Genomic DNA, 57,305 nt, shown 5'->3' with positions numbered 1-57,305 from the left:
CTCGCCCAGGGCAGCCAGCGCGCGCTCCGAGCGCAGGTACTCAAATCCGGGCGAAAGGCCCAGTTTCAAGGTCCCGTGCTGGCAGCTGATGAAGGCGGCGTTGGCAGCCAGCTGCCGCGAGGGGCCGCTGAGACCGCTGTTGGCGACCAGGTCCAGCCAGTCTTCGGCAGTGGCCAGCTCGCTGACACCTTCCTGCGGTGCGGCCTCACGCGCCGGAGCCGATTCGGCCGGCGCAATGGCAATACCTTCGGCGCGGAACGAACGCTCCGGCGGCGCAGGCTCGCCTAGATCCGCGGCGGGAGCCGGCGGTTCATGCCAGGGCGCGACCATGGCGGCATCCGGGCCGGCCATCTCGGCCGCCAGAGCCCCATCCCGCGCCTCGGCTTCGTCGGTGGCCCACGGCGGCAGGTCATCGCTTGCCTCTGCAGCGATGGCAGGCGCCAGCGCCTCGGCCTTCACCGGCGGCGGTGACACGGGCTCTTCCACCGGAACCGGCTCGGGTTCAGGCGTCGGATCCGGCTCCGGTTGCGGGGCCGGCTCGGGTTCGGGTTCAGGTTCGCGCGGTGCAGCCGCCGGAGCGGCCACCTGCGCCGCCACGGCCGGGCTGGCCGAAGCGACGGCAGCAGCCGGCGTCGCTTCATGGCTTCCGGCATGGGCGCCACCACCGGCAGCGTTGCCACCCGGCGTGCCTCCCACCGCACCGTCGACGGCCTTCGGCACCGGCGGTACCGCTGCGGCCGGACGGAACGCCAGCATGCGCAGCACCGCCATTTCAAAGCCCGCGCGCGGGCTCGGTGCCAGTGGCAGGTCGCGACGGCCATTCAAGGCCATCTGGTACCAGAGCTGCACCACTTCCGGGCGCAGGCGCTCGGCGAATGCCGCCACATCCAGGCCTTCCGCCACGGCGGCGCCCGGCACCAGCTGCTGCACCTGGATGCGATGCAGGCCTTCGGCCAGCGCTTCCAGCACGCCACTCCAGTCCGGCGAGAATTCGGCCAACGCGGCCACCACCTGCAGCAGGCGCGGGCCATCGCCCTCGGCCAGCGCATCGAGCATCGCTGCCACCTGGGTGCGATCCACAGTGCCCAGCATGGTGCGCACCACATCCTCGCGCAGCGCGCCGCCGGCATAGGCGATCGCCTGGTCCAGCAGTGACAGGCCGTCACGCAGGCTGCCGTCAGCGGCCTTGGCCAACTGCACGATGGCGCTGCCGTCGGCCTCGATCTCTTCCGCCGCCAGGATGCGGGTCATCTGGCCCTGGATCTGGTCTTCGTCCAGGCGCTTGAGATTGAACTGCAGGCAGCGGCTGAGCACGGTGACCGGCAGCTTCTGCGGGTCGGTGGTGGCCAGCAGGAACTTCACGTGCTCCGGCGGCTCTTCCAGCGTCTTCAGCAGTGCGTTGAACGCCGCCTTGGACAGCATGTGCACTTCGTCGATCAGGTAGACCTTGTACTTGCCGCGCGAAGGCATGTACTGCGCGTTCTCGATCACCTCGCGCACGTCGTCCACGCCGGTGTTGGACGCGGCGTCGATTTCCAGCAGGTCGATGTAGCGACCGGCGTCGATGTCCAGGCAGGCGGCGCACTGGCCGCACGGGTCGGCACTGGTGCCCTGCTCGCAGTTGAGCGACTTGGCGAAGATGCGCGCGATGGTGGTCTTGCCCACGCCACGGGTACCGGTGAACAGGAACGCGTGGTGGACCCGGCCGCTGTCCAGCGCATTGCTGAGCGCACGGACCACATGCTCCTGGCCCACCAGCTCGGCAAAACGCTTCGGACGCCACTTGCGGGCAAGGACGAGATAGGACATCAGGCCACCGTTTTCCATCGGAAGTTCCATTGTGCCATGCCTGTCCAGCCCCTTCGCCAACAATGCCCCCGGATGCGTCCCTGATCTGGGCGCTTGTGTCCGGCCGCGCCGCCCGCTAGAATCTGCGCCCCTGCTGAGGCGTTAGCCGATGGCAGGGATCCGGAGAGGTGTCCGAGTGGTTGAAGGAGCACGCCTGGAAAGTGTGTAAGCGTCTAAACCGCGCTTCGGGGGTTCGAATCCCCCTCTCTCCGCCAGATTACGCAAACCCCTGTTTACGCAGGGGTTTTTGCTTTTCTGAGGCGACCTTCGGCGGGACACAAATCGGGACACATCTCTCGATGCGCATCCCACACCACCTCGTTCGCGCGCCCTCAGGGCTCTGGTCTTTCCGGCAACGGGTCCCCACCGATCTCCAGGCCATCGTTGGCCGGCGCATCTTCAAGCGCACCCTGCGCACGTCCGAGCTGGCCGTGGCCCAGTTGCGCGCCCTGCAACTGGCGGCGCGCTATGCTCAAGCCTTCGACGTGTTGAGGGAGCAACGCATGGGAATCAAGGAAGAGGACATCGACGCGCTGCTCAGGCGCCTGACCGATGGCGACCCGCTACAGCAGTTGATCTTGAACCGGACCAAGACAGCAGACGGGACGGTGACCGAGCACTGGCAAATCGACACGCCAGACGATGTCAGGCTCTATCAGCAGATGATGGAGCTCTCTGCCTCTCAGCCCAGTGAGCTGAGCGAGTTGATCCGTGAGGGCGTGCCGCCCATGCCCGTGGCCCGTCGCGTGACCAAGCCTGCCGTGGAGACCATCACCCTGGGCAAGGCCCGCGACGCTTGGCTGGCCAGCATCCAGCCCGGCTGCCTCCCCAAAACGTTCACCATTAAAAAGACCGCCATCGAGGCACTGGTGTCCTTCCTGGGGGAAAAGGCCAAACTCCACTCGGTCACCCGGTCCGACCTGGCTCGGTGGTATCAGTTCATGCGAGACGGGGGCGCAGCCACCCCCACCCTTACGAACAAGCAAAGTTATGTCGGCGGCCGCGGAGGGTTTTTCGAATGGGCGATTGCATCCGGCCACTACCCCAAAGGCGACAACCCAGCGGCCGGCCATATCACTTACTCTACTAGGGAGAAGCGGGCGCGGAAGAAGTTCGGCTTCAAAGCCTATGACAGTCATCAGGTCCAAGCGCTGTTCGCACCCGCCGCGTTCCAAGACCTGGCCCTGTCCGCCCGTTGGGCCTCGTTGCTGGGCCTCTACACGGGTGCCCGGGCATCAGAGGTCGGTCAGCTCTTGGTCGAGGATGTCTTGACGGTGGACGGACTGCCCTGCATCCGTATTTCTGACGAGGGGGAGCACCAGAAGGTCAAAACCGAGGTGAGCCTGCGCACCATCCCCGTGCATCCCGACCTCATTGAGCTGGGCTTCTTGGACTGGGTGGGCACCCTTCGAGCGCAGAAGGCACCACGGCTCTTCCCCGCCGCCAAGGCGAACGCCAAAAACGGTGCGGGCAACTGGATCACGAAGGCGTTTGGCCGACACCTGGAACAGGTCGGGGCGAACTGGCCGGAAGCCAAAAGGGGCTTCCATTCGTTGCGCAAGACCCTCATCCAAGAGCTTCAGGGCGCTGGCGTAGTGTCCGAACTCCGGGCCCAACTGGTGGGCCATGAGCTGGACGACGAGCACCATGCGACCTACAGCAGGACCTTCACGGTCCGGGAAAAGCTGGAAGGCCTTAAAGGCGTCTCGCCGGGGCTGGCGGTGCTTTCGTATGGGTTAAATCTGCCGGTCCTCAGGAGTCTCCTGACCGGTTAAAGCGCTACCCCCCCCGCGACGGCGGGTGAAGCGGTTTGTCTTTTTAGCTTTTCAACATCAGGAGGATGTATGGGACGGCGAAGCGGCTTAGAAGGGTTTTTGCGGGCAGCCGGCCGGGCAGCGGCGGCGGCAGAGCGGGAGACCAAACGCCAGCAGAGGGTGCAAGCCACTCAACAGAGGCAGTTGGAGCGCCAAGAGCGCATGGCGGCCGCACAGCTGTTGCGAGAGATTCGCGCCTACGAGCTGTCGGAACGTGAAGCCGCTCGCCAAGCCAAAGCGGGATACCTAGAAGATCGACAGGGCGAGGTCGACGATCTCAACGCCGAGTTGAAGGACCGCCTGGAGGAGCTCGAGGGGTTGCTGGTGCACACCCTGTCGGTGAACGACACCATCCGCTTTGACAGCCTACGTCACACCGCCCCCCACCCTGCCTTTGAGGTGCCGAAGGAGTTGGTGCCCGGCTTCGCACCAGCCGCTGCGGAGATCGTCCCACCGACGGGCCTTGCCCGCTTTTGGCCGGGAGCCGGGAAGAAGCACGCGGCTGCATTGGCGGCGGCGCAACAGGCCCACCAGCAAATCCTCGACCAGTTCCAACGGGCAGAGACGCTAAAGAAGCAGAAGCTGGCTGACCTGCGTGCTCAACACGAGGCTGCTCGCGCCCTCTACGAGGCCGACGTGGCCCGCCGAAACGGGGAAGTTGACGAGTTCCAACGCGCCTACTTGGCCCATGAGCCTGATGCCATCGTGGCCTACAACGACATGGTCTTGGCACGCTCGGAATACCCGACCCAAGGCTTTCCCCAGCGATACAAGCTCGCGTATGCGGACGCGTCCAAGGAACTGATCATCGAATACGACCTTCCAGAGCTTTCGGTCGTTCCCACGGAGGCCGACTACCGCTACGTCAAGACCCGGGATGCTATCGACGCCAAGGCGCGTAAGGCAAGCGACATCAAAGCGCTCTACCAGGACATCATCGCCTCGATCACCTTGCGCACACTGCACGAGGTGTTTGAAGCCGACCAAGCGGATGCCTTAGCGTTGGTGACCTTCAATGGCGTGGTCGATGCACACGACCCCACCACTGGGCAAGAGGTCCGCGTCCCTGTGGTCTCGGTCCGCGCGACCAAGGCCTCCTTCCTGCAACTACGGCTGGACCGAGTAGAAAAGATCCCATGCCTCCGAAACTTGGGCGCTCAGGTATCCAGCCGGCCGGATGAGCTACAAGCCATCAAGCCGATTGTTGAGTTCAACATGGTCGATAAGCGCTTCATTGCCCAGACAGACGTGCTCTCGGGCCTGGAGTCGCGGCCCAACCTGCTGGAGCTGACCCCTGGTGAGTTCGAAGCGCTGGTATCGAATCTCTTTAGTCAAATGGGGTTGGATACAAAGCTGACACGCAGCTCCCGCGACGGCGGCGTGGATGCGGTGGCCTTCGACACCCGGCCGGTGCTTGGTGGAAAGGTCGTCATTCAAGCCAAGCGCTATAAGGACACAGTTGGCGTCAGCGCGGTTCGGGACCTCTACGGAACCATGCTCAACGAAGGTGCCAGCAAAGGCATCCTAGTTTGCACCAGCGGCTACGGCACTGCGGCGTTCGAGTTCGCAAAGGATAAGCCCATCGAGTTGATCGATGGAGGCGGCCTGCTCTACCTCTTAAGGGAGCATGCAGGCCTTGACGCACGTATCGCAGCGTAAGGACCAACAAAATGGCAAACGGATCCGCCGCTCACGATAGCAAAGTGGCTGTGTTGGTCGATTGCGACAATGTAAACCCTGAGATCGTTGACCATGCCCTACTGATGGGAGCGCAGTTCGGCCGGGTGGTGGTTCGGAGGGGTTACGGCAACCACTCCACGCTGACCAAGCGTTGGCAGGAAACACTCGTCCGGCAAGCGTTTACCCCATGCCTGCAATACCAATACGCCGCTGGCAAGAACACGGCGGACATCGCGTTGGCGCTGGACGCCTTAGAAGCCATGTTCGACCAGCGCGCAGACACCTTCTGTTTGGTCACCAGTGACTCCGACTTCGCCTACCTGTGTCGTAAGCTTCGAGAACGAGGAGCCACGGTTTGCATCGTGGGTGAAGCTAAGACGCCAGAGGCGTTGCGTAACGCCTGCGACCAGTTTTTTGAGTGGCAACCAACGGAGTCGAATGCGACCTGCGAAGAGTCGCCTGCTCCGACCGCTAAAGTCGCGCCCAGCAAAGCCGAAGTGGCCAAGCCGATTCCCAAACGCCGCCCTCGCTTCCTTGTCGACGCGGTTGCCTTACTAGCCGATGGGACCACGGACGGGGAAGTGGTGCTAGGGACACTCGGCCACTATCTGAAGCGGACTGACCCATCCTTCTCGCCGAAGGCCTACGGCCACTCCGGCCTCCTGGACATGATCCAGACATATGACCTGCTGACAGCCACACAAGCGCCCGGCGGGCATTGGCTAGTCAGACTGGCACCACAACCCGAATCGACAGCCGCATGACTTTGTTACCGGCAGGCTTCTGTCATCCCTAGGCATTGTGAGTCAACTTCAATATTTGTGAACCAGCGCAGATTCCGTCTCTTGCCAATCTGGGACGAAGTGCTTCGATGTGAAGACCCTTCATACTGAGAGCTTCAAAGATCCAATGCCTGCCAACGTAGAACTTCGCATCGCCAGCCGCCTTCTGCCCGCCCTCATGGCGCAAAGCGGGACCAGAGACGTCGCCGAACGCGAAGCCGATATTCAACACGCCCTGGATGTAGCCGCCGCTCTGATGCGCCGGTTCGCAGCATCACCTGCCGGACAAGCGCAGCAAGTCTATGTGCCCAGCGCCGGGGCGCGACCTGCCCCACGGGCGGCGACTGTAAGCCGAGATCAGGTGCCGCCAACATTCATTTCGCCGGACGAATGGCGCAAGGCACGCGGGCTGGCTCCCGCGCCGGCTCCTCGAAAGCCTTCTGGACCGACGATTCACTGAAAGGCAAAGCCCCGCATCTGCGGGGCTCTTTCGTTCAATGGAGGGTGGGCGGCCGTGGCTTCAAAACTGGCACCGGGGAGTCGGCGACAACCGGAGCCATGGTCTGGCACTCAAGGACGAACTGTGACGGCGAAGGCATGGCCTCCAGTTCGGTCGCTCTACGAAGAACATCCGCATCGACCTCCGCCAATGCCTCGGCGGAGCCCCGCGACCGCGCCTTCTCCAGCTCCTTGGTCCGTTGCTCCAGCGCAGACAGGCGGCGCTCCCGGCGCTGCGTCCATTCGGGGCGCGAGTAGCCGTTGGTTCCCATGGGGTAGTCGGTGTTGAAGCGCTCCCATTCGTGCTGAGCCAGGTGATGTAGGCGTTCAGCCCTGCCCAGCGACACCAATCGCAAGGCACGCCCCAGGATTGCCGCTCGCAGTGCCCGGACCTGGAGAACCGCCTTGGTGATCCACTGCCGTAACGGGACGGTCTCCCCAGCCCGCCCAAGTTCGGCTTGAGCCCATTCGAGACCAGCACTGATGCGCTGGGTCGCCAGGTCTGCCCTGGCGCGCGCGATGTCCTGAAGGTCTCGCAGGGCCTGAGCCACGCGCTCGGCGAGGCTGATGGGCCGCTGATCTTCGTTCGCTTCGTGCTGGCGGCCCAAGACCTGAGGCAGCCGCATTCCGGACACGCCTCGAATCTCCAAGCCAGGAGCCAAGCCCCGCATGGAGGACGGACGGCCACCTTGGCCATGACCGACTGACGGATGCATGGGCACGGCCCTGCCCTCACGCCCAGCTTGAATGGTGAGATGGTCCAGATGTTCGGCGTTGCCGGCCTCAATGGCGTCATTCTCTGCTACCAGCCGGCTGTCCATGCCCTTTCGGGACAGCGCGGCAGCCGCCTTGCCCAGGTGCTTGGTCGGCTCTCGAGACAATGCCACCGCCTGGAGTTCGTCTCCCCGGTCCGACGCCGCCCGAGCCTGCTCTGCCAAGCTGCGGTGGTCAATCGTGACCGTCAGGCCAGCGGCTTCAAGATGTGCGTTGGTCGTTTCAGCGACCATTTCCCGGACCCATTGAACCTGCACTTTCCCCGACACGCCCCCATCGAGCTCGCGCGTTTTCTGTCCAAACCCATCCGGACCAATGCGCCTGGTGCTGGCAAGCAGGTGCACGTGATGGTTGAGCCCGTCCGGGGTTCCAGGAGAGTGAATGCTGGCTTGGATGGCGAACTGGTAGCGGTCTACCAACGCCTCGGCAATGGAGAACGCCAAGTGTGCGCGCTGTTCGTCCGAAAGCTCATGGGGCAACGACAGCTCGAACTCGCGAGCCACCGTAGCGTCCTTACGGCGCTCGGCGGCTTCGGCCACGGCCCAAAGCTCGCCGGGCACCAGCGCCCAGTCGGGTGCATCTGGCGGCGCGAGGCAAAAGGTTTCGACAACGCCGCTCCTACGGCGGTAGTCGTGCTGTTGCCCGGTCGCGAAATCGGACAGCAGTAGACCGCCCCGGTAGGCGGCTGCGGCGACGGCGGACTGTCCCTTGCCTCGGCTGAAGGTTTTGACTGATGTGTGGAAGATGGCCATAAAGACTCCTGTGAAAACAGGTTCTTTATGGACCAGCTTTTGCCGTTGGCAAGCCTCGCAGAGGCTTGGGGTCCCAGGGGCGAAGCCCTTGGCGCGCGCATCCGCCAGGATGCCTAAGTGCGCTCTTGCCAGTCCCGGCAGGCTCGAGCTTTTCCCCTCAAACAGCACGGCTCACATCGGCCTTGCACATGAATAGCCGCTTCCAGATGAGTTAACCTACACGGGAGCGCCTACTGCAGCGGCAGGGAGGCGCGCACGCCTACCCACTTTCATCCAAGAGCCCGACCATGAAGGTAGAAGAAGCAAAATATTCCATCGCAGAACTGCGAGCATGGTTTGTGGACAGAGTTCTGACGGTCAACAAAGACTATCAGCGCTCGTCGGGCTTGTGGCCAACATCCGCCAAGAGTTACTTCATCGATAGCATCCTTCGAGACTTTCCTTTCCCGAAGGTTTATTTTCACGAGAAGCTCGATAAGGCCCAGAAGCGCCCACACAGAGAAATCGTGGATGGCCAACAACGCCTAACGACAATCGTCGAGTTTGCGGAGGACGGGTTCGCACTTGGAAGCAACGCAGCGGAGTTCGCTGGAAAGCGACTTAGCGATTTGCCACAGGATGTGCAAGATTCGTTCTGGACATATACAGTTTCCGTGGATGTCATCCGCAACGCGGACCGAACGAACATCCTCCAAATGTTCAGAAGGATGAACGCCTTCACCCTCCCCCTGAATGCCGCCGAAAAACGTCACAGCGAGTTCTATGGCGAGTTTAAAGACTGGGTCAACCAGATCTTGGACATCTATGGCTCAATATTGGTCGACTGGAAAGTATTTACCAACCGGCAGATTGTCCGCATGGGCGACGCAGAGTTTGTAACCGATGTCGCTTTAGCGGCTGACGAAGGGATAGTAAGCACGAGCCCAAAGCGCCTGACTGATATATACGCTCGGAACGAAAGGGGCGGAAATGATCTCGCGGACATAGATGCAAAGGTGCGCGGCGCTCTAGAGGTGGTTCGCCAGCAACTTTCAGGAATTCAAGGTAGCTACGCTGTCAAACCCCACATGCTTCACTCTCTTCTGACTGCACTTATGCACAACAAGTTCGATCTCCCTGGAGTGACTGCCGACACCGGAGTTGCGTCTACTGGAGACTGGCTCACGGACCCTCAGCGAGCAACCGCGCAGATCCGTGAGCTTGCGGAGGCCTTCGAGACTAAAAGCCTAGACAGGTTCCCGGCTTTCGTAAACGCATCGGCTGAAGGCGGGAATCGGGCTCCGCAACGCCAGATCCGAGTCAAATGGCTCTGCATGGCGCTTCAGGGAAACCTTCCTTAACGCGGCCGGGTAATCGTCATGGCCCTGCTGCCGGTATTCACACTTATGTCCAACAAGTTTGACGACTACAGCGTCGAACTTTCAAACTTCCTGTCCGGGAAGGCAAAGGTGATGTCGACAGCAGCGGACTTTACGCTATCCGATGAGTGTCTTCTCGAGGGTCTACTGTCACGTTCTTGGCAAGAATGGGCGCACTTTTGCAGATCGGTCGTCGTCCTGTCATGCACAGGGTCTGTAACTTCTGCAGGTGTCCCGATAGTTGCTCACCCCGACGCACTTAGCCCTCAACATGTTGGTGGGGCAGCGGCCAAAGCAAAGAAAACCCCAGCACATCCTACTTGGGGGAACGTAGCTAACGCTCTTAGAAATGAAGTGACTTGGGGCGATACCGATGTGCTCGCAACCATCCTTCCAAGGATGAATGTGCCGCGACATGGACACCTGTTAGCGGCCTTCTCGCAAGCGCACGAGAGCGCCAAAGCCATCCAGACCATTAGAAATGCCGCTGCACACTTCAACGACGAAACGATGGCAGAAGTGGTGGCCTTAAGCTCAAGATACGCTGCATTCCAGATTACTCATCCCACGCAAGCTTTGTTCTGGACAGTACCTGCATCCGGAGACTACCTCTTTAGATACGTTCTGGATGACCTAAAGGAGAACGCATCGATAGCTATTAGCTAGCAGCTAAAGCGGCTTCACTCTCTCACCCAGATGATTGCTTTACCCAAGTTTCATCCAACGCTTTGCCTCCTCTACAACAGCCTCGTCCTCCGCGATGTCTAGTGGTGAATTCACCGCACGCCAGCCAGAAGACATTCTAGTCCGCTTTCGATTGGCGCTATTGAATCTTAGGTTGCGCCATACCAGACCCTGCCTAGCTGGGTGCTTTTTGTCCGCCAGGAGCTTCTCCAGACTCCCGTTAGGCAGGTGCCCCGCCTTAGGATCAGTGATTTTTCGGACTTCAATAGCAGCCAGGTTTTTTCTAAGCAGTTCGGGAGAAGGCGCGTCTGCGTAATGGACTACGTCAAGTGGCTCACAATACTGCCTCAGCCGCCACACCAGTAAATCCAAGCCACCAAGCTCAACATCTTCAACTTGATATGAACGAATAAGGTAGCGATCAAAATCCCATCGGACCAAGTTATCGAAAACGTCTTGTTCAACCTCCGTTAGCGAAAGATTGATTGACAGGTAGGACCGAACTAGATCCATAGCGTCCTGGATTCTGTGACCCAGACGCCTTGTGTCGCAACGATTGAGCATCAGAATACACTTGAGATATTTCTCCACCGACTGCTCAGCCGAAGCCAAATACTGCTGGTAAAGCCTCGCCCTCATCGCCAGACGAGCAGCGACATAGTCGCCGTCGCCAGTGTCCCGGAAGCAGCGAATAGCAAAGAGATTGACCTTCGCGTGAAGCGTTGGCGGCCTATACGATGCCCGCCAGTCAGCCAACGATGTATTTATGGAGTCGCGGTCCATGCTGCCCTTAATGTTCATTCTTTTGGACAGCCTATTCGTTAAAGGACTTGAGAGGAACGGGAGGACTACACTTTTCAGCCAAAACAGCCTAACCAACCCAAACCGTCATTTACCTTAAGTTCATATTTACGCTCGCCCGTCAGCGCGGGCTTGTTAGCTTTTATAAGTTAAACAGTACGGTAATGACTCCGAAAATGGACTGACCTGACCAGCGCAAGTTATTGATTTTAATGTAAACGCCAGCGTGTTTTAGGGCAGTACGATTGGCTAGGCAGACGTGCAAAATGGCACCTCTCAGACGATGCCTAAGGCCGTGAATAAAAAGCCGATTTTTCGTTGACGATTTTTAGGCCCGCAGTATCTGTACTTCCATCCTTCAGATGGAAGCAACGCAGTGACCTCCCCCACCTCGAAACACCTCAACTCCTACCTCGCAGACCCAACGGGCACCCTCAAACTGACAGACGTGCGCATTGGCCGCGTCCGCATTGGCGAAATGATCGTGACCGGCCGGGAAGCAGCCATCCATGCTCAAGAGATCATCAACGACGCCTGCGAGCGGACCCGTCGAGCGCTCCTTGGAAAGAATGGCACGCGCCACCCTGAGCCTCTCCCCGTGGCCGCCCCCGCTCGATTGCTGTCTATCGAGATCCGGGACTACCTGGCTGACCGCGAGCGCATGGGCCTGACACGCAACACCATCGAGGCCACAGCGCGGTCATTGAAGATGCTCCTGATGGCCTGCGGGGATATTCCGGTGTCCCGGGTCGACCACGTGCATATCTACCGACTCTGGGAGCTTATGCGCTGGGCTCCGCCACTTCTCCAGTCAGACCCGCAATATCGGAACTACACGTATGAGCAAGCGGTGGCTCAAGGGAAGGCACTCTGTGTCCAGCCACCCGCACCGGCCACCGTAGAAAAGCATCGACGGTTCCTGGTCACCTTCTTTGGCCGATTGGACAAAGCAAAAGCCATTGTTGGCTCTCCCATGCACTTTTTCCCAGAGGCAAAGAAGGACTTGGTCATTGACCCCGACAAGGCCGAGCGTTTGTTTGACGAAGATGATCTGCGTCGCATCTTTGCCCCCAACACATTCATCCCCTGGGCCATGAAAGCGCCCCACCGGTGGTGGGTGCCGATGATTGGACTCCATACGGGAGCGCGTATCAATGAAGTCGCTCAGCTGAAGTTGAACGACATCGTCCAAGAGGCAGGCGTGTGGTGCATCAAGATCCAGAAGACGGTAGACGCGGACCTGAGCCACAGAGACAGGAACCGGAGCCGCCAAAGCCTAAAAGGCAAAGCAGCCGTCCGAACGCTCCCCATTCCCCAACCGCTGCTCGATGCTGGTTTCCTGGCGTTCGTGGAGGACATCCGCGCTTGTGGCCATCCTCGCCTCTTCCCCCACCTGTCTGCCGGCGTGCGACGCGACAATGGCGATACCAACGCCCGTTACAGCCAAGGCGTCCTCAACCAGTTCAGCAGATACATGAAGGATCTCGGATTTCCTAAAGGCGTCGGGTTCCACGCCTTCCGACACACCCTTGCCACCGAGCTACACCACATGGGGGTGGCCGATGAGGACATTGCCCTGGTCACCGGCCACTCCATCAGCAAGCGGGTGCCTGTGCTGCACGAGGCGTATTTCAACAAGAAGCCCGCGTTGGCACGAACAAAGCAGATCGCAGTCCTGGAGAAGTATCGCCCTGATGTGGCACTTCCGGTCTACCAAGCGGGGCAGTTCAAGGCGGCGTTGTCGGACCCTCGCAAGTTCTATCCATGATCTAATCGAGAGCTAGGCCAACTTGAAGCTGGCCATTCAATGCCGCAAGGGAACCCCACCCGGGTTCCCTTAAGCCAAGTCCTTCCTTCGTGCCCGCTCCAAGTCCTTCGGCAACTTCGGCGGCACGGTGGGGTCGAAGTTCAGCTCGCGCGGAACGTTCAACCAGAACGATTCGATAGCCTCGGCAAACTCATCCAGATGTGTATCGGTCACCTTCATGCTGGTGTCGTCAGGAAAAGCCCTAACCCACCCGTTTACCAAAGGCACAAACTCCGGATAGGCCTGCCGAAGATCATCCATCGAGGGCCCCTCACCGTGCTTGAACACATTGACGACCAATCGCATCGCATCCAAGCGAGCATATCCTGGGAACGTTGCGGCATTCCATCCAAGCGCCTCTACTAGCGATTCTAGCTGCGAGCTATCCATCGTCCACATCGCTCTTCTGGAGTGGACACCTATAACAAACCCGGGTAGCCGAAGCTGATCCACCAAGAGCCGTCGCCAAGCTTTGTCCCAGTGATGGAACATACCGGCTACAACGCTTAGGCGAGTCCTCTCATGCATTTCTGAGAGCAGCTCGTAGAACATGATTCCATGATTTTGCGCATCCTCAGCTTGCTCCCCCTCGTCGTGGATGTCGGGGTCGAAGTTGCGGCCGGACTCCTCCCAATGAGCTTCTGCTGCCGCATCTGCCTCCGCCGAGATGTTCCCGAACCTCGAAAGCAGCCTATCTTTAGCCTGTTGGACATAGAAGCGGTGTGCTGTGAGCAACGTATGCCTAACTGGATCTTCCAGCATGAAAGCAGAACGCATTTTGGAGGTCATAGTTCTTCCTCGACTTCAACCGGAAGCTGAGACAGCCAATCCACCATCGCACGAATTCCTACTGCATCGGCGCAAGTAACGTCCACACCCTTGGTCTCAATATCAATCTGACAAGTGAGCCAAGCATGTTCGGTTTTTTGCCCGAGCCCAACGTGAGGCTCTATAGCCCCACGACTCCAGAGCCAGATGGATTGACCTCGGAGCTTGGTCACCAACGAATCGATGTGAGCACTGGCATCTGCCTCCCCGGCCAGGACCTCAAATGCCCTAGATGCCGGACCGCGCGCGTCTTTCTTCGGCAGGCCGCTTGCGTCCAGTGTGATGGCATCATTCTGAGCAAGTCTCGCAAGGATTTCCCTGCAAGCAGCGATGTCAGGGTCATCGTCGGCGAGGAACCCATGCGCCTGCGCGTGCCGGAAGGCGTAATCGAGATCCACTATGGCGCACGCTGGAAGACCCAGAGCCGCGAGGACCTCTATCGATTTCTTGGTGTCGGCCACACCGCTCATTGGCACAATCGCCAGCGACGATTGGCCCAGTGTCTTACCTGCAATGGCCTGGAAGAGACATGGGAGCAATCGAAGCTCTGTCTTTCCTTCCGCCAACACCACCTTGTCAGCGAACAACACCTGAGAAGAGTTGGTCAGACTAAAGATTTGGTGCATCTGGTGGGTAGGATTCTCCACCAACTGCTCTATGACGGATAGCAGGCGCGGCCTTGCTTTTGTCCCGTGGGGATGCTTCTTGGTCATCAACAATGCGTTTTTCGCATCCTTGGCAAGGATCATCTGCGCGGAGTGCGTCGAGAACACCACCTGATACCCCAGCTCCGACAAAGCACGAAGCGCTTCCCGCACCTGTTCCACGGCGAAGGGGTGCATGAACAGCTCTGGCTCATCCACTAGGAGCAAGGTCGCGCCACCAGCGGCTGCCGCCCCTCTCTTCAAGTCAGCCAAATGCCGGACCATGGCCATCTGAATGGCCCGCTGCGCTCCATGCCCATATGAACCAAAGGAACGCCCCTGCCCTCCACCCTCGTAGACCTTGACGGTCCCCGCCTTAATCAGGTCGTTGAAAGCTGGAACAGGAAAATCAAGTTTGATACTGATTCCGGGGAAGAGGTCCGAGATCTTGCCGTTGATGGACGCATCGATACGACCCAACTCGTCAAAACGGTCGTCACCTTCAGCTGAAATCATCCCCAAAATGGCTGCCAAATGAGGAGTCAAGGTTTGCTCGTGCTGCTCTTGAATGGCAGACAGCATTGATGCAAGCAGCTTGCCTATGGTCGTCGTCGTCTTGGCCTTGCTCGCATCCTCCTCCGCATTCTCCATCGCCCCAATGCGGATGGGATCCGGGAACAGAGCAGTGATGGCGTTATCGATTCCCGCAGGATTAGGGTCCCACTGGTTGGTAGCCGGGTCTAAAACCGTCAATGTCACCTCTCCGCCAGGCACTTCCTGGACCCGTCGAATGCGCAGGATCCCATCCTGTATGTGCGGCTCGATCTTCTTCCGGTGCTTGCCTTCTAGGACATCTAGATCAGCACCCGTTATACCGACCATCGTCCCGGTGACTTGGACAGGTTGGCCGGGGTCATGGAAGTCTTCCAAACCTAGCTTGGTCTTCCTAACTAACCACTGCAATGCTGTCAGGCAGTTGCTCTTTCCGCAGTTGTTCAATCCCACTAGCGGCGTGAAGCTAGTCAGTTGCAGGCTCGTCGAGATACACGACCGAAAGTTAAGAACTTCCAAATCTGAGATGTGAACAGCCATTCCATTGCCCCCTTCCTTGATTGTCCGCTTAGCCTTTGCGAAAAGCGCCGCAAAGGCACCCTAAGACGTTTACGGCAGGGTCCGGCTGTACTTAATCCTGCAGCAGATGACCGGACCTCATTTCTTGAGCTTTCGCAACAACTCCATTGCTTGAGCGCGCTCTCTCCCGCTCATGTCGCCAAGGCAAAGAATCGCTTCGGCTGTTTCCTCATCTTCGGCGACCAAGTAGGCCATTGGCACGCCCAGCACTTCGGCCAAACGCCCGAGCCCATCTAAGTCAATCCCGCTGACCTCAGTCTCATACCGGTTGACCCTGCTGCTCGCTAGCTTCTTATCAAGCCCCATCAGAACCCCCAGCGCTCGCTGGCTGGCGATGCCGCGCAGTTCCCGGGCCTGCTTGAGGCGGGCGGCGAACAGTGAACGGGGGGAAGCCTTGGGCACGTGAACGAAGGTTGAAAACTTGGGTGGACAGCATGACGTGGTCCCTCAATGCATGGCAGACTCTTCATGAAATGTAGCACCCTCCCGACCGACCACAGGGGTTTTCATGAAGAAGAACCAAAGGATGGCCACCGCTCTGGCGGCCACGCTGCTGTTGAGTGCCCATGCCGTTTCCGCCCAAGAAGCCAGCCAGTCCAACCCGGAGTCAGGGAAGCCCGGCTTCTTCCGCCAGCTGGGAAAAAGCCTCAAGGACGCGGGCGGCAACATGATTGGGGTGAAGCCGGCAGGTGCTCTTGGAAGCCAAGCCGCCGGGTCCCAAGCCATCTACCTTCCGATTGATGGCGCGGGGAAGCTGCCTGGGCTCTTCAAGTCCGATAACCATCAGCTGGCCCAGCAGGGCCGACTGGACTGGCCTCGGGTCGCTCTGACGTTCCAGGAATGGGGTGTGTCCCTGCCCTGCTGGACCGTCGAAGCCCGGATCTGGACGAGCCCTACAGCCTCGACCACAGAGGTGTTCCGGACCTGCGCTAACGCGGCACTGACCGAGGTCGACGACCTGGGGGACATGGCCGAAATCAACACGGCCGCCCTCTGGAAAGGGCGCGACAGCCTGATGGGAGTTCGAGTGCCCTCGAACAAGGCCAACACGGGGGCCAGTCGGTCTACCGGCCCCAACCCGCCCAGCCAGCCGTTCGTCCTCAACGTGAGCCGACCAGGTGTGTCCGACCGGGCCGTCGACGTGGCGCTTCGCGTGGCCTGGGTCTCTGGGTTCATTCGGACCGCCGACCTGCACCCGGGGGCGTCGGGGATGCTGACTCCGTTCAAGGACAGCCGGATGTGGATCGCGGGGTTCAAGCTGGAAGGCAATCGAGACCGGTAAGCCCTCTCTTTCTTTACCCGTCCGGGGCGGCCCACCGCCGCCCCTCATCACTCCCAAGGAATGACTATGAAAGCACCGAAGCTTGCCTTCGCCGGCTTGGCGACCGCTTTTGCACTGACCGCCTGCGGCGGCCCGCCCTCCAACGCGGAAGCCCAGAAAGCCCTGGTCACCCTGCTCGAGCAGAGCGGAGCCGGGCAGATCTCCGACGTCCCCGAGTTCCAGCTCAACGGGTGCGTTGAAGCCAAGGAAGCCGCTGGATACCGCTGCGATACCAGCGGAAAGGTGACGCTCGACATTGCTGGCCGGCGGGTTCCGGTCCCCATCGGTAAAAATCTTAGGTATGCCAGGGAAGACGGGGTGTGGCGGGCCTACGCCAAATGAGCCTGCCTCCTCCGCTGCTTGACCAGACCACGCCCACCCGGCGCAAGTTGATGACTCCCAGGGACAGGTTCTTCTGGTGGTATTCGGGAGCCCTGCTTCTCACTGGACCTTTCGGGTTCGTCGTCGGGCCGCTCATGGCCCGACGCGCAAGCCGGAAGGCGGCTCGGCTCTACCCGGCAGAAGCCCGGGTAGCCCAGGCGCGGGACAAGGGCTTCTCATGGTGGCAGTGGTGGGCCATGACCGTGCTGACGCTGCTGGGCGCTGCTGGAGCCATGGCCATCATCAGCGGGCTGCCGATGTTTCTGTTCGTGATGTATGCGCAACTGACTCAGTAACATCTCACGCAATCAAGATCAGCAAGGGCCGCTCATTGCGGCCTTTTTTTCTCAATCCCCACTTGACTAAATCCTTAGTGCAGCTAGCTTTCCTAAAACCCGGAAAGATGGAAATGAACCATATTCAAGTTTTCAGCCTCCTGCAGAGAATCGGAATTTCGCTAAATCAGGAAAGAAAGGGAAAGCATCGATGGTCCACAAAACCTTTGAACGCTGCCACTCCAGTCTATCGATTTCCCTCCCTGCGAAAGGTGATGGACTTTTGGAGAGCGCGCTGCCAATCGACGCTTTATGAGATCCATGTGATAGATGAGTCGGTCCGCCTGCTTGGACTACACCACCCTGACATGACAGAGGCTTTATTCCTTGCCCTACAGCAAAAAGGACCCCACTCATACGAAGACACACTATATAAAATCCGGTCGAATCTAATAGAGCGTCCAGCGGCAAACCAATGGCGGAGGCAGATCACAAGCGAGGTGGATCAGCTTGGCTATATTTACGCCGAGGCGGAACTCCGGCGAGCCGCCTACTTTCGCGCACTGAGCAGACTCGGCTACTATCAGGACTCAAATACTCAAGCCCATGAGGTTTGCTGTGACGAGTCCCAAGATAGATGACTGGATCAAAAGTGAGCTTGATTTGTTTGGGATACCAACTCCGACAAACCGACTAAGCGCATCGTTGCAGATGGCTGTTGTGCATTTGCTCGCATCGGGTCTATCGAATGACCTTGATGAGGAAAGTTTCACCGGAGCATTGCTCGGTTCCTTCTGTCAGACAAGTCGATTAGCGACAGCTGGCACACCGGGCACGTCTGAGACTTCACTCACATGGCGCAGGCACAACAAAAACGGCAAGGACTGCCTCTCTGAGCGATCTACGGGTGCCGACTTTTCTTTAATCATTAGGCATGACGACGACTTTGCTGTAGCCGCAGTGTTCCAAGCTAAGAACGGGCAATCCAACATAGGGAGCTTTGACGCCAGTCATATGTCACCTGCAATACCAGAAAAAGGGAGAGGAAAGGAGCTTCAGTTCTGCCGGATAAGAGACTATTGCTACGAAATCCTCGCCGGGTTTACGCCACCCAAAAATAATCCAAATGGTCTCAATGGCCTGGACTGGGCTCACTACCTGATATACGAGCCTTTCGCAATCTATTGCTCACCTCTCAGCTCACTATCAGTCATCGAACACTACATCACAATGCACCTTAAATGCGGTGCCGTCAGATACAAGGAACATGGCTACAGTATTTTCACCGATTTACTTAGAGAAGGTTGCGCTCCGAGGAGTGCCAAGCATTCCGGCTGGCTCCCCCTGAACTCTAAGGATGAGATAAGCAGCTTTGTCGCGTCAGCACTAGATCTATTCGATGTCTATGAGAGCCATGTAGATCCCCAGCCTGGCTGGACACCTCTGATTGAAGGCCGCGCAAAGATCTCGGTTTCACAGAGGATCGATGAAATCAGAAAAGCATTGGTCCGCCCCCTAGAGAGCGTCAAAGTCCAAGCTTCAGATTTTCAAACACTGGAGGGGCGAAGAGCGGACAAGAGAATGGGGCATCAGACGGCCGGCCGCGACACGAAGATGTCCAAAGGACCCAGCGGCCTATGAAGGCTGCGCCTGGCCTCAAGAGTCGCTAGAATCGCGGGACACAACACAGGACACCTGTCCGGTTTGCGATCTACTGCAGGGTCAAGAGGTTAGGTTCGGGTCGATCCGATCCCCCTCTCTCCGCCAGATAAATGAAGAAGCCGCCCAGTGGGCGGCTTTTTTATTTGGCTGGCGGGAATCGCCGCAGCTACTACCGGACTGAACAGGCCCTGCCGTCGTGGCCGGTCCAACGGCCGGCCCGCCGACGGCGCGCGATCCGCCGCAGGTCATCTGCGCCGGAGCAGTCTCCGCACGCAGGCGCCGACGAACGCCAGCCCCAGCAGCACCCACACGACCGTCATTCCCCACAGCGCACCGAACGTATCCAGGACCGGCTCCAGCCGCGGTTGCGCCGGGTCGTAAAGCACGCGTACCGGCTGCCCAGGCTCATAGCCGAAGATCATGCCGCCCTGCGGGTACGAGACGCGTTGGCCGGTCGCGGTGGTGAACGCGACCTGCGGATGCGATCCGCCGGCGTTCAGGCGCTCAACCTGGCCATCAACGGCCTGCGCGACCTCCAGGAACTCAAGACGATGTGTCACCTCGAAGGCGGCCACGGCAAGGATCAACAGACCCACCACGCCAAACAGCAGACCGCGCATCAGCTGGGCAGTCCGGAAAAAAGAAGGGTCGGGCATCGCTGGGCAGCTCCGTTGCAGGCGGGAAGACGAATGGGGCCGGCGGATCCTGCCGCGCGGTCACTCCCGTTGCCCGACAGCATAACCCAGAGGCCACCCAGCCCCATCCGCACGCTATGGTGGCTGCATGAGCCTTCGTGTCTACCAACCCGCCGACGCACGCGCCTGCCTGTCGATCTTCGACAGCAACGTACCCACCTACTTCGCGCCCGAAGAGCGCAGCGACTTCGAACGCTTCCTGCGCGAGCAGGCCACGGGCGGTGCATTCCAGGTGATCGAGCGCGATGGAAACGTCGTCGCCTGTGGTGGCCTCTCGCGCCGTGGCGACGGCAGCGCCGGCTTCTGCTGGGGCATGGTGCAGCGCGCGCTGCACCGCCAGGGGCTGGGCCGCACACTGGCACTCGCGCGCCTGCGCCAGGCCGGAGCGGATCCCTCGATCAAGCGCATCGCGCTCAGCACCAGCCAGCACACCCAGGGCTTCTATGCCGGCCTGGGTTTCCAGGTGGCGCGCATCGTGCCCGATGGGCATGGCGCCGGGATCGACGCCGTTGAAATGGAGCGGGAGCTCTAGCGCTCCCGCCCCGGTGCCATCCGCGCAGGGCGTGGTTCTACCGCCCGCCTGCTCCCTCAGAACCCGACGCGCAGGTTGATCTGCCCGCCGACATCGCGGCGGCCATCGCCATGCTGGCCCTGCACGAACATCGACAGCTGGCTGTTGCGGCCGAAGCCGACCGCCACACCCACCTGGCTGACCAAGGCATTGCGTGCCATCACCGCGCTGTAGACATCGAAGGCGTCGCCGCCCACCGCGAAGCGGTTGCGGCTGGCCACATCGGTGTCACCCGAGGCGTGCTGCCAGCCCAGGCCGACCGTGAGCTGCGCCGGGAAGCGCTCGCCGCTGCCCACGTCCCAGCGCCCACGCACGCCCACGGTGCTGACATTGAGCGTGTCCTTGCCGCCTTCCAGCACCAGTGCCGCGCTGCCGCCCTGCTCCACCGCACGATCGCTGTCGACCCAGTGCTTGGTGAACTGCACATAGGGCTGCAGCTGGGTCCTGCCGTGGGTCCATGTCCAGCTGCCTTCCACCTGGGCGATGGTCACATCGGAATCCTGGCGGCTGTACAGGGTCTGGCCCAACAACGGCACTTCACGCGTGGTGCGCGTCCGGTAGTCACCGCGCGACACGCTGCCGCCAACCGCGAAGCCGTTGTTCCACTGTCCCTGTGCATACAGGCCGAACGTGTGGCCACGCAGGCGGGCCCGCGAGCTGCGATCATACAGCCGCGTATCCAGCCGTTCGTTGCCGGCCGCTGCACCCAGCACCATATGCTCGCCCAGCTGCCAGTCGACACCGGCCATCAGCGCATTGCGATTGGCGCGGATCTCGTCGCCATTGCCGTCGCCATCCTGCCTGAACACCTTGCCGCTGCCGGCCAACCAGGCCGAAGCGCGCTCGCCACGCACGGTCGGCAACTCGCTGCCGAGTCGCTGGCGGATGCCTTCTTCCAGGTAGTTGTCGTACAGCAGCACCGCGCGGCTGGCCGCGTGCACTTCACCGGAGAGCTGTTCGAATGCGCTGCGCGCAGTGCCGGCGTCATACATCAGCACCGTGTTGTACAGGCCCAGAGCCGCGCCACTCTGCGGCAGGCTGTCCAGCGCCGCGGCGGTGTTGTACTGGTTGCGCGTGTTGGTCACGGTGGTGAACGCTGCGGTCTGTGCCACGTCGATCTGCAGGTTGGCCGTGTTGGCGGTGTAGACCGGGGTGATGGTCAGGAAGGCCGACGGCGAGGTTGCCGAGGCGAACTGCCCACTCACGCCACCGCCCGCATTGACCACCGTGTACTGCTGGCCCTGCTGGTAGCTGGTGCTCGGCGAAATGGTATTCACCCGCACGGTGCTGCCGCCCACATTCGCGCTGCCGCCCACCTGCACCGTGTCGCTGCCGGTGGCGCCCAGGTCGATGCCCAGCGTGCTGCCCGGTGACAGGTTCAGATTGCCGCCCACCGTGATCGTGCCGGTGCCATTGCCTGCACCACTGCCATTGCCCGCGCCATTGCCCGGCGACAGCACGCCGCCGCTGGACACCGTCACGCCACCGCCGGTACCACCGATGGTGCCGGTGCCGGACAGGGTCGTACCACTGCCGATGGTCCACTGGCCGCCGATCGTGCCGGTGACATTCAAACCGCCGCCGGTGACCTGGCCGGTGCCGCTGAAGCCACCACTGTTGCCGCCCAGATTCAGCGTGCCCGGGCCGGCCTGCACGATGCTGCCACCGCCGGTGATGCTGCCGCCAAGCGTGGTGGTGCCACCGGTATTGATGACCAGGCCACCGTTGTTGGTGATGTTGCCGGTGATCGCGCCGCTGGCTCCACCATTGCCGACCTGCACGGTGCCGCCGGCATTGATGGTGGTACCCCCGGTGTAGGTGTTGTTGCCGGTCAGCGTGAGGGTGCCGGTGCCGGCCTGGGTCAGGCCGCCACTGCCGCTGATGGTGCCGCCCACCGTGGTGTTGCCGCCGACGTTGAACACGAGGCTGCCGTTGTTGGCAACGTTGCCGGTGATCGCACCGCTGGCGCCACCATCGCCGACCTGCAGCGTGCCGCCGGTGTTGATGGTGGTGCCGCCGGTATAGGTGTTGTTGCCGGCCAGGATCACGGTACCGGTGCCCGCCTGGGTCAGGCCACCGCTGCCGCTGATGGCGCCGCCGACGGTGGTGTTGCCGCCCACGTTGAACACCAGGCTGCCGTTGTTGGTGACGCTGCCGCCGATCGCACCGGTGGCGCCGCCATTACCCACCTGCAGCGTGCCACCCGTGTTGATGGTGGTCGGGCCGGTATAGGTGTTGTTGCCGGTCAGGGTCAGCGTACCGCTGCCGGCCTGGGTCAGGCCGCCACTGCCGCTGATGGTGCCGCCCAGCGTGGTGTTGCCGGCCACGTTGGACACCAGCGTGCCGTTGTTGGTGACATCACCGACGATCGAGCCCGTTGCTCCGCCATTGCCCAGCTGCAGCATACTGCCGGCGTTGATGGTGGTGCCGCCGGTATAGGTGTTGGTCCCGGTCAGCAGCAGCGTACCGCTGCCGGCCTGGATCAGGCCGCCGCTGCCACTGAGGGTGCCGCCCAGCGCGGTGTTGCCGGCCACGTTGGAAATCAACGCGCCATTGTTGGTGATGTCGCCAGCGATGGCGCCGGTCGCGCCGCCGTTGCCCACCTGCAGCGTGCCGCCGGTATTGATGGTGGTCCCACCGGTGTAGGTGTTGTTGCCCACCAGGGTCAGCACACCGCTGCCCGCCTGGGTCAGGCCACCACTGCCGCTGATCGCACCGCCGACCGTGGTGTTGCCCGCAACGTCGAACACCAGGCTGCCGTTGTTGGCAACGTTGCCGGTGATCGCGCCGGTCGCACCGCCATTGCCCACCTGCAGCGTGCCGCCGGCACTGATGGTGGTGCCGCCGGTATAGGTGTTGTTGCCGGTCAGGGTCAGCGTGCCGCTGCCGGCCTGGGTCAGGCCGCCACTGCCGCTGATGGTGCCACCGAGCGTGGTGTTGCCGGCCACGTTGGATACCAGCGCACCGTTGTTGGTGATGTCGCCGACGATCGCGCCGGTCGCACCGCCGTTGCCGATCTGCAATGTGCCACCGGCATTGATCGTGGTTCCACCGGTGTAGCTGTTGTTGCCGGTCAGCACCAGCGTGCCACTGCCGGCCTGGGTCAAGCCGCCGCTGCCGCTGACCACCGCGCCCACGGTGGCCGTCGTACCCAGGTTGTAGACCAGGCTGCCGTTGTTGGTGATGTCGCCCAGCACCGAACCGGTGCTGCCGCCGTTGCCGATCTGCAGCGTACTGCCACCGTTGATGGTGGTGCCTCCGGTATAGGTGTTGTCGCCGCTCAGGGTCAGCGTGCCGGTACCGCTCTGCACCAGGCCGCCGGTGCCACTGAGCACGCCGGCGAACGTGGTGCTGGCGTTGTTGCCGCCGGTGGTCAGCGTTGCAGCGCCCAGCACCACGCTGGAACCGGTCACGCCAGCGAGGCCTCCGATGCTCTGGCTGCCACCGGCACTGATATCCAGCGTACCGGCACCGGCCAGGTTGACCGTGCTGGCACCGGACAGGCTGCCACCGGCCGCCACCGCCAGCGTGCCACTGTTGATGGTGGTGGCACCGGTATAGGTACTCGCACCGCCGAGGGTGACCGTCGCCGCGCCATCCTTCAGCAGGCCGCCAGCGCCGCTGATCGGGCCGTTCAAGGTCAGTGCGTTGCTGCCGCCCAGAGTCAGCGTGCCGCTGGCCAGCTGCACGGTGTTGGCCAGCGTCAGCGCGCTGGTGCCATCCAGGCTGGCGTTGCCGCCTACGGTCAGCGCACCGGTTCCCAGCGAACCGTCGTTGCCCAGTAGCAGGCCACCGGCATTGAGGGTCACGCCGCCCGTGAAGACGTTGACGCCAGTCAAGCCCTGGATGCCTGCGCCGTTCTTTACCAGCCCCCCTGCACCTCCGATGGTGCCGGCGAACGTGGTATTGCCCACGCCATTGAGGGTCAGCGTGCTGCCACCCAACGCCACTGAAGAGCCTGCCACGCCTGCCAGCGAACCGATCGCCTGCGCGCCCCCCGCACTGATGTCGAAGGTGGTACCGGCGTTGGCCAGGTTCACCGCACCCGTCGCAGCGAGGCTGCCACCGGCGCCGATCGCCAGCGTGCCGGCGTTGATGGTGGTGCCACCGGTGAAGGTGTTGGTGCCGGTCAACGTCTGGGTACCGGAGCCTTCCTTGATCAGCCCACCGGAGCCGGCCACCGAGCCACTGAACGTGCCATTGGTGGCGTCTCCGATCGTCAGCGTGTTGGCGCCCAGATTCACCGTGCCGTTGCCGATCAGGGTACCGAACTGCTGCGTGCCGCTGCCTGCCGACAGATCGAAGGTCGCCCCCGAGGCCAGGTTGACGATGCCACTGGCGTACAGGCTCGCGCCCGCACCCAGTGCCAGCGTACCAGCGTTGATGTTGGTGCCGCCGGTATAGGTGTTGGTGCCGTTCAAGGTCAGCGTCGCGGCACCCTCCTTGGTCAGGCTGCCGGTACCACTCAGGTTGCCGTTGAGGGTGAGGTTGTTGCTGCCCAGGACGGTCAACGCGTTGCTGAGGATGAAGTTGTTGCCGAGGATGACCGCAGTGTTCGAATCGAGCGTCGCAGCGCCTCCGACCGTCACCGTACCGGTGCCCAGCGCAGCATTGTTGCCGACCACCAGGCCACCGGCGTTGAGCGCCACGCCACCGCTGAAAGTGTTGGCGCCATTGAGCGTCTGCACGCCCGCACCGTTCTTGATCAGGCCGCCACTGCCGCCGATCACACCGCTGAAGGTGCTGTCCACGGTGCCGCCCAGGGTCAGTGTGCTGCCGCCCAGCGCCACCGTGCTGCCTGCAACGCCGGCCAGCGAACCGATGGCCTGGTTACCCGCGGAGATGTCGAGCGTGCCCGCACCGGCCAGGTTCACCGCACCGGTTGCGGCGAGGCTGCCACCGGCACCGATTGCCAGTGTGCCGCTGTTGATGGTGGTCCCCCCGGTGTAGGTGTTGGCACCGCTCAGGGTTACGGTGGCCGCACCGTCCTTGATCAGTCCGCCCGTGCCGGAAATCACGCCCCCCAGCGTCAGCGCCTGGCTGCCGAGCAGATCGAGGCTGGCACCCGCTGCCAGCCCGATGTTGTTGGCAAGGCTGACGCCGGTCGTTGCATCCAGCGTTGCGTTGCTTCCGACCGTCAACGCGCCGCTGCCGAGCGCAGCGCTGTTGCCGACCACCAGGCCACCGCCATTCAGTGCAACGCCACCACTGAACAGATTGGCGCCACCCAGCGTGAGGATGCCGGCGCCATTCTTGGCCAGGCCACCGGTGCCGGAAATCGCGCCATCGAAGAGGCTGTTGCCCACACCACCGAGTATCAGCGTCTGTGCCCCCAGGCTCACCGTCGAGCCGGCCACGCCGTTCAACGATCCGATGGTCTGGTTGGCACCTGCGGTGGAGATGTCGAAGCCGGTGCCCGCAGCGCTCAGCGTCACCGCACCGGTCGCGGCCAGGCTGCCGCCCGGACCAATCGCCAGCGTGCCAGCGTTGATGAAGGTGCCGCCGGTGTAGGTGTTGGCACCGGTCAGCGTTTCGATGCCCGCGCCCACCTTGGTCAGGCCACCGGTGCCTGCGATCGAGCCACTGAAGGTGCCATCGGTGGCGCCGCCGACCTCGAGCGAGTTGGCACCGAGGTTCACCGTACCATTGCCGACCAGCGTGCCGAACTGCTGCGTGCCGCTGCCGGCAGACAGATCCAGCGTGGCACCCGTGGCGAGGTTCACGGTACCGCTCGCCGCCAGGCTGGCACCGGCCCCCAGCGCCAGCGTGCCGGCATTGATGTTGGTGCCACCGGTATAGGTGTTGGCGCCGTTCAAGGTCAGCGTCGCGCTGCCATTCTTGGTGAGGCTGCCGGCCCCGGACAGGACGCCGTTGAGCGTCAGTGCATTGGTCCCGAGCACGGTCAGCCCGGCGTTGAGCGCGATGTTGTTGGCCAGCGTTGCCAGGCCGGTGGTATCCAGCGTGGCGGCACCACCAACGGTCAATGCGCCGGTGCCCAACGCCGAATCATTGCCAAGCACCAGTCCGCCCGCGTTGAGCGTTACGCCGCCGCCAAACGTGTTGGCACCGGACAGCGTCTGTACGCCCGCGCCTGCTTTGATCAGACCGCCGCCGCCACTGATCACGCCATCGAACGCGGCGTTGCCGGCCGTACCGAAGGTGAGCGAATTGCCGCCCAGCGCCAGGGTGCTGCCACCCGCACCGTTGAGCGCGCCGATGGTCTGGCTGCTGCCGGCACCGGAAATATCAAAGCCAGCGCCTGCACCCAACGTGACATCACCCGCTGCAGCAAGGCTGCCGCCCGCGCCCAGCGCCAACGTGCCGGCATTGATGGTGGTACCGCCGCTGTAGGTGTTGGCACCGGACAGCGTCAGCGTGGTGGCACCATTCTTGACCAGGCTGCCATTGCCGCCGACCACGCCCGACAGCGTCAGCGCATTGCTGCCCGGCAACGTCAGTACGACGCCCGAGCCCAGCGTGACCGCATTGCCGAGTGTCACTGCCGCGCCCGTGTCCAGCGTGGTGCTGGCATTCACCGCCAGCGCGCCGGTACCGAGCGCACCATTCGCACCGACCACCAGGCCACCGCCGTTCAAGGTCAGGCCGCCATCGAAGGTATTGGTGTTGTTGAGGGTCAGCAGGCCCGCACCGTTCTTGATCAGGCCGCCATTGCCGGCCACCACGCCACCGAGGGTGAGATCGTTGCTGCCGCCCAGGGTCAGCTGCGTACCGGCACCGAAGTTCACTGCGTTGGCCAGGTTCAGCGCCACGGTGCTGTCCAGCGTGGTCGTGCCACCAATGCCCAGTGCACCGGTACCGAGTGCGCTGGCGTTGCCGAGAATCAGGCCACCGTCGTTGAGTGCAAGGCCACCACTGAAAGTATTGGCACCGGACAGCGTCTGTACGCCCGCGCCTGCCTTGATCAGACCGCCGGTACCATCGATCACGCCGGCAAAGCTGCCACTGCTGGCGCCGCCAAAGGTCAACGACTGCGCGCCCAGCACCAGCTGGCTGCCTGCCACGCCGTTCAGCGCGCCGATGGTCTGCGCCGCACCGGCTGCGGAGATGTCCAGCGTCGCACCGGCACCCGCAAGATCCACCGCGCCGGCCGCGGCAAGACTGCCGCCCGCCCCCAGCGCCAGCGTGCCGGCGTTGATGGTGGTGCCACCGGTGTAGAGGTTGGCGCCGGACAGAGTGAGGCGGGCCGCGCCGTCCTTGATCAGCCCACCGGCACCGAATACCGGACCGGTGAGCGTCAGGTCATTGCCGCCCAGCACGGAGAGATTCGCACCGGCGGCCAGGCCGATGAGGTTGCCTACGGTGAGTGCAGACGTTGCATCCAGCGAAGCGTTACCGCCCACGTCCAGCTGGCCGGTACCCAGTGCCTGCGCATTGCCCAGCTGCAGCAGGCCCGCGTTGAGGCCGACACCCCCGCTGAAGGTGTTGGGTCCATTCAACGCCAGCGTGGCCGTACCATTCTTGACCAGGCTGCCAGTGCCACTGATGAGACCGCCCAGTGACACGTCCTGGCTGCCCAGCAGATCCAGCGCCGCGCCTGCCCCGAGGTTGACGTTGTTGGCGAGGTTCAGCGCTGCTGAACTGTCCAGCGTGGCAGTGGCGCCCACCGACAGTGCACCGGTGCCCAGTGCGCCGGCGTTCCCCAGGAACACGCCGCCGCCGTTGACGGTGAGCCCACCACCGAAGCTGTTGGCGCCGTTGAGGGTCAACGTGCTGGCACCGTTCTTCACCAGCCTGCCGGTACCGGACACCACGCCACCCAGCGTGATCGCCTGCGAGCCCGGCAACGACAGCGCCGCACCCGCGCCCAGGTCAACATTGTTGGTCAGGCTCAACGGGGCGCTGCCATCGAGCGTGACGTTGCCGCCGATGCCCAGTACTCCAGTACCGAGCGCGCCGCTGTTGCCCAGCAGCAGGCTGCCGGCGTTTGCGTTCAGTCCACCGCTGAAAGTGTTGGTGCCGTTCAAGGTCAGTGTCGACGCGCCATTCTTGACCAGGCTGCCGGTGCCAGTGATGTTGCCGCCCAGGGTCAGGTCCTGGCTGCCCGGCAGGTTCAGGGCCGCGCCGAGGTTGATCGCATTGCCCAGGTTCAGCGCCGCAGTGGCGTCCAGCGAGCCGTTGCCACTGACCGTCAGCGCACCGCTTCCCAGCGCACCGGCGTTGCCCAGCACCAGGCCACCGGCCGCAAGATTCACCCCACCGCTGAAGGTACTGGCACCGGTCAGCGTCTGCACGCCGGTACCCTGCTTGATCAGCCCACCGGTGCCGCCGATCACGCCGGCGAAGGTCTGGTTGGTGGCATCACCGAAGGTGAGCGTGCTGCTGCCCAGCGCCAGGGTGCTGCCCGCCACACCGGACAATGCACCGATGGTCTGGTTGCCACCCAGCGAGATATCCAGTGCGCTGCCAGCGCCGGCCAGGCTGACCGCGCCGGTCGCCGCCAGGCTGCCACCACTGGCCAATGCCACCGTTCCGGCATTTACCGCCAGTCCACCAGTGAACGTGTTCGCGCCGCCCAACGTCAGCGTGGCAGCGCCGTTCTTGACCAGGCTGCCGCTCCCACCAATGACACCCCCCAGCGTCAGCGCATTCGAGCCCAGCACATTGAGCGAACCACCGGCGCCAAGCGTGATGCCATTGCCCACGGCGAGCCCGGCGCTGGCGTCGAGCGATACCGCGCCGCCGACGTTCAGTGCCCCGGTTCCCAGTGCACCGCCGTTGCCCAGCACCAGGCTGCCCGCGTTGAGTGCCAGACCACCGCCGAACGTATTGGCGCCGTTGAGGGTCAGCGACGATGCACCATCCTTGATCAGGCCGCCAGCGCCGCTGATCACCCCGTTGAACGTCAGCGCCTGCCCGCCAAGCAGATTCAGGCTGGCACCCGATGCGAGGCTGACAGCATTGGTCAGCGCCAGCGCCGTGGTGCCGTCGAAGGTGGTGTTGCCGCCGACAGAGAGTGTACCGCTGCCCAGCGCGGCGGCATTGCCCAGCAACAAGCCACCGGCGTTGAGCGCAACACCGCCCGTGAGGCTGTTGACGCCCGACAGGGTCTGCACACCGGTGCCGACCTTGATCAGGCCGCCGGTGCCTGCGGCGAACGTGCCGCTGTAGCTGGTATTGCCCAGCCCGCCCAGGGTCAGGGTGTGGCTGCCGAGGTTGACCGAACCGCCGAGGCCGGCCAGCGAGCCGATGGTCTGGTTGGCCGCCGCCGAAAGATCCAGGCTGGTGCCAATGTCCAGCGAGATCGCACCGGTGGGCGACAGGCTGCCGCCCGCGCCCAGCGCCAACGTGCCCCCGGCCAGGTTGAAGCTGCCGCTCAGCGAATTGGCACCGTTCAAGGTCAGCGTGCCGGCACCGTTCTTGGTCACGTTGCCGGCACCGGATATCGAGCCACTCAATGTCAGCGCATTGCTGCCCAGCAGGTTCAGCGAGCCCCCGCCATTGACCACCAGGTTGTTGCCCAGGGTGAAGCCTGCCGTCGTATCCAGCGAGGCGCTGCCACCGACGGTCAGGTTGCCGCTGCCGAGTGCACCGGCATTGCCCAGCAGCAGGCCGCCGGCATTGAGGTTGACGCCCCCGGAGAACAGGTTTGCGCCGCCGAGAGTAACAATGCCGGTGTTGCTGACCGTCAGCCCACCAGCGCCTGAAAGCACGCCATTCAAGCCGAACGCATTGGTCCCGGCCAGGGATAGATTGCCGCCGAGGTTGAACGCATTGACCAGATTCAGACCGGCCGTGGAGGATGCGATGGCACCGCCGTTGGCCGTGAACAGCCCTGTGCCGAATGAACCGGCATTGTTGAAATTGACCAGGCCATCATTGAGCGTCGTCGGGCCGGATGCGCCCCACGCGCCCTGCAGGTTCCAGGTACCGCTGTTGACGGTGAGCTTCTGGAAGTTGAGGTACTGGTTCCAGCCCAGTGTGGTCACCGCTCCGCCGGTGCCTGACCCGGGACCGGCGGAACTGTTCTGCAGCACCAGCGCGTTGTTGCCCGCACCGCTGCCGGTACCCGCGTCGACCGTTCCCGCTGCCGCAACCTTCACCCCGGTAACACCCGTAATCACGCCGGCAAGGGCGGTGCCACCGCCGGCCACAACGCTGGAACCCGACACTGCGGTGAAGGTATTGCCGCCGGTTGAATCACCCAGGTGAACGCTGCCACTGACCGCCCCTGCATTGAGGAACGTATTACCGCCAGAAGCGCCCAGGCCGACACGCCCGTCGATGGTGCCGGTGTTGGTCACATTGGCTGCCGCACCACCGTAGGTCACCACCGTGGTCGCGTCGGAAACGCTGCCTGCGCCGATCAACGACGTGCTGATCAGGCCGGCGTTGTTGATGGTGGTGGTGCCGTTGACGTTCTGTGCCACCAGCGCCTGTCCACCGAAGCCCAGCAGCGTTGCGATGTTGACGACACCCTTGATCTGTCCACTGGCGTTGTTGTTGACGACGATCGCGCTGTTGTTGGCGGAACCATTGCCGATGACCAGGCCGGGCGAGGCAAGGACGATCGAGCTCGGATCGATCGTGCCATTGTTGTTGACCGTCACGTTGTCGCCGGTCAGCGTTGCTGCGTTGCCTCCACCTACGATCGGCGGCGTACGCAGCAATGCACCCGCAGCGATGTTCAGCGTGAGGCCGTTGGTCGCGTTGGAGTAATTGTTGATGGTGGTGGTGCTGTCGCAGTTTACGGTCGTGGTACCCGTACACGCCGCGAATGCCGATCCACTGGCCAGTGTGGCGGCCAATGCCGCCGCCAGCTGGTGCGTCCGCAATCGCGGTATCCGCCCTGCGCTGACCGCGCTCCCCCCGGGATTCAGGGCGACCTCCGAAGCAACCTGCATTACCCCAAGGGCACGATTGAAAACCAGACGGTAAATGCGGTTCATCGGTAAATCTCCATGAAAAGACCGGATGGCACAGCTGGCAGGTTTTTTTGGAGACAATGCGGGCCACCCCTGCTCCCGATACGGGAACAAGGCCTGAAGGCATTAACTCCTGAAAATCTTCACATCTTCACCTGATCGCACCCAGGGACAGGTACGTCAGCGTGTCCCTCAAGGCGAAAACTCCCCGATTTCGCCCGACGAATGGCGGCACTGTGCGACCGGCGGTGCCAGCGGCATGTGAATCGCGCGCGTTATTTTCATGACGCACGTCAAATAAAAGAGGCCAGCAGAATGGTTTTGCCGAAAATGCATATCGCTGTATGTGGCGGGGAATCCATCCCCGCCATGAGTAAATAATTCAGCTACTGGAGAGTTTCATCAGCACCAGGCCGGGAACAATCAGCACCGCTGCACCGATCCGCATCGGGCTGACCTGCTCACCCAGGAACACGATGCCGACCACGAACGCGCCGACCGCGCCGATGCCGGTCCAGATCGTATAGGCGGTGCCCAGCGGCAGGCTGCGCATGGCCACCGCCAGCAGCCAGAAGCTGGCGATCATGCCGATGATCGTGACCACGGTGGGGGTGAGCCGGGTGAAGCCTTCGGACTGCTTCATGGATACGGCCCAGACGATTTCCAGCAGGCCGGCAAACAATAGATAGATCCAGGCCATGACGGCCCTCCTCTTGGTAGGGCCAGGCCGTCCTGGTCTTTGATTCCCGATGTGGGGGAGGTCGTTCCTCCTGGCCGGCATTCTAGCAACGGGGGCCACGCCCGGCCGCCGTGGCCAGGAACGGGTTACAGCCGGTTCAGTGCGTGAAGCTGGCGTCGATGGCCCGGCCTGCGCTAGAATGGGGGTCTGCCATCGGTAAACCGATGTGCGGTCCGGCTGTGGTCTCCGGCGCATCGCGCGCTGCTTCCCCTGATCCGTGAACTGGCCGCCCACCGGGCGGCCAACGTCTCTATGGTGGCCCCGTCGGCCCCTCGCGACGCTAGGTCGAAAACCCCGCCAGGGCCGGAAGGCAGCAACGGTATCGATCGACGCGGGCGCCGAGGCCAGCCGGCGGGGCCACCGCCTTTTCCGGCGACGCCCTCGCCTCTGGTAGATGCCAACCCTGGTTGGCGCCCTTTGCCGGGCATGGCCCCGCGCTACTACCGCGCGCGCTCCAGCGCCTCCAGTTCGGCAGCCCGCGCCGCATCGGCGGGCTGGCCGGTCCTGCTCACGGCGGATCCTGCACCAGTACGTGCGGCGCGGTCGGGTCGGCCAGCGGCACGCACTGCCCCGGCTGCGCCACGCGGTGCCCGCGCGCGGCCAGCGCCTGGCCATCGGCCACGCTGGCGTAGTGGTAGAGCATCATCCGCGCCTGCAGTTCGATGCTGTACTCACGCTCCAGGTCGTCCACGCCCGTGTGTGACGGGTTGCCGTGCAGGCCGCAGTCGTGGGCGATCAGTTCGTTGTCGTTGGCGTAGCGCGCCAGCATCTCCGGAATCGGCCGGGTATCGCCGCTCCAGGTCAGCGCGCCCTGCAGGCGCAGGCCATAGGCCGTCTCCGGCCAGTGATGGCGCACCGGAAACACCTCCAGGCGCACCCCCTCATGCCAGAACGCCTCGCCCACCACGATCAGGTGGAAGGCATCCCAGAAATTCGCACCGCCCTCGGCCAGCACGTTCGGATAGTCACCAATGCGCTTGTGCAGCAGCGGCACCACCGTGGCAGGCACGTACAGGCGCACCTTGCCGCGCCGGTTCGCATTGAAGAAAGTGTCCACGAACAGGCGCTCGAAGCCGGCCACATGGTCCAGGTGCACATGGGTGACGAACAGCGCCTGCGGCATGTGCCCGTAGTGCGCCTTGAACGCGGTGAGGCCTTCACCGCCGCAATCGATGGTCAGCCACGGGCGACCACCGCGCTCGATCACCGACATCGGCGATCCCAGCTCGACCGCCGACGCGTTGCCGACGCCGAGGAAACGCAACGACCAGTCCATCAGGTGCCCCGGTTCCAGGCCATGTCATAGGCACGGCGCAGCCGTGCGTAGTCCTTCTGCACGTCTTCCACGCTGCGCTCGCCGCGCAGCTTGACCAGCGAGCGCAGCAACCGCTTGAGGTTGCGTTCGCGCCAGCCGGTGGCCGGGATGCGGATCACCCCACGGTCGAAATCGATCAGCCAGCCATGGCCACTGCCATCGAACAGGATGTTGTGCGCGTTGAGGTCGGCATGGTCCAGGCCGGCACGGTGGAAACGGGCGATCAGCCGCCCGGCCTCCTCCCAGGGCGCGCCGCGGCCCGCAACCAGTGCGCGGTCGGCCAGCGAGCGCACGCCCTCGATCCGTTCCATCAGGATCGCGGCCCGGTAGCGCAGGCCTTCGCGCATGTAGAACGCGGCGATCGGCCGTGGCACCGGCAACTTCTTCTCGCGCAGCGCGCGCATCAAGCGGAATTCGGCGAAGCTGCGGGTCCGGTCCGAGCCGCGCCAGAGGTATTGGTCGAGGCTGATCCGGGCCGCCATGCCGCCGCGCAGGTAGTGGCGCAGCACGCTGGCACCGAACGGCGCATCGACGAACCAGGCGCTGCCGCGGCCGCCCTCGCCCACCGGGCGGGCCTTGCTGCCCCAGTGCTGGGGCGAGAACAGGCCAATATCGGCTTGCCGCAGCCGCTCGCGGTCGAACAGAATGGCCCCGATGCCGCGACCCTCGCGGCATGGCGTCAGCGCTTCATTGGCGTCGAATGCGACCATTTCATTGAGTCTAACAACACATGGCATCAGCGTCCTCCTCCTTGTGCCTCCTGCGCCTGTCCGCACTCGGCGACGTCACCCACGTGGTGCCCCTGGTGCGCACCCTGCAGGCTGCGCGCCCGGACACGCCGATCCACTGGATCATCGACAAGGTTGGCCACAAGCTGCTTGACGGCCTGCCCGGCGTCACCTTCCATGCCTACGACAAGAAGAGCGGCATGGCCGGGGTCAAGGAACTGCGGAGGCAACTGCCACCGGGGCGCTTTGAAGCGCTGTTGCAGATGCAGGTCGCGTTCCGCGCCAACCTGCTGTCGGCCTTCATTCCGGCCGAGCGCCGCATCGGATACGACCGCAGCCGCTCCAAGGACCTGCACGGGCTCTTCATCAACGAGCGTATTCCCGATCGCCCCGGCATCCACGTGCTGGATGCCATCGGCAGCTTCTGCGAGCCGCTGGGCCTGCGCCAGACCGAAGTCAGCTGGGATCTGGCCGTGCCGCCGTCCGCCTTCGAGTGGGCCGCCGCGCAGTGGCAGGACGATGGCCGCCCGGTGCTGATGATCTCACCCTGTTCCAGCCACGTGCGCCGCAACTGGTACGCCGACCGCTACGCCGCGGTGGCCAACCATTCCGTCCAGCGCGGTTGGCGGGTGGTGCTGTGCGGTGGCCGCAGCGAACTGGAGCGCCACATGGCCGATGCGATCCAGGCGCAGCTGCAGACGCCGGCACTGGACCTGGTCGGCAAGGACACGCTCAAGCAGCTGCCCGCCCTGCTGGCCCGCGCCAACCTGGTGATGACCCCGGACTCGGGCCCGATGCACATCGCCAACGCAATGGGCACCAAGGTGCTGGGACTGCATGCGGCCAGCAACCCGAACCGCAGTGGCCCGTACTCGGACCGCCGCTACTGCGTGGACCGCTACGACGACGCAGCGCGCAAGTACCTGGCCAAGCAGGCCACCGATCTGAAGTGGGGCACCAAGATCGAATTCGACGATGTAATGGAATTGATCACCGTCGAAGACGGTATCGCCGCCTTCGAACGCTACGTCGCCGACCACCTGGGGTGAGCGGCGGACTGCCCGGGATCACGTGCGCTGCGCGTAATCCTGATAGGACTTCTCTTCCACGTACGCCGAACCCAGCGCCAGGTTGATCGCCTTCTTGATGCGCGCGCGCTCGTCGTTGCGCAGGTAGACGCTGCGCGCCAGGTCGATGAAGCCCTGGTCGAACGCCTGCGCCTTCTCCTTCAGCCGGATGTCGTCCTCGATGTCCCAGAGCTGCTCGTTGACCGCCTTCAGCTCGGCACGCAGCTTGGCGATGTCCTTCACCGCGGCCGGGTGTGCCATCCAGGTCTGCTCCAGCGCCGACAGCTCCCTGCGCACATTGGCCAGCTTGCCCTCGTCGCTGATGCGCTCGGACTTGATCTGCAGGATCGAGATCTTGTCCAGCAGCTCGCCGAAGGAAACGGGGACGAGGATTTCAGCGGTCATCGGGAAAAGCTCCAGCAGGTGATGCGTACATGGTAACCCGCAGCGTCCGCACGGATATCCCGGGTAGATCCACGCCATGCGTGGATGAGCCTGCCAGCAGGAACAGCATCCACGCACCGCGCGGATCTCCCGTGATGCATCTGGAGGACCAAGCCCCTCTGTTGAGGGGCTGCCCCGACAGGGGCGGGGAGAGGCCAGCAAAGGGAGGGGCCCACACGTTGCGCAGCAACGTGTGGGGCGACGCGCAGAGCGCGTCGCGTCCCGCGCCAGATAAAGAAAAAGGGCTGCCTTTCGGCAGCCCTTTTTCTTTATCTGGCGGAGAGGGGGGGATTGTCGGGTGCATCCATGCACCCGCCCCTTCCGCGCTACGCGCTCCAGGGCCAGCCTACGGCTGTCCGGTTCTGCTCCTGCAGAACCGTCGAACCCCGTCGGGGGTTCTCATCCCCCCGCATCAGAGGTGTCGATCACTACAACAACCGCCTGCATCCCCCGAACGTTGGCCAAGAAAAAAGCCGCCCAGTGGGCGGCTTTTTTCTTTGTCTGGCGGAGAGGGGGGGATTCGAACCCCCGAGGCGCTATAAACGCCTGCCTGATTTCGAGTCAGGTACATTCAACCACTCTGCCACCTCTCCGGGTGGTCCCCGGCGGACCGGGGACGCGCATCATACGAGGAAGCGAGGCCGGCGACAAGTCATTCCGGTCAACGAAGTGAAAATTTCCTGAGTGCATGCCTTGCCGGATGCCTGCAGCCCCCCGATGATGCGTGTCTCCCCAGCAATACCCCGCCCCCCGCACCCCATGATCGAATTCGGACACCTCACCCACCCCGGCCTGCGCCGCGAGCTCAACGAAGACACCTACTACGGTGACAGCGAGCTGGCCCTGTGGCTGGTGGCCGATGGCATGGGCGGCCACGCCTGCGGCGAGGTGGCCAGCGCGCTGGCCCGCGAAACCATCGTGCGCGAGATCCGCCGTGGCGCGCCGCTGGTCCACGCCATCCGCACCGCCGACGAAGAGATCATCCGCGCCTCGCGCCGGCGCAACGACACCCTGCCGATGGGCACCACCGTGGTCGCAGCACGCGTGCACGGCAATCGCTATGAAGTGGCATGGGTCGGCGACAGCCGTGCGTATCTGTGGCGCGATGGCCAGCTGGCGCAGCTCAGCCAGGACCACAGCGTGGTGCAGGAGCTGGTCGCGCAGGGCAACCTGACGGCCGAGCAGGCACGCGCGCATCCGCATCGCAACGTGGTCACCCAGGCGCTGGGCGTGACCGATCCTGCACATCTGAACGTGGCCACCACCAGCGGTGAGCTGCGCCCGGGCATGCAGCTGCTGCTGTGCAGTGACGGTCTGACCGAGGAAGTGGACGACCGCAGCATCGCCCGCACCCTCGCCTTCGACGATGCCAGCGCACAGGAATGCGTGGACACGCTGGTCGCGGCCGCGCTCGACGGCGGTGGCCGCGACAACATCAGCGTGATCCTGGTGCGCTGCCATTAAGCGGCAGATCCACGCCATGCGTGGATACGGCACTGCCGGCCAGCGTCCGGCAGTACCCCATGCCAGGCATTACGCGCTGGCGGGCTCTTCCACCTTCGGGCCATCCCACAAGGCGTAGCCGGCCTTCTTGCGCAGTCGTTCCAGACGCGCGCTGTGCGCTTCCAGCTCAGACGGGGTGGCCACCACGCGTGGGCGCGGCAGCAGTTTGCTGGTATCGAACGCCTGCAGCGCGGCACCGGCGCCACCACCGTCATCGTCGCCCAGGCCGAAGCCGATCTCTTCCTGGCCCGAGGTCAGCGCGATATAGACGTCGCCCAGGATCTGCGCGTCGAGCAGGCCGCCATGCAGCGCACGGTGCGAATTGTCCACGCCCAGGCGCTTGCACAGCGCATCCAGCGAATTACGCTGGCCCGGGAAGCGCTCGCGCGCCATCACCAGGGTATCGATCACCGTGCAGCGATCGGTGATCTTTCCATACTGCGGGCCCAGCAACGACAGCTCGTTGTCGAGGAAGCCCAGGTCGAACGCCGCGTTGTGGATGATCAGCTCGGCGCCATCGATGAAGGCCAGGAATTCATCGGCGATCTGCGCGAAATCCGGCTTGTCAGCCAGGAACTCCAGGGTCAGGCCGGTGACTTCCTGCGCGCCCTGTTCGAACTCGCAGTCCGGCTTGATGTACTGGTGGTAGTTGTTGCCGGTCGGGCGGCGCTTGAACAGCTCCACGCAGCCGATTTCGACGATGCGGTTGCCCTTCTTCCACTCCAGGCCGGTGGTTTCGGTATCGAGGATGATCTGACGCATGGGCTCAGTTTACCGGGCTGGCGTCGCGGATCCGGATGGCCGCGTTGCGCGCCAGGGTATCCACCCGCTCATTGTCCGGATCGCCGGAGTGGCCCTTCACCCAGCGCCAGTCGATCTGGTGCCGCAGCGTCGCCGCATGCAGGCGCTCCCACAGCTCGCGGTTCTTCACCGGGTCGCCGCCGGCGGTCTTCCAGTTCTTGCGGATCCAGCCGGGCATCCATTGGGTCAGGCCCTGCCGCACATACTGCGAATCGGTGTAGAGCACGATGTTGCACGGCTCGGTCAGCGTTTCCAGGCCGGAAATGGCCGCCATCAGCTCCATCCGGTTGTTGGTGGTGTGCGCTTCGCCGCCGCTCAGTTCACGCTCGTGGCCCTTGTAGCGCAGCAGTGCAGCCCAGCCGCCGGGGCCAGGATTGCCAAGGCAGGAGCCGTCGGTGTGGATTTCAATGGTTTTCAATACAACTCCAGATCAGGTAGCAACGGTGCCGTGCCAACGCACCGGCAACGGTTTCGGCCCGGGCAGGGCCAGCGTTCGCTTTTCAGCATGGAACAGGCAGGCCGCGCGCAGTGGCGACCAACCGCCCGGGCGACGGCTGCCGGCGCCGCGCCAGAGCGGGCCGAGGAAACGCATATCGTCGCACTCCAGCCCGTGGCGGCCGAGCAGCAGGCGGATCCGCTGCGGCGTGCGCACCACCAGCCCGTGCTGGCGCCAGTGCCTGCGGTAAGGGCTGAACGGGTTGAGGCTGCTCAGCCACAGATGGCCGCCCGGCATCAGCACGCGCTCGCACTCATCGAGCAACCGATCAGCGTCAGCTGCGGTGACATGCTGCAACACGACCGCATTGACGCTTTCATTGGCCAGCGGCAGCGGCAACGCACAGCGGGTGTCGCCGGCATAGCCGTGCCCCTGCCGGTACAGGCGCAGGCCGCGCCCGCCAAGCTGCGCATCGTCCAGCCATGCGGCACTCGGCGCGATCCACAGCCAGGGCTGCACCGGCAGCAACGACAGCTGCGGCAGCAGCAGTTGCCGCTCCAGAACGCGCAGGGCTTCCGCCGGTTCGCTGTCGAACCACGGGGTCTGGCTCGCTTGACGGATGCTCTGCAGCGCGGGCATGGTCCAATTCTATGCGACTGACTGCCCTGCCCGCATTTGCGGACAACTACATCTGGACCTTGATCGACGACGACGGTAACGCCGTGGTCGTCGATCCCGGCGATGCCGCGCCGGTGCTTGCGCTCGCCGATCAGGGCCTGCGCGTGGACACGATCCTGCTCACCCATCATCACGATGACCACATCGGTGGCGTGCCGGTGCTGCAGGCACGTTTTCCTGGAGTCCGGGTGATCGCACCCGTCGAGGAGCGCATCCCCACGGCAACCGAACGGGTCGGCGAAGGTGAACGCGTTCAGGCACTGGGTCAGGCGTTCCACGTACTATCCGTGCCCGGGCATACCCGCAGCCACATCGCGTTTCACACTGCTGAACATCTTTTCAGCGGAGATTCGTTGTTCAGCCTGGGCTGTGGACGCCTGTTCGAAGGTACGCCGTCCCAGCTGCTGGCATCGATGCGCAAGCTGGGTACCTTGCCCGCGCAACTGCTGCTTTGTTGCGCTCATGAGTACACCGTGTCAAATGCCGTCTTCGCGCGGCATGTCGACCCCGCCAACGCTGCCTTGCGGCAGCGCCAAGAGGAGGCTTTGGCCATGCGCCGCGATGACCGTTCCACCCTGCCGGTAACCCTGGCCAGCGAATTCGACTGCAATCCGTTCCTGCGTGTGCACACTGCGCCGATCCGCGCGTCGGTGTCGGCGCACCTGGGCCGTGACGTCGTTGACTACGTCGACGTGATGGCCGGTCTCCGGCACTGGAAAGACGGCTTCCGCGCATGATGCGCCGAAGTCTGCCGCTGGCCCTGGGCCTGGTCCTGGGGCTGGCCGGAACCGCCGGCGCCCAGTCGCTGGGCGCTGGCATCGGCCAGAACCTGACCGCCGCCGCGGCCCTGCCGCTGGATCCGGCCGCGTTGCCGGCCGCGTCGGTCCGCAACGGCCAGGAGATCTTCTCCAGCTTCCGCGACGGCCTGGCCGAGCCCACCTGCAATGCCGAGGCCACCAGCCCGCGCTGGCAGAAGCAGTTCGCCCACGCCCCGTCGCGCCTGGCCAACCAGGATGACGATGCACTGGTGCTGTTCGGCTATGTGGTCGAAGAGCTGCGCAAGGCCAACCTGCCTACCGAGTTCGCGCTGATTCCGTTCGTGGAAAGCGGTTACCGGCCCAATGCACGCAATGGCAGCGGCCCGACCGGCCTGTGGCAGTTCATCGCCACCACTGCGCGCAATCACCGCGTGCCCATGGCCAACGGCTACGACGGGCGCCTGTCGGCGGTCGATTCCACCCAAGCCGCAGTGCGCTACCTGAAGACCCTGCACGGCATGTTCGGCGGCGACTGGCGCCTGGCCACCATGGCCTACAACGCCGGCGAGTACCGCGTGCTGCAATCGATGCGCAAGGCCGGCATGAACGCGCAGAACGCCAAGCCCTCGGCGCTGCCCGGCCTGTCGCCGGTCACCCATGCCTACGTCGAGAAGCTGCATGCCCTGGCCTGCGTGCTGGAAGATGTGGAAGACCAGCCAGGTGTCATGGCCTCGCTGGACCGCACCGTGCCCGTACTGAAGGACCACACCCTGCCCGCCGGCACCAGCGTCCAGCAGTGGGCCGCACAGCGTGCCCTGGACCCGGCCAGGATCGTCCGCCTCAACCCCGCCCTGGCGGGCGGTGGGCGCGTCTCGTCCGGCACCACCCGCGTGCTGGCGCCGGTCTCGGCCGCCAGCGCGACCGTGGCGGACACCGCCACCGCACTGGTGGCCAGTAGCGTACCTGCTGCCGCCGCCTCGCCAACGCCGCAGGTCGCCAAGACCGTGGCCGCGATCGCCGATCGTCCGCGCAGCCGTCGCCACACCGTGCGTGATGGTGAATCGGCCTGGACCATCGCCCGCCGCTATGGCATGCCGGTCAAGGCGCTTCTGTCGCTGAACGGCCTGAGCGGCAGCAGCGTGCTGAAGCCGGGCGCCGTGCTGCGCGTCGAAGACTGACGCGCAGGCCAGGCCCTCCTGTAGAGCCGAGCCCCTGCTCGGCTTTTTTCTTGCCTGCGACTTGTCGGGGTTCATGGCCAGCCGAGCATGGGCTCGGCTCTACAATTCAATTTCCAGCAGCGCCCGCACAAAAAAAAGGCCCGGCAATGCCGGGCCTTCTTCGATCTGCTCGCCGCGAGGCTTACAGGTTCGCTTCGGTGGTCTGGATCATGAACTTCTTGCGCATCGCCTCGATGTAGGCCTTGGCCGCGGCCATGCCGTCGATCTGGCTCAGTTGTTCCTTCAGCTGCTTCTGCTGCTCTGCAGTCACTTCCTTGATGTCGCCCGGATTGACCTTGTTCACCGCGAACAGCAGCGCGTGACCATTGACGTCGACCTTGCCATAGCTCGGCTTGCCTTCAGCCGGCACCGGCGCACTGAAGATCGCGCGGTTGATTTCCGGGGTCGGCACCGGCTGGCTGCGCGGCAGGCCCGGCATCGGGCTCAGCTGCAGCTTCTCGCTGGCGGCCAGCGACTGCAGGGTGGCGCCCGCCTTCAGCTTGGCCAGGATGGCATCGGCGGCCTTGTCGCTGGCCTGGCGCTGGCGATCAGCACGGATCGCAGCGATCACCTGTTCGCGGGCCTTGTCCAGCGGCAGGGCCTGTTCCGGGGTGTGTGCAGCCACACGGATGACCACGCTGTGGTTGGTCGCGCCGCCCAGGGCGATCGGGTCACTGGCGGTACCGTCCTGCACCAGCACGTCGGAGAAGGCGGCACGCAGCACGGCCGGGTCAGCGGCGATGCCGCTGGCGGTCGCGCGGGTGATCGGGCCCAGGGTCTGCAGCGGCAGGTTCACTTCCTTGGCGGCGGCCGCCAGATCGCTCGGGCTCTTGTTGATGGCATCGACCAGGCGACCGGCCAGTTCGTTGAAGCCGCGCTCGCCGTCGGCCTTCAGCTGCTCGGCAGCCAGCGTGTCACGCACTTCCTCGAACGACTTGCCTTCGCCGCCGCGTACCGCGGCCACTTTGATGATGTGGTATCCGAAGTCGGTCTTGACCGGACCGATCACGTCGCCGGCCTTGGCCGCGAACAGGGCATCGTCAAACGGCTTGCCCATCGCGCCACGCTCCACCCAGCCCAGGTCACCGCCCTGGTCCTTGGAGCCTGGATCCTCGGAGTTGGCCTTGGCCAGGGCTGCGAAGTCGGCACCGGCCGCCTTTGCCTGGGCCAGCAGCTTGTTCGCCTTGGCCTCAGCACCGGCGCCGGTAATCAGGATGTGGGCGGCCTGGCGCTGCTCCGGAGAGGTGAACTTTGCCTTTTCCTCTTCATAGCGCTTGCGCAGGGTCGCTTCATCGGCCGGGGTCGGTGCCGGCAGGTTCGCACCGTTGATCTCGACGTACTCCAGCGACACGCTCTCGGCCTGGCGGAAATCCTTGCCGTGGCTGTCGTACCACTTCTTGATCTGATCATCGGTGACCGGCGCGGTATCGGCCGGTACGGGCGGCAACGCGGCCAGCTCGACGTCGCGGGTTTCGCCCAGCAGCTTCAACAGGCGCTCGGTCTCGGCCTGGGTGACGAAGCCGGAGCTCTGCAGGCCCGATGGGATCACCGACTGCTGCAGGCTCTCACGCACCAGTTCCTGGAACTGGGTCGGGGTACGCGGCGGATTGCCACCGGCCAATGCCAGGCGGTAGTTGTTCTCGTTGAACTTGCCGTTCGAATCGAGGAACGCCGGCATGGTCGCGATGTACTCGCGCACCGCGCCGTCGCCGATCACCACGCCCGCCTGTTCACCGACCAGACGCACGACCTGTTCGTCGATCAGCTGATCGAGCACGGCCATCTTGTTCTCGGTGCTCTCGAACGCGCGCGGGTCGAAGTTGTCGCCCTGCTGCTGGCGCTCACGCATGCGCTCCTGCTCGAAACGCGTGCGGAAATCCTGCGAGCTGATCTCATGGTGCTGCCACAGCATGCGCACCGGCCACCACGACGGCGCCGAACGCCACCAGGTGGGCGGCGCGGAAACCTTGGCCACGTTCTGTGCGCCAACGCCACCGAGGTAGCTGTTGTCGATCACGAACAGGAACGGAATCATCAGCAGCCCCAGGATCACGGTGACGATCCAGCCTGAGGTCTTGTCGCGGAGTTTCTGCAGCATGGTGAGGAATCACAAGGCCTGATTGGCGAGCCCGGCAGTGTAACCCGCTTCGCCGCAGGGACCAAAAGCAGCACCGACGCGGCCTGCGCCCACTTGCGCAGGCAGGCACCACCAGTGCGTCGGCCAACTCCACATCCTGGCGCAAAGAAAAAGCCCCCGGCTTGCGCCGAGGGCTTTTAGAGTTGGCGGAGCGGACGGGACTCGAACCCGCGACCTCCGGCGTGACAGGCCAGCATTCTAACCAGCTGAACTACCGCTCCGCGCTTGAACTTTGCAGGCGCCCAGTATATCCGAGGACTCTCTGGAAACCCAGCCCGATGAACACTTTTTTCAAAGTTTTTTCACAGGGACTTAAGAAGTCTGCAATGGCGGAGCGGACGGGACTCGAACCCGCGACCTCCGGCGTGACAGGCCAGCATTCTAACCAGCTGAACTACCGCTCCGTTCTTGCAAAGACTTTTTCGCCTTCCTCCGAACCTCTCGGTGAGAAGACAAGGCCCCCAGCCTTGAACCGGGGGCCTTGATGTACTGGCGGAGCGGACGGGACTCGAACCCGCGACCTCCGGCGTGACAGGCCAGCATTCTAACCAGCTGAACTACCGCTCCGCGTTGTTACCTTTTTGCTTTCAGCCGGCCTGGACCGGGGAGAAAACAAAGCCTCCAGCTTTTGGCCGGAGGCCTCGTTGAATGGCGGAGCGGACGGGACTCGAACCCGCGACCTCCGGCGTGACAGGCCAGCATTCTAACCAGCTGAACTACCGCTCCACACTCAAACTTTTACCGCGGTGCTGTGGTGGGTGCTGAGGGTTTCGAACCCCCGACCCTCTCCGTGTAAAGGAGACGCTCTACCGCTGAGCTAAGCACCCCAGCGAGCCGCTTAGTTTACAGCATCCTTCAGGGCCTTGCCAGCCTTGAACGACGGATTCTTCGAAGCAGCGATCTTGATGGTGTCGCCGGTCTTCGGGTTGCGGCCGGTGCGGGCAGCACGGTCGCGGACCTGGAAGGTACCGAAGCCAACCAGAGTGACCGCATCGCCGTCCTTCAGCGCCTTGGTGATGGCAGCAACGACGGCATCGACAGCGCGGCTGGACTCTGCCTTGGTCAGGTCGGCAGCTTCAGCAACGGCATCGATCAATTCGGTCTTGTTCATTCTCTACAACTCCTTTGGCGGTGGGTTCCGCTTATTCGACAGGGAAGCAACCGCACGCCATCTGCATGCGGCCGCCATGTGGAAACGGTTCGCCGAATCCAGCGATCACCAGGCTGCGACCACTCATTCGCGAGTGCTGCTTTTATACCAGTGGCCCTACCCCCACGCAAGCTGGAAAGCCAGCAACGACGCGGGTTTCGGGCCATTGGACAGCGCGCGTCAATGCTTGACGCGCGCGTTTCCACTCGGTTTGGCCTTGCTGCGCACCGTGACACGCTGCGCACTCTTGCGCGCCTTCTTCGGTGCCAACGGACGCTCCAGCGCCAGGTCCAGGACTTCTTCGATGTACTTCACCGGCACGATCTTCAGATCGCGGGTGACGTTGGCCGGGATGTCGGCCAGGTCCTTGCGGTTCTCTTCCGGGATGATGACCGTGCGGATGCCGCCACGCAGTGCGGCCAGCAGCTTCTCCTTCAGGCCACCGATGGCAGTGACTCGACCACGCAGGGTGATCTCGCCGGTCATCGCCACGTCGGCGCGCACCGGCACCTTGGTCAGCATCGACACCAGCGAGGTGACCATCGCCGCCCCGGCACTCGGGCCATCCTTCGGCGTGGCGCCATCGGGCACGTGCAGGTGCACGTCATGCTTCTGCAGGAAGTCGCTGTCGATGCCAAAGCCCACGGCGCGCGAACGCACCACCGACAGCGCGGCCGACGCCGATTCCTTCATCACGTTGCCAAGCTGGCCGGTCAGGATCAGCTGGCCCTTGCCCGGCACCAGGGTCGATTCGATCTGCAGCAGGTCGCCACCGACTTCGGTCCAGGCCAGGCCGGTGACCAGGCCGATTTCATTCTCTTCCTCGGCACGGCCGAAGTCGAAGCGACGCACGCCCAGGTACTTGTCCAGGTTCTTGCTGGACACATTGACCAGCGCCTTGGGCTTCTTCGCACCCTTCTTCGCCTTCACCGGCTGCGGGCCGGCCAGCGCGATCTCCTTCACCACCTTGCGGCAGATCTTGGCGATCTCGCGTTCCAGGTTGCGCACGCCCGATTCGCGCGTGTAGTAGCGCACGATGTCCTGGATGGCGTCACTGCCGATTTCCAGCTCTTCCGGCTGCAGGCCGTTGGCCTTGACCTGCTTCGGCACCAGGTAGCGGGTCGCGATGTTGAGCTTCTCATCCTCGGTGTAGCCGGGGATGCGGATCACTTCCATGCGGTCCAGCAGCGGGCCGGGAATGTTGAGCGAGTTCGAGGTGGCCACGAACATCACTTCGGACAGGTCCAGGTCCACTTCCAGGTAGTGGTCGTTGAATGCGTTGTTCTGCTCCGGATCGAGCACTTCCAGCAGCGCCGAAGACGGATCGCCACGGAAGTCCATCGACATCTTGTCGATCTCGTCGAGCACGAACAGCGGGTTCTTGCTGCCGACCTTGTTGAGGTTCTGCACGATGCGGCCCGGCATCGAACCGACGTAGGTACGACGGTGGCCACGGATTTCGGCCTCGTCGCGCACGCCGCCCAGCGACATGCGCACGAACTTGCGGTTGGTGGCCTTGGCGATGGACTGGCCCAGCGAGGTCTTGCCCACGCCCGGCGGTCCGACCAGGCACAGGATCGGGCCCTTCATCTGCTTCACGCGCGACTGCACCGCCAGGTATTCAAGGATGCGCTCCTTGACCTTCTCCAGGCCGTAGTGATCGGCATCGAGGGTGTCCTGCGCCACCTTCAGGTCCTTGCGCACCTTGCTGCGCTTCTTCCACGGCACGCCCAGCAGCCACTCCAGGTAGTTGCGCACGACGGCGGCTTCGGCCGACATCGGCGACATCTGCTTGAGCTTGTTCAGTTCATTGCGCGCCTTGGCTTCAACCGCCTTCGGCATGCCGGCCTCGGCAATCTTGCGGGCCAGTTCTTCCAGCTCGCCCGGCGCGTCGTCCAGGTCACCCAGTTCCTTCTGGATGGCCTTCATCTGTTCGTTGAGGTAATACTCGCGCTGGCTCTTCTCCATCTGCGACTTCACGCGGCCGCGGATGCGCTTCTCCATCTGCTGCACGTCGATCTCGCCGTCGACCAGCCCGACCAGCATCTCCAGGCGGTCACCGACGGCCAGCGTTTCCAGCAGGCGCTGCTTGTCGGCCAGGCGCACGCTGATGTGCGCAGCGATGGTGTCGGCCAGGCGCGCCGGCTCATCGATGCCCGACAGCGTCTGCAGCAGCTCCGGCGGCAGCTTGCGGTTGGTCTTCACGTACTGCTCGAACAGCGACATCAGCGAGCGGGCAATCGCCTCGACCTCGCGCGCCTCGCGCTCGTCGGTGGCGTCGATCTCCACGGCCTGGCCATGCAGCGAGCCGTCGCGCTCGTCGACGTGGGTTACCTGCACGCGCGACAGGCCTTCAACCAGCACCTTGATGGTGCCGTCGGGCAGCTTCAGCAGCTGCAGCACCTGCGCCAGCGTACCGACCTGGTAGAGGTCGGCCGCATGCGGGTCGTCGGTTTCGGCCGACTTCTGCGCCAGCAGCAGGATGCGCTTGTCCGCCTCCATTGCCTGTTCGAGCGCGTGCATGGACTTGTCACGGCCGACGAACAGCGGGATGACCATGTGCGGGAACACCACTACGTCGCGCAGCGGCAGGACCGGCAGGTCGAGGGTTTCACTTGGGGAACGGGCCATGGGGGCTCCAGGGAAGGGGGAAAACCGCCTCCGGGAGGGCATCTTCCGGAGACAAAAAAAGCCGATGGCCCCGTTATGGGGCCATCGGCTTTCAGATGCAAGGCATTCCTTGAAAATCCTTTCCAATCAACAACCTGGAAGGATCACTCGGCGCCTGCGGCCTTCTGTTCAGGGGCCGCCGGGGTCTGGTAGATCAGGTACGGCTCGGACTTGTGCTCGATCACCGATTCGTCCACGACCACCTTGCTGACGTTCTCCTGCGACGGCAGGTCGTACATGGTGTCCAGCAGGACCGATTCGACGATGGTGCGCAGGCCACGGGCGCCGGTCTTGCGCTTGAGCGCCTTCCTGGCGATGGCCGACAACGCGTCCGGACGGAACTCCAGCTCCACGTTTTCCATCTCGAACAGCTTCTTGAACTGCTTGGTGATGGCGTTCTTCGGCTCGGTCAGGATCTTGATCAGGGCCGGCTCGTCCAGCTCCTCCAGGGTCGCGACCACCGGCAGGCGGCCGACGAACTCGGGAATCAGGCCGAACTTGATCAGGTCTTCCGGCTCGACTTCCGCCAGCACCTTGCCCACTTCCTGCTTGCGCTCGCTGCTCTTCACCTTGGCACCGAAGCCGATGCTGCCGACGTCGGTGGAACGCGCCTGGATCACCTTGTCCAGCCCGGCGAACGCGCCGCCGCAGATGAACAGGATGTTCTTGGTGTCCACCTGCAGGAATTCCTGCTGCGGGTGCTTGCGGCCGCCCTGCGGCGGAACGCTGGCCACGGTGCCTTCGATCAGCTTCAGCAGGGCCTGCTGCACGCCTTCGCCGGACACATCGCGGGTAATCGACGGGTTCTCGCTCTTGCGCGAGATCTTGTCGATTTCATCGATGTAGACGATGCCCTGCTGCGCCTTCTCGACGTCGTAGTCGCACTTCTGCAGCAGCTTCTGGATGATGTTCTCCACGTCCTCGCCCACGTAACCGGCTTCGGTCAGCGTGGTGGCGTCGGCCATGGTGAACGGCACGTTGAGCAGGCGGGCCAGGGTCTCGGCCAGCAGCGTCTTGCCCGAACCGGTCGGGCCGACCAGCAGGATGTTCGACTTCGCCAGTTCGACGTCGTCGTTCTTCTGCCGGCTCTCGATGCGCTTGTAGTGGTTGTACACGGCCACTGCCAGCGTGCGCTTGGCACGGTTCTGGCCGATCACGTACTGGTCGAGGACCTCGAGGATCTCGCGCGGCTTGGGCAGCGAACTGCGCGCCGACTGCGCCTTTTCCTCAAGTTCCTCACGGATGATGTCGTTGCACAGCTCCACGCACTCATCGCAGATGAACACGCTCGGACCCGCAATCAGCTTGCGCACTTCATGCTGGCTCTTGCCGCAGAAAGAGCAGTAGAGGATCTTGCCGGTGTCCGTGGAACGACCTTGGCGGTCTTCGCTCATGCTTCGCTTACCCAGTTACCCCACCCGCTGAACGGGGGTTCGATTCGAGAATAGCACAGGGCCGAGGGGACACCAGTCCCACCCGACCCTGCAGGAACGAGGCCTCCCTGGCCCCGTGAAGGCCGGTCAACCGGCCTGGATCGACTCATCCGGACGACGCTCCAGGACCTGGTCGACCAGACCGTAGGCCTGCGCCTCGAAGGCGCTCTTGAAGTTGTCGCGCTCGGTGTCACGGGCGATCGTCTCCAGCGACTGGCCGGTGTGCTTGGCCAGCACCTCGTTCAGGCGCGAACGCAGGGTCAGGATCTCGCGCGCGTGGATGTCGATGTCGGTGGCCTGGCCCTGGTAGCCACCCAGCGGCTGATGGATCATCACGCGCGAGTTCGGCAGCGCATAGCGCTTGCCGGCTTCGCCCGCGGCCAGCAGCAGGGCGCCCATCGAGGCGGCCTGGCCGATGCAGGTGGTGCTCACATTCGGCTTGATGTACTGCATGGTGTCGTAGATCGCCATGCCGGCGGTGACCACGCCACCCGGCGAGTTGATGTAGATGTTGATGTCCTTTTCCGGGTTTTCCGATTCCAGGAACAGCAACTGCGCCACCACCACGTTGGCCATGTGATCGTCGATCGGGCCCACGAGGAAGATCAGGCGCTCCTTCAACAGGCGCGAATAGATGTCGTAGGCACGCTCGCCGCGGCTGGTCTGCTCGACCACCATCGGAACCAGGTTCAGGGCTTTGGTTCGGTTGTCCATTACGTGAGGTACCTATCTTGGGGGGCAACAACCCCGCGCCGGCAAAGGCGCGGGGCATCCGGTGATCCGCCCGGGCTTACTGGCGGATCGCGTCCTGGAACGACAGCTTCTCTTCGGTGTGCTGGGCACGCTCGGCGATCCAGTCGATCACCTGCTCTTCCATCACACGGTTCTGCAGGCCAGACATCAACTGGGGGTCGTTGCGGTACATCTCAATGACCTGCTCCGGCTCTTCGTAGGTCGAAGCGATCAGACGCATCGTTTCATTCAGGCGCTTGGCTTCCAGGCGCAGGTCGTTGATGCGGGCCACTTCACCGACCAGCAGGCCGACCAGCACGCGCTTGGCGGCAGCGTCCTTGAAGCCTTCGTGGGCATCGGCCGGGATCTCGCCGACGTTCTGGCCGTTGCGGCGCAGCTGCTCGACCTGCTGGGCCAGCATGGCGCGGGCTTCGTTCTCGACCAGGCGCGGCGGCATTTCCACCGACGAGTAGGCCGCGATCAGCTGCTCGCCCACTTCACGGCGCAGGCGGTTCATCAACGCACCCTTCAGCTCGCGCTCCAGGTTGGCGCGGATGTCGCTGCGGAACTGCTCCACATCGCCGCCCTTCACGCCGAAGCTCTTGATGAAGGCTTCGTCGACCGCCGGCACGACCGGCTCGGAGACCTCGGTGACCTTGACGGTGACCTGCACGGTCTTGCCGGCCAGCACCGGCACGCGCCAGTCAGCCGGGAACTCGACGTCGAGGGTCTTCTCTTCGCCCTTGGCCAGGCCGACCAGGCCCTTCTCGATGGTGTCGAACATCATGCCCTGGCCGAGCACGATCGAACCCTTCTCGGTGCCCTCGGCCGGCAGGCGCTCTTCGCCGGCCTGCGACCAGGTTTCCACCGCGACCAGGTCACCGTCCTGCGCGCCACGGCTGACCGGGGCCCAGGTACGACGCTGGTTCTGCAGGTTCTCGATCATCTGGTCGATGTCGGCGTCGGTGATCTCGGCGGTATGGCGCACGACGGTCAGCTTGCTGACGTCGATGTCGCCGAAGTCCGGCACCACTTCCACGGTGGCCACGAAGGAGAACTCACCCTCGTCGCCCTTGTCGATGCGCGGGCTGCCGACGATGCGCAGGTCGTGCTCGCGCACGGCCGCATCGAAGGTTTCGCGCAGCAGGCCGTCCAGCGCCTCGCCACGGACCTGCGCGCCGAAGCGCTGCTCGATCACCTTGGCCGGCACCTTGCCCGGGCGGAAGCCCTTGATGCGGGTGGTACGGGCGATTTCGCCGAGGCGGCCGGCGATGTGGCTCTGCAGACGCTCTTCCGGCAGCGAGAAGCTCAGGCGGCGTTCCAGGTTGCCGGTGGATTCGATCGAAGCTTGCATGTTGACTCCTGCCACCGGTGGCCCAGGCCCCCGGCTCGATGATTGGGATGAAACGGTTGTAAGGACGCGACGTCTGGGACGCGCCTGCTTGCCGCAGCCCTTTAGTTTCGCCCAATTCGGCTTGCACTGCCAGCGCGTGCCGGTCAAGGGGGCGCAGATGGCCCGATCAGGGCGGGGACAGGCCGGCACTGGTGCGAAAGGGGGGACTCGAACCCCCACGCCTTGCGGCACTGGAACCTAAATCCAGGGCGTCTACCAATTCCGCCACTTTCGCGTGGCCGGCGCAGGTGTTCATTGTCGCAGGCGATGGCGGGAAGCGGAAGGCCTGCACAAAACTGAACATGGCAATGGTGCGCAGCCCGCGCGTTGAACCACCCCGGCGAGCGCAAGCTCATCCGGGGTGGCGGGGTTCACTGCTGCGGCCTGGCCTTGGCCGACGCCGTATCGGCACCCTGCCCGGCTGCAGGATCCACCTTGCGGATCTCCACGCCCCCGTCGCCGGTGCGCCGCAGGGCCGCCGGCTCCGGCGTGGCCTTGCGCACATCCACCGAACCATCCGCATTGCGCTGCACGTCCACCGCATCGGGCAGGGCCTCCCGCTCTGCCGGCTGAGCCGGCTGCATCTGCATGGCCTCACCGACCGGGCGCGCAGGAGCACTTTCAGTGCCAGCATCGCGTTCGACGGTCTGCGCGGGGTCGTCGGCGGGCGCGCAGGCCGCCAGTGCCAGCAACGCGAAGGAAACCCACAGCGTGCGGTGCAATCGATTGATATGAGCCATCAACATCTTCCTTCGTGCATGCGCCGTCGGCGCGGAAGATCCATTGGGTGCGATGCAGGATGCGATGCGGTGAGATGCAGCGCACAGCATTGATAACACTGATGACGCGTATGACCCTGATTTCAGCATTGCTTCAGTCGATCCACGCCATGCGCGGATGAAATGCCCCCCCCAGCGAACAGGCAAGAAAAAAGCCACTTGGCGAACCAAGTGGGAAGCTGCCGCGCATTCGCGCCGCAGCTCCACGCTTTGCGCGGCAAAGCGCGGGCCCCACTTCATCAGCCGCCACATCCCCGCGGCTTCGCCGCGCCCCCTTGACTCAAGGGGGCTCCACTCCAGCCAGCACCGCTGGCATCTGCAGATGCCCCTCAGCGAACAGGCAAGAAAAAAGCCACTTGGCGAACCAAGTGGCTTTCGTCTGGTGGGCTGTCAAGGATTCGAACCTTGGACCTATTGATTAAGAGTCAACTGCTCTACCAACTGAGCTAACAGCCCGAAATCGGGGCGCGAATTATGACCCGATCCGCTCGGTGGGTGCAAGCACTTTTTTCAACGTGGTTGAAACCAGCACTGCGAGCCCCGCTCCTGCTGCAGATCCACGCCGAACGGGTTCTGCAACGCGTGATCCATCGGAACGATGGGAGTCACACCCATAAGAAAAAAGCCACCTGGCGTACCAGGTGGCTTCTGTCTTGGTGGGCCGTCAAGGATTCGAACCTTGGACCTATTGATTAAGAGTCAACTGCTCTACCAACTGAGCTAACGGCCCGTGAAACTCAGACACACATTGTAGCGTGCTTTCTGTTTATTGCAATACCGTTTCGGCTGCGCCGATGCGGTTGAATCAGTGGGGTGGCTGAGGGGATTCGAACCCCCGACCACCGGAATCACAATCCGGTACTCTAACCAACTGAGCTACAGCCACCACTGAAACTTTCGCTCCATCGCCGATGAGGCTGGCGCTGGAACTTGATGCTTCGCTACCGGGCGGAACCAGAAGTCCGTCCCCCGAAGCGAGTCCGGCATTTTCCGGTAGTCGCGAAGGAATTGCAAGCACTTCTTCACATTGATGTGCAGGGGCCGGAACAGGACATCAGAGCTGCTCCGCCGAGACCACGCGCGCGATGTCTGCATGCTCATCCAAGAATGACAGCGTCACCTCACCTTTGGGCGTGACCTGCAACTGCAGGTGCAGCTGGCCCGCCCCGTCGATCAGCTGAAGCATCGCATTGCGCGACTGCGGCCTGCCAGGAAGCACACGACGGGTAATCGCTTGCACAGTCTGCGCGTGCAAGCGCTCATCTTCAGCCGAGAACATCGGCCGCAGCTGTCCTTCGGCACCATCGTTTCGATCACGTCGAACGGCGCGTTGCGCTGGGCTGTCGCCCCATCAGCAGGCCAGTCAACACCAGCAAGGCGAGACCACCGCAATACAGAGTGAGCCGCTATTGGTGCCTGCGCAGCCGATGCACTTCGGCCATCACCCGCTCTACCTCTCCCGCGCCTTTCGAAACTGCACCTCATGCCGATCGCCGGAAGGTGCGTGCCACCTGTACCGATGGTCAGGCGCAGGCAACAGCTCGACATCGTCGGGCCCACTCCCGAAAGCGTGAATAATAAGTGAACGAATCATGAATGAATCTCAAACAGAAATGGGGGAGATCCATTCATACAACGTTAGCTGCAGGACATGGAACGCGAGGCGCGCGTTTGCAACCATGCCGGTTCCTGCAATGAAGGTGAGAGCAATAGATGAGCAAGCGGCTAATCGGATTCGTCGCGCTAGCAGCCGTGCTGGCAGTGGCAGCCGTTGCAATGTCCAGCTACCGGCAGCAGGCGGCTGTCGATGTGACGGCAGAGGAATCCTGGAAGAGTGGCAGCCTCGATGAAAGGCCCGACCAGGGAAGGCCGCTTCCTGCGTCAGGTGCGGCGGCCGCGCAGAGGCTTGAGCGGGACAACAAGATCCCGCCAGGCTCGTACAAGGCGGTGGGACCCAAAGCCTACGAGATCGTAAGAGGCAATGAGTTCCGGCCTCCCGGTGACGCGCTCGCCCACGTCAAGCAACTGATGCTGCGCTCCGAATCCGGAGATGCCACAGCAACCTACGAAATCTATCGAACCATCGAGCAGTGCCAGACCTTCATCTCGGATCGCGCTGACAAGCTGGCGGATTCAGCCACCACGGTCGGGTCCGGCAACTGGTTCCTGGAGCGATCGGAACGAATCCTCGGAGAGTGCGAGTCGCTGGCCCTGGATCGGGACATCTATCACGCCGACTGGCTTTCGAAGGCCGCCGCCATGGGCTCGCAGGAAGCGATGCGCGCTTACTCGCGATCGCCGGAGAAAGTCATCGGTTCGCTTGATGACGCAATCCGTGATCCCGCGGCGCTCGAGGCGTGGAAGGACACCGCCACCGGATATCTGCGCGAGCTGGAATCACAAGGGAACGTCAATGTCATCAGCGACATGGCGATGGCCTACACCTATGGCGGCATCGTTCCTGCCGATCCCGTTGCCGCCCTGGCGTACACCCGCGTCCTCAACCGGCTGGACCCACGTTTTGCCACCACCAATGACATTGCCAACCATGAGAAAAACCTGAGCAGTCAGGAGAAAGAGAAAGCCCGCATTTCATCGAATGAAATCTTCAGGAACTGTTGCATCCCACGATAAGGACCTATTGTGAAAGCTAGACTGATTGGGATTATCCTTCGCTTGGTAGAAACTCCATTCCCGCCATTGCAGGCGTGCTGCTGTTCATGGCGAGCGGGAGCGTTCAAGCGAAAAAGCTTCCTGGCGTCATCAACTGCACCGCCGGATGCACGCTGACAACCCCGTATCCCGATCCGGTGACCAACCAGCAGCTTTCCCAAGAGGTCCAGAAGCTCAATGACGGCCGGACCACCGTCTGGACAGCCCAGACGCGAGTTCAGACCGGCGATGTCCTGACCGTCTGCAACGGTATTTCCTGCGTCAACTACACGTGGCGAGGCGCAGGCTTCGACTCCGGCGAAGTGATTTCGACCGTCCTCCCGCCCAACTCCCGCGGTGGTGGTGGCGGTGGTGGTGGTGGTGGCGGTGGTGGTGGCGGCAGTGCCCCGATCGGCGGCGGTTGCCATGGCAATTGCGGTGGCGGCAGGGTCGATGTAGGCGAACTTGAGCAGATATGATTCAGCCTTGGGGGCACTTCAACGAAGTGCTCTCGCCAGGACACAGAACAGAAAGGTCAGCGCACCGCGCTGGCCTTTTTTGTGACCCACGGCGGCGCGCGCCACACATTTCCGCTGTTCCTGGAATAGGCTCCGCCAGCACCAAAGTAATTCATATGCCATTGATTCCAATGGCGCGCCCGACAGGAATCGAACCTGTAACCGCCGGCTTAGAAGGCCGGTGCTCTATCCAGTTGAGCTACGGGCGCCCGAACCGGAACGGTGTCCAATCCGACGTGGCGTGGGATTGGTCGGGGTAGAGGGATTCGAACCCCCGACATCCTGCTCCCAAAGCAGGCGCGCTACCAGACTGCGCTATACCCCGGTCTTGCAATCCCCTCGGGTTGGGCCCGGGGAGTTGTTCATTGTCGCCAAGCGCGTTGGGAACTGTCAACGAAGGATGCACAGAACCCGGGCCTGCCACAACGCCGAAAGCAGTCATCGGCTATGCTCACGCCCATCGGCCGGATGGCCGTCCCGACCTTCATCCGCACGGAGAACACGCATGCGCAGCGGCAACCCGGCTCTTTCCGAGTCGACTTTCCTCGACCTCGCCAGTGGCTCGGTAGTGACCAGCCCCGACCAGGTCATGACCCTCAATGGCACCGCCAACAAGACCGGCATCCTGCTGCTGTTGACCGTGCTGACCGCGGCGTTCGCCTGGAGCCAGGCGGTCGACGAGTACGGCCAGATTTCCGGCAGCGCGAGCCTGTACGCCATCGGCGGCGCGATTGGCGGCCTGGTGCTGGCACTGATCACCATCTTCAAGAAGGAATGGTCGCCGGTCACCGCGCCGATGTACGCGCTGGTCGAAGGCCTGTTCCTGGGCGCCGTGTCGGCCCTGTTCAACATGAAGTATCCGGGCATCGTGTTCCAGGCGGTGCTGCTGACCTTCGGCACCCTGGCCGCCCTGCTGTTCGCATACCGCAGCGGCCTGATCAAGGCCACCGAGAACTTCAAGATGGGCGTGGTCGCCGTCACCGGCGGCATCGCCCTGCTCTACCTGGCCTCGTTCGTACTGGGCTTCTTCAACATCAACGTGCCGGTGATCCACGACTCCAGCTGGCTGGGCATTGCCTTCAGCCTGTTCGTGGTGGTCGTGGCCGCGCTGAACCTGGTGCTGGACTTCGATTTCATCGAGTCCGGCGTCGCCCAGCGCGCGCCGAAGTACATGGAGTGGTATGGCGCATTCGGCCTGATGGTGACCCTGGTCTGGCTGTATGTGGAGTTCCTGCGCCTGCTGTCGAAGATCCAGCAGCGCTGAACCGGACAGAGCCATAAACGACAAAGGGCGCCTTCGGGGCGCCCTTTTCTCTTTGTAACGCGTGGCTGCATTTCCCGGCTAGCCAGCCACGCCAGCCTGTGCAGCGTAGTGCGCCGCAAGGTGCTCGACCAGCGCGCGCACCTTGGGCGCGAGCGCACGTGCATGCGGATACAGCGCGAAGTAGCGCCGCTGGCCGGCATGCCAGGCCGGCAGCACGCGGATCAGACGACCGGCGCGCAGGTCCTCCTGCACCGTCAACGCGGTGAACAGGCTGATGCCCATTCCGGCCAGCGCGGCGGCGTACAGCGCGGGCGTGGCATCCACACGCAGGCGCTGCCCGGCTTCAACGCTCACGCAGGCGCCGCGCGGCCCCTGTAACTGCCAGGGCGGCATTGATGGGGTGGGACTGAAACCCAGCAGCGTGTGCTGCTCCAGATCCGCAGCCTGCCGCGGCAGGCCATGCCGGGCCAGGTAGGCCGGTGCGGCGACCAGGATGCGCGGGCAGCTGGCCAGTTCGCGCGCGACCAGCTGGCTGTCCGGCAATGAAGCTGCAATGCGCAGCGCCAGGTCGAAGCCACCACCGACCACATCCACCACCTGATCATCCGCCGACAGGTCCAGCGTGACCTGCGGGTAACGCTGCAGGAACGAGGGCAGCCAATGCGGCAGTTCCTGGCTGGCCACTACCTGCGGCACGCTGATCCGCACCCTGCCACTGGGTTGCGCCTGCCCGGCGCGGGCACGATCGTCCGCCTCCTGCAGGCGGTCCAGCAGCGTTGCCGCCTCGCGGTAGTAATCGCGCCCGGCCTCGGTCAACGACAGCCGACGGCTGTTGCGATCGAGCAGGCGTACCTGCAGGTGTTCTTCCAGCTGCCGCAGCTGCCGCGACATCGCCGAGTGGGTGGTCCCCAGGCGCTCGGCGGCCGCGGTGAAACTGCCCGCGTCAACGATGGCGCGCAGCGCGCGCAGGGCGGCGAAGTGATCCATCGGCGGGCAGCTCCACGTGGCGGGGCCCACGGCATGCGGGCCCCGCCAGCTTATCAAGCGCCGTCACCGGCCTTGCGTACCGGCAGCGCCAGGATCGCGTCGGTGCTCATGACGTCGCCGAAGGCGTCTTCGATCTGCGCCAGCGAGGCCTCATGCAGCGCGCGATGATCGATGCGACGGCCGCCGGCCAGATCCAGATCACGGCTGGCGCTGGCATCGGACGAGACGATCACCCGGTAGCCACGTGGGGCGGCCGCTGCGTCGCGCGCGGCACCGGCCACACAGGCATGGGTCTGCAGGCCAGTGACGATCAGGGTATCGATACCGGCATTCTTCAGCATCGGGTCGAGCACGGCTGCGGACGCGCCGGCGAACACGCTGACATTGTCCTTCTGCACCACGGTCTCGCCCTGGCGCGGCTGCAGGTCGCGATGGAAGGCGGCATTGACGCTGCCCTGCGCGAACAGGGGTGCGCCGGCCGGCAGCACGTGCTGGACATGGATCACGCGGATGCCGTGGGCATCGGCGAATTCGACTACCCGCCTGGCCTGACGCAGTGCGGCCACGCCATCGGGAATGACCATGCGGCCACCCGCAAAGCCCGGTACGGCCCTGGCATCGAAGTACTCGTTCTGGAAGTCGATCACCAGCACGGCAGTCTTCGCCGCATCCAGCGAGGTCGCGACCGGCGCACCCGCCATATGGCGGATGGTGG

43 protein-coding genes, 13 tRNA genes and 1 other RNA gene (2 of these 57 cut by a window edge) are annotated in these 57,305 nt (G+C 63.5%); 20 read left to right on the top strand and 37 right to left on the bottom strand.

Features of this window, described 5'->3' with window-relative positions; genetic code table 11:
* A protein-coding gene (dnaX, locus tag ACUDTM_RS17035; RefSeq protein WP_072168274.1) for a DNA polymerase III subunit gamma/tau crosses the window boundary here: on the bottom strand, positions 1–1,809 show its 5' portion. It extends 222 nt beyond the left edge of the window; only the first 1,809 of its 2,031 coding nucleotides appear in the window; its start codon is at positions 1,807–1,809; the stop codon falls past the left edge of the window.
* 161 nt (positions 1,810–1,970) lie between these two features.
* Here dnaX and ACUDTM_RS17030 point away from each other — a divergent pair.
* The 4 genes from ACUDTM_RS17030 to ACUDTM_RS17015 all read left to right on the top strand — a co-directional run bounded on the left by ACUDTM_RS17030 (position 1,971) and on the right by ACUDTM_RS17015 (position 6,106).
* Positions 1,971–2,063 (top strand) — tRNA-Ser (locus ACUDTM_RS17030).
* An 84-nt stretch (positions 2,064–2,147) separates the two neighbouring features.
* Positions 2,148–3,623: a DUF6538 domain-containing protein gene (locus tag ACUDTM_RS17025; protein ID WP_099539857.1), complete on the top strand. Its 1,476-nt coding sequence runs from the start codon at positions 2,148–2,150 to the stop codon at positions 3,621–3,623.
* Positions 3,624–3,824: 201 nt separating this feature from the next.
* On the top strand, positions 3,825–5,321 hold the full coding sequence (locus tag ACUDTM_RS17020) for a restriction endonuclease (RefSeq protein WP_199134953.1): 1,497 nt from the start codon (positions 3,825–3,827) through the stop codon (positions 5,319–5,321).
* A gap of 11 nt (positions 5,322–5,332) precedes the next feature.
* Positions 5,333–6,106: an NYN domain-containing protein gene (locus ACUDTM_RS17015; protein WP_049450268.1), complete on the top strand. Its 774-nt coding sequence runs from the start codon at positions 5,333–5,335 to the stop codon at positions 6,104–6,106.
* 512 nt (positions 6,107–6,618) lie between these two features.
* Here the strand turns inward: ACUDTM_RS17015 and ACUDTM_RS17010 are convergent.
* Positions 6,619–8,148, bottom strand: a complete 1,530-nt coding sequence (locus ACUDTM_RS17010) for a MobA/MobL family protein (RefSeq protein WP_343646310.1) — start codon at positions 8,146–8,148, stop codon at positions 6,619–6,621.
* Positions 8,149–8,435: 287 nt separating this feature from the next.
* Between ACUDTM_RS17010 and ACUDTM_RS17005 the strand changes: the two genes are divergently transcribed.
* A complete protein-coding gene (locus tag ACUDTM_RS17005) occupies positions 8,436–9,488 on the top strand; it encodes a DUF262 domain-containing protein (protein ID WP_049450264.1) in 1,053 nt (350 codons plus the stop codon).
* Between the two features lie 18 nt (positions 9,489–9,506).
* Positions 9,507–10,172 (top strand): hypothetical protein, encoded by a 666-nt coding sequence (locus ACUDTM_RS17000; RefSeq protein ID WP_141653589.1) that lies wholly within the window; start codon positions 9,507–9,509, stop codon positions 10,170–10,172.
* 39 nt (positions 10,173–10,211) lie between these two features.
* Here ACUDTM_RS17000 and ACUDTM_RS16995 read toward each other — a convergent pair whose 3' ends face one another.
* The gene (locus tag ACUDTM_RS16995) at positions 10,212–10,973 is read right to left on the bottom strand and encodes a hypothetical protein (RefSeq protein ID WP_053092253.1); all 762 of its coding nucleotides are present in this window, start codon (positions 10,971–10,973) and stop codon (positions 10,212–10,214) included.
* 394 nt (positions 10,974–11,367) lie between these two features.
* Here ACUDTM_RS16995 and ACUDTM_RS16990 point away from each other — a divergent pair, with 394 nt between their 5' ends.
* Positions 11,368–12,759 (top strand): site-specific integrase, encoded by a 1,392-nt coding sequence (locus ACUDTM_RS16990; protein ID WP_343646315.1) that lies wholly within the window; start codon positions 11,368–11,370, stop codon positions 12,757–12,759.
* A 69-nt stretch (positions 12,760–12,828) separates the two neighbouring features.
* Here ACUDTM_RS16990 and ACUDTM_RS16985 read toward each other — a convergent pair whose 3' ends face one another.
* The 3 genes from ACUDTM_RS16985 to ACUDTM_RS16975 form a co-directional block, all read right to left on the bottom strand.
* Positions 12,829–13,587, bottom strand: coding sequence for a hypothetical protein (locus tag ACUDTM_RS16985; protein ID WP_065427964.1), 759 nt, complete (start codon positions 13,585–13,587; stop codon positions 12,829–12,831).
* Complete coding sequence (locus tag ACUDTM_RS16980) at positions 13,584–15,362, bottom strand: ATP-dependent nuclease (protein ID WP_049450938.1); 1,779 nt, start codon at positions 15,360–15,362, stop codon at positions 13,584–13,586. Before ACUDTM_RS16980 ends, ACUDTM_RS16985 begins: the two co-directional genes overlap by 4 nt.
* Before the next feature lie 117 nt (positions 15,363–15,479).
* Positions 15,480–15,779 carry a helix-turn-helix domain-containing protein gene (locus ACUDTM_RS16975; RefSeq protein ID WP_049450942.1) on the bottom strand — a complete coding sequence of 100 codons (300 nt, stop codon included), beginning with the start codon at positions 15,777–15,779 and terminating at the stop codon, positions 15,480–15,482.
* Between the two features lie 130 nt (positions 15,780–15,909).
* Between ACUDTM_RS16975 and ACUDTM_RS16970 the strand changes: the two genes are divergently transcribed.
* The 4 genes from ACUDTM_RS16970 to ACUDTM_RS16955 all read left to right on the top strand — a co-directional run bounded on the left by ACUDTM_RS16970 (position 15,910) and on the right by ACUDTM_RS16955 (position 19,019).
* The gene (locus ACUDTM_RS16970; RefSeq protein WP_080356175.1) at positions 15,910–16,683 is read left to right on the top strand and encodes a hypothetical protein; all 774 of its coding nucleotides are present in this window, start codon (positions 15,910–15,912) and stop codon (positions 16,681–16,683) included.
* 66 nt (positions 16,684–16,749) lie between these two features.
* The gene (locus ACUDTM_RS16965) at positions 16,750–17,064 is read left to right on the top strand and encodes a hypothetical protein (RefSeq protein ID WP_049450934.1); all 315 of its coding nucleotides are present in this window, start codon (positions 16,750–16,752) and stop codon (positions 17,062–17,064) included.
* Complete coding sequence (locus ACUDTM_RS16960; RefSeq protein ID WP_049450932.1) at positions 17,061–17,399, top strand: hypothetical protein; 339 nt, start codon at positions 17,061–17,063, stop codon at positions 17,397–17,399. Before ACUDTM_RS16965 ends, ACUDTM_RS16960 begins: the two co-directional genes overlap by 4 nt.
* Positions 17,400–17,996: 597 nt before the next feature.
* Positions 17,997–19,019 (top strand): hypothetical protein, encoded by a 1,023-nt coding sequence (locus ACUDTM_RS16955; RefSeq protein WP_143566769.1) that lies wholly within the window; start codon positions 17,997–17,999, stop codon positions 19,017–19,019.
* A gap of 266 nt (positions 19,020–19,285) precedes the next feature.
* On the opposite strand, the gene ACUDTM_RS16950 is transcribed toward ACUDTM_RS16955, so the two are convergent.
* The gene (locus tag ACUDTM_RS16950; protein WP_269777698.1) at positions 19,286–19,696 is read right to left on the bottom strand and encodes a DUF3592 domain-containing protein; all 411 of its coding nucleotides are present in this window, start codon (positions 19,694–19,696) and stop codon (positions 19,286–19,288) included.
* Between the two features lie 127 nt (positions 19,697–19,823).
* On the opposite strand from ACUDTM_RS16950, the gene ACUDTM_RS16945 reads away from it, so the two are divergent.
* Entirely contained in the window at positions 19,824–20,267 is a 444-nt protein-coding gene (locus ACUDTM_RS16945; RefSeq protein ID WP_343646327.1) for a GNAT family N-acetyltransferase, read from the top strand.
* A 56-nt stretch (positions 20,268–20,323) separates the two neighbouring features.
* On the opposite strand, the gene ACUDTM_RS16940 is transcribed toward ACUDTM_RS16945, so the two are convergent.
* Both ACUDTM_RS16940 and ACUDTM_RS16935 read right to left on the bottom strand, forming a co-directional pair.
* Complete coding sequence (locus ACUDTM_RS16940; protein WP_445391419.1) at positions 20,324–31,213, bottom strand: autotransporter-associated beta strand repeat-containing protein; 10,890 nt, start codon at positions 31,211–31,213, stop codon at positions 20,324–20,326.
* A 358-nt stretch (positions 31,214–31,571) separates the two neighbouring features.
* Entirely contained in the window at positions 31,572–31,889 is a 318-nt protein-coding gene (locus ACUDTM_RS16935; RefSeq protein ID WP_072168255.1) for a DMT family transporter, read from the bottom strand.
* A 300-nt stretch (positions 31,890–32,189) separates the two neighbouring features.
* Between ACUDTM_RS16935 and ffs the strand changes: the two genes are divergently transcribed.
* An RNA gene (gene ffs, locus ACUDTM_RS16930) (signal recognition particle sRNA small type) lies at positions 32,190–32,280 on the top strand.
* 156 nt (positions 32,281–32,436) lie between these two features.
* Here the strand turns inward: ffs and ACUDTM_RS16925 are convergent.
* Positions 32,437–33,204 carry an MBL fold metallo-hydrolase gene (locus ACUDTM_RS16925; protein WP_072168256.1) on the bottom strand — a complete coding sequence of 256 codons (768 nt, stop codon included), beginning with the start codon at positions 33,202–33,204 and terminating at the stop codon, positions 32,437–32,439.
* Positions 33,204–33,953 (bottom strand): 3-deoxy-D-manno-octulosonic acid kinase, encoded by a 750-nt coding sequence (locus ACUDTM_RS16920; protein WP_072168257.1) that lies wholly within the window; start codon positions 33,951–33,953, stop codon positions 33,204–33,206. Before ACUDTM_RS16920 ends, ACUDTM_RS16925 begins: the two co-directional genes overlap by 1 nt.
* A 20-nt stretch (positions 33,954–33,973) precedes the next feature.
* On the opposite strand from ACUDTM_RS16920, the gene ACUDTM_RS16915 reads away from it, so the two are divergent.
* Positions 33,974–35,020 carry a glycosyltransferase family 9 protein gene (locus ACUDTM_RS16915; protein WP_088497821.1) on the top strand — a complete coding sequence of 349 codons (1,047 nt, stop codon included), beginning with the start codon at positions 33,974–33,976 and terminating at the stop codon, positions 35,018–35,020.
* Between the two features lie 18 nt (positions 35,021–35,038).
* Here the strand turns inward: ACUDTM_RS16915 and ACUDTM_RS16910 are convergent, their stop codons facing one another.
* On the bottom strand, positions 35,039–35,443 hold the full coding sequence (locus tag ACUDTM_RS16910) for a DUF6165 family protein (RefSeq protein WP_005415482.1): 405 nt from the start codon (positions 35,441–35,443) through the stop codon (positions 35,039–35,041).
* Positions 35,444–35,984: 541 nt separating this feature from the next.
* Positions 35,985–36,075: transfer RNA gene (locus ACUDTM_RS16905), tRNA-Ser, on the bottom strand.
* A 166-nt stretch (positions 36,076–36,241) separates the two neighbouring features.
* On the opposite strand from ACUDTM_RS16905, the gene ACUDTM_RS16900 reads away from it, so the two are divergent.
* Positions 36,242–36,946 carry a PP2C family protein-serine/threonine phosphatase gene (locus ACUDTM_RS16900; RefSeq protein ID WP_072168259.1) on the top strand — a complete coding sequence of 235 codons (705 nt, stop codon included), beginning with the start codon at positions 36,242–36,244 and terminating at the stop codon, positions 36,944–36,946.
* Positions 36,947–37,015: 69 nt separating this feature from the next.
* Here ACUDTM_RS16900 and dnaQ read toward each other — a convergent pair whose 3' ends face one another.
* Genes dnaQ through ACUDTM_RS16885 form a run of 3 tightly spaced genes read right to left on the bottom strand, consistent with a single transcriptional unit; the run spans position 37,016 to position 38,861 of the window.
* Complete coding sequence (gene dnaQ / locus ACUDTM_RS16895; RefSeq protein ID WP_049415209.1) at positions 37,016–37,747, bottom strand: DNA polymerase III subunit epsilon; 732 nt, start codon at positions 37,745–37,747, stop codon at positions 37,016–37,018.
* Between the two features lie 4 nt (positions 37,748–37,751).
* Entirely contained in the window at positions 37,752–38,204 is a 453-nt protein-coding gene (gene rnhA, locus ACUDTM_RS16890; protein WP_088496270.1) for a ribonuclease HI, read from the bottom strand.
* 12 nt (positions 38,205–38,216) lie between these two features.
* Positions 38,217–38,861, bottom strand: a complete 645-nt coding sequence (locus ACUDTM_RS16885; protein ID WP_334271948.1) for a methyltransferase domain-containing protein — start codon at positions 38,859–38,861, stop codon at positions 38,217–38,219.
* 11 nt (positions 38,862–38,872) lie between these two features.
* Between ACUDTM_RS16885 and gloB the strand changes: the two genes are divergently transcribed.
* Together gloB and ACUDTM_RS16875 are read left to right on the top strand one after the other, a co-directional pair.
* Positions 38,873–39,637, top strand: coding sequence for a hydroxyacylglutathione hydrolase (gloB, locus tag ACUDTM_RS16880; protein ID WP_334271947.1), 765 nt, complete (start codon positions 38,873–38,875; stop codon positions 39,635–39,637).
* Positions 39,634–40,836: a lytic transglycosylase domain-containing protein gene (locus ACUDTM_RS16875; RefSeq protein ID WP_072168262.1), complete on the top strand. Its 1,203-nt coding sequence runs from the start codon at positions 39,634–39,636 to the stop codon at positions 40,834–40,836. Before gloB ends, ACUDTM_RS16875 begins: the two co-directional genes overlap by 4 nt.
* A gap of 181 nt (positions 40,837–41,017) precedes the next feature.
* Here ACUDTM_RS16875 and ACUDTM_RS16870 read toward each other — a convergent pair whose 3' ends face one another.
* From ACUDTM_RS16870 to ACUDTM_RS16790, 17 genes are all read right to left on the bottom strand, one after another.
* Positions 41,018–42,973, bottom strand: coding sequence for a peptidyl-prolyl cis-trans isomerase (locus ACUDTM_RS16870; protein ID WP_088496266.1), 1,956 nt, complete (start codon positions 42,971–42,973; stop codon positions 41,018–41,020).
* Between the two features lie 183 nt (positions 42,974–43,156).
* Positions 43,157–43,233: transfer RNA gene (locus ACUDTM_RS16865), tRNA-Asp, on the bottom strand.
* 106 nt (positions 43,234–43,339) lie between these two features.
* Positions 43,340–43,416: transfer RNA gene (locus tag ACUDTM_RS16860), tRNA-Asp, on the bottom strand.
* Positions 43,417–43,502: 86 nt separating this feature from the next.
* Positions 43,503–43,579: transfer RNA gene (locus tag ACUDTM_RS16855), tRNA-Asp, on the bottom strand.
* 82 nt (positions 43,580–43,661) lie between these two features.
* Positions 43,662–43,738: transfer RNA gene (locus ACUDTM_RS16850), tRNA-Asp, on the bottom strand.
* Between the two features lie 26 nt (positions 43,739–43,764).
* Positions 43,765–43,839 (bottom strand) — tRNA-Val (locus ACUDTM_RS16845).
* 11 nt (positions 43,840–43,850) lie between these two features.
* Positions 43,851–44,123, bottom strand: coding sequence for an HU family DNA-binding protein (locus ACUDTM_RS16840; RefSeq protein ID WP_005408270.1), 273 nt, complete (start codon positions 44,121–44,123; stop codon positions 43,851–43,853).
* A gap of 219 nt (positions 44,124–44,342) precedes the next feature.
* Positions 44,343–46,793, bottom strand: coding sequence for an endopeptidase La (lon, locus tag ACUDTM_RS16835; protein ID WP_072168264.1), 2,451 nt, complete (start codon positions 46,791–46,793; stop codon positions 44,343–44,345).
* Positions 46,794–46,936: 143 nt separating this feature from the next.
* Entirely contained in the window at positions 46,937–48,226 is a 1,290-nt protein-coding gene (gene clpX / locus ACUDTM_RS16830; protein WP_004154600.1) for an ATP-dependent Clp protease ATP-binding subunit ClpX, read from the bottom strand.
* Positions 48,227–48,352: 126 nt separating this feature from the next.
* Complete coding sequence (gene clpP / locus ACUDTM_RS16825; RefSeq protein ID WP_004146318.1) at positions 48,353–48,979, bottom strand: ATP-dependent Clp endopeptidase proteolytic subunit ClpP; 627 nt, start codon at positions 48,977–48,979, stop codon at positions 48,353–48,355.
* Between the two features lie 76 nt (positions 48,980–49,055).
* Complete coding sequence (gene tig / locus ACUDTM_RS16820) at positions 49,056–50,351, bottom strand: trigger factor (RefSeq protein ID WP_069138945.1); 1,296 nt, start codon at positions 50,349–50,351, stop codon at positions 49,056–49,058.
* Positions 50,352–50,540: 189 nt separating this feature from the next.
* A tRNA-Leu gene (locus ACUDTM_RS16815) sits at positions 50,541–50,625 on the bottom strand.
* Positions 50,626–50,761: 136 nt separating this feature from the next.
* Positions 50,762–51,130 (bottom strand): hypothetical protein, encoded by a 369-nt coding sequence (locus ACUDTM_RS16810; protein WP_139726773.1) that lies wholly within the window; start codon positions 51,128–51,130, stop codon positions 50,762–50,764.
* A gap of 419 nt (positions 51,131–51,549) precedes the next feature.
* Positions 51,550–51,625, bottom strand: a tRNA-Lys gene (locus ACUDTM_RS16805).
* Positions 51,626–51,823: 198 nt separating this feature from the next.
* Positions 51,824–51,899, bottom strand: a tRNA-Lys gene (locus ACUDTM_RS16800).
* 79 nt (positions 51,900–51,978) lie between these two features.
* A tRNA-His gene (locus tag ACUDTM_RS16795) sits at positions 51,979–52,055 on the bottom strand.
* Positions 52,056–52,223: 168 nt separating this feature from the next.
* The gene (locus ACUDTM_RS16790) at positions 52,224–52,448 is read right to left on the bottom strand and encodes a hypothetical protein (RefSeq protein ID WP_072168266.1); all 225 of its coding nucleotides are present in this window, start codon (positions 52,446–52,448) and stop codon (positions 52,224–52,226) included.
* A 434-nt stretch (positions 52,449–52,882) separates the two neighbouring features.
* Between ACUDTM_RS16790 and ACUDTM_RS16785 the strand changes: the two genes are divergently transcribed.
* On the top strand, positions 52,883–53,803 hold the full coding sequence (locus ACUDTM_RS16785) for a hypothetical protein (protein ID WP_088496094.1): 921 nt from the start codon (positions 52,883–52,885) through the stop codon (positions 53,801–53,803).
* Positions 53,804–53,877: 74 nt separating this feature from the next.
* Complete coding sequence (locus tag ACUDTM_RS16780; RefSeq protein WP_227836579.1) at positions 53,878–54,300, top strand: hypothetical protein; 423 nt, start codon at positions 53,878–53,880, stop codon at positions 54,298–54,300.
* Positions 54,301–54,471: 171 nt separating this feature from the next.
* Here ACUDTM_RS16780 and ACUDTM_RS16775 read toward each other — a convergent pair.
* Both ACUDTM_RS16775 and ACUDTM_RS16770 read right to left on the bottom strand, forming a co-directional pair.
* Positions 54,472–54,548: transfer RNA gene (locus ACUDTM_RS16775), tRNA-Arg, on the bottom strand.
* 39 nt (positions 54,549–54,587) lie between these two features.
* A tRNA-Pro gene (locus ACUDTM_RS16770) sits at positions 54,588–54,664 on the bottom strand.
* A gap of 180 nt (positions 54,665–54,844) precedes the next feature.
* Here ACUDTM_RS16770 and ACUDTM_RS16765 point away from each other — a divergent pair.
* On the top strand, positions 54,845–55,603 hold the full coding sequence (locus tag ACUDTM_RS16765) for a Bax inhibitor-1/YccA family protein (protein WP_445391418.1): 759 nt from the start codon (positions 54,845–54,847) through the stop codon (positions 55,601–55,603).
* Between the two features lie 78 nt (positions 55,604–55,681).
* Here ACUDTM_RS16765 and ACUDTM_RS16760 read toward each other — a convergent pair whose 3' ends face one another.
* Together ACUDTM_RS16760 and ACUDTM_RS16755 are read right to left on the bottom strand one after the other, a co-directional pair.
* Positions 55,682–56,590 (bottom strand): LysR family transcriptional regulator, encoded by a 909-nt coding sequence (locus tag ACUDTM_RS16760; RefSeq protein ID WP_353762424.1) that lies wholly within the window; start codon positions 56,588–56,590, stop codon positions 55,682–55,684.
* A gap of 53 nt (positions 56,591–56,643) precedes the next feature.
* On the bottom strand, positions 56,644–57,305 hold the 3' portion of the coding sequence (locus tag ACUDTM_RS16755; RefSeq protein ID WP_088496165.1) for a cysteine hydrolase family protein. Its footprint extends 82 nt past the window's final position; the window shows 662 of its 744 coding nt (coding positions 83–744); its start codon lies off the right edge, out of view; the stop codon is at positions 56,644–56,646.

The organism is Stenotrophomonas maltophilia group sp. vghtpe118 (genome assembly GCF_052605195.1).
This window is presented reverse-complemented; position numbering and strand designations above follow the sequence as displayed.

Excerpts from the sequence above, each read along its gene's own strand:
- ACUDTM_RS17025 (WP_099539857.1), top strand. The coding sequence starts at position 2,148 with ATGCGCATCCCACACCACCTCGTTCGCGCGCCCTCAGGGCTCTGGTCT.
- ACUDTM_RS17020 (WP_199134953.1), top strand. The coding sequence starts at position 3,825 with ATGGCGGCCGCACAGCTGTTGCGAGAGATTCGCGCCTACGAGCTGTCG.
- ACUDTM_RS17015 (WP_049450268.1), top strand. The coding sequence starts at position 5,333 with ATGGCAAACGGATCCGCCGCTCACGATAGCAAAGTGGCTGTGTTGGTC.
- ACUDTM_RS17010 (WP_343646310.1), bottom strand. The coding sequence starts at position 8,148 with ATGGCCATCTTCCACACATCAGTCAAAACCTTCAGCCGAGGCAAGGGA.
- ACUDTM_RS17005 (WP_049450264.1), top strand. The coding sequence starts at position 8,436 with ATGAAGGTAGAAGAAGCAAAATATTCCATCGCAGAACTGCGAGCATGG.
- ACUDTM_RS17000 (WP_141653589.1), top strand. The coding sequence starts at position 9,507 with ATGGCCCTGCTGCCGGTATTCACACTTATGTCCAACAAGTTTGACGAC.
- ACUDTM_RS16995 (WP_053092253.1), bottom strand. The coding sequence starts at position 10,973 with ATGGACCGCGACTCCATAAATACATCGTTGGCTGACTGGCGGGCATCG.
- ACUDTM_RS16985 (WP_065427964.1), bottom strand. The coding sequence starts at position 13,587 with ATGACCTCCAAAATGCGTTCTGCTTTCATGCTGGAAGATCCAGTTAGG.
- ACUDTM_RS16980 (WP_049450938.1), bottom strand. The coding sequence starts at position 15,362 with ATGGCTGTTCACATCTCAGATTTGGAAGTTCTTAACTTTCGGTCGTGT.
- ACUDTM_RS16970 (WP_080356175.1), top strand. The coding sequence starts at position 15,910 with ATGAAGAAGAACCAAAGGATGGCCACCGCTCTGGCGGCCACGCTGCTG.
- ACUDTM_RS16965 (WP_049450934.1), top strand. The coding sequence starts at position 16,750 with ATGAAAGCACCGAAGCTTGCCTTCGCCGGCTTGGCGACCGCTTTTGCA.
- ACUDTM_RS16960 (WP_049450932.1), top strand. The coding sequence starts at position 17,061 with ATGAGCCTGCCTCCTCCGCTGCTTGACCAGACCACGCCCACCCGGCGC.
- ACUDTM_RS16950 (WP_269777698.1), bottom strand. The coding sequence starts at position 19,696 with ATGCCCGACCCTTCTTTTTTCCGGACTGCCCAGCTGATGCGCGGTCTG.
- ACUDTM_RS16945 (WP_343646327.1), top strand. The coding sequence starts at position 19,824 with ATGAGCCTTCGTGTCTACCAACCCGCCGACGCACGCGCCTGCCTGTCG.
- ACUDTM_RS16940 (WP_445391419.1), bottom strand. The coding sequence starts at position 31,213 with ATGAACCGCATTTACCGTCTGGTTTTCAATCGTGCCCTTGGGGTAATG.
- ACUDTM_RS16935 (WP_072168255.1), bottom strand. The coding sequence starts at position 31,889 with ATGGCCTGGATCTATCTATTGTTTGCCGGCCTGCTGGAAATCGTCTGG.
- ACUDTM_RS16925 (WP_072168256.1), bottom strand. The coding sequence starts at position 33,204 with ATGGACTGGTCGTTGCGTTTCCTCGGCGTCGGCAACGCGTCGGCGGTC.
- ACUDTM_RS16920 (WP_072168257.1), bottom strand. The coding sequence starts at position 33,953 with ATGGTCGCATTCGACGCCAATGAAGCGCTGACGCCATGCCGCGAGGGT.
- ACUDTM_RS16915 (WP_088497821.1), top strand. The coding sequence starts at position 33,974 with ATGGCATCAGCGTCCTCCTCCTTGTGCCTCCTGCGCCTGTCCGCACTC.
- ACUDTM_RS16910 (WP_005415482.1), bottom strand. The coding sequence starts at position 35,443 with ATGACCGCTGAAATCCTCGTCCCCGTTTCCTTCGGCGAGCTGCTGGAC.
- ACUDTM_RS16900 (WP_072168259.1), top strand. The coding sequence starts at position 36,242 with ATGATCGAATTCGGACACCTCACCCACCCCGGCCTGCGCCGCGAGCTC.
- dnaQ (WP_049415209.1), bottom strand. The coding sequence starts at position 37,747 with ATGCGTCAGATCATCCTCGATACCGAAACCACCGGCCTGGAGTGGAAG.
- ACUDTM_RS16885 (WP_334271948.1), bottom strand. The coding sequence starts at position 38,861 with ATGCCCGCGCTGCAGAGCATCCGTCAAGCGAGCCAGACCCCGTGGTTC.
- gloB (WP_334271947.1), top strand. The coding sequence starts at position 38,873 with ATGCGACTGACTGCCCTGCCCGCATTTGCGGACAACTACATCTGGACC.
- ACUDTM_RS16875 (WP_072168262.1), top strand. The coding sequence starts at position 39,634 with ATGATGCGCCGAAGTCTGCCGCTGGCCCTGGGCCTGGTCCTGGGGCTG.
- ACUDTM_RS16870 (WP_088496266.1), bottom strand. The coding sequence starts at position 42,973 with ATGCTGCAGAAACTCCGCGACAAGACCTCAGGCTGGATCGTCACCGTG.
- ACUDTM_RS16840 (WP_005408270.1), bottom strand. The coding sequence starts at position 44,123 with ATGAACAAGACCGAATTGATCGATGCCGTTGCTGAAGCTGCCGACCTG.
- lon (WP_072168264.1), bottom strand. The coding sequence starts at position 46,793 with ATGGCCCGTTCCCCAAGTGAAACCCTCGACCTGCCGGTCCTGCCGCTG.
- clpX (WP_004154600.1), bottom strand. The coding sequence starts at position 48,226 with ATGAGCGAAGACCGCCAAGGTCGTTCCACGGACACCGGCAAGATCCTC.
- clpP (WP_004146318.1), bottom strand. The coding sequence starts at position 48,979 with ATGGACAACCGAACCAAAGCCCTGAACCTGGTTCCGATGGTGGTCGAG.
- tig (WP_069138945.1), bottom strand. The coding sequence starts at position 50,351 with ATGCAAGCTTCGATCGAATCCACCGGCAACCTGGAACGCCGCCTGAGC.
- ACUDTM_RS16810 (WP_139726773.1), bottom strand. The coding sequence starts at position 51,130 with ATGGCTCATATCAATCGATTGCACCGCACGCTGTGGGTTTCCTTCGCG.
- ACUDTM_RS16790 (WP_072168266.1), bottom strand. The coding sequence starts at position 52,448 with ATGTTCTCGGCTGAAGATGAGCGCTTGCACGCGCAGACTGTGCAAGCG.
- ACUDTM_RS16785 (WP_088496094.1), top strand. The coding sequence starts at position 52,883 with ATGAGCAAGCGGCTAATCGGATTCGTCGCGCTAGCAGCCGTGCTGGCA.
- ACUDTM_RS16765 (WP_445391418.1), top strand. The coding sequence starts at position 54,845 with ATGCGCAGCGGCAACCCGGCTCTTTCCGAGTCGACTTTCCTCGACCTC.
- ACUDTM_RS16760 (WP_353762424.1), bottom strand. The coding sequence starts at position 56,590 with ATGGATCACTTCGCCGCCCTGCGCGCGCTGCGCGCCATCGTTGACGCG.